The organism is Streptomyces sp. NPDC021224 (genome assembly GCF_044332905.1).
In the GTDB taxonomy this organism is placed as follows: Bacteria; Actinomycetota; Actinomycetes; order Streptomycetales; family Streptomycetaceae; genus Actinacidiphila.
This window is the reverse complement of the sequence record NZ_JBIRPW010000013.1, coordinates 1-56253: the sequence shown is the minus strand read 5'-3', so window position 1 is coordinate 56253 and position 56253 is coordinate 1. Positions and strand designations below refer to the sequence as shown.

Genomic DNA, 56253 nt, shown 5'->3' with positions numbered 1-56253 from the left:
CGGTGAGCGCCCCGGAGCGCACCTGCCCGGCGCCGACTGCGAGGACGGCGGCGGTGGACAGCACGCCGAGCAGTTCGACGAAGGGGAAGAAGACGGCGATGTTGCGCTGGGCGCGCAGCCGGGAGTCGCGGAAGGCGGCGGCGAGCACGGCGAAGTCGCGGGCGTTGCGCTCCTCGCGGCGGAAGGCCTGGGTGACGCGGATGGCGCTGACGTTCTCCTGCAGGCACGCGTTGACGGCGCTGACCCGTTCGCGGGCCTCGTGGTAGGCGGGCACGGAGAAGCGGCGGAAGACGGCGGTGCCGCAGATCAGCACGGGCAGCGCGCACAGCAGCACCACCGCGAGCCCGGCGTCGACGACCAGCAGGGTGACCAGCACGCCGAGGACGGTCAGCAGGCTGACGACCGCGGTGATCAGGCCGGTCTGCAGGAAGTTCGACAGCGCGTCCACGTCCGTGGTCATCCGCGTCATGATCCGTCCGGCCGGCTCACGCTCGTAGTAGTCCAGGCCGAGCCGCTGGAGCTGGGCGTACGTCTTCACCCGCAGGGTGTAGAGCAGCCGCTCGCCGGTACGGCCGGTGACGCGGGTCTGGACGACGCCGACCGCCCAGTCGGCGCAGACGACCGCGGCCGCGGCGACGACGGCGGTCACCAGCGCGGCGACCGAGTGCCGGGCCACACCGGCGTCGACGCCGTGCCGGACCAGGATCGGCAGTGCGATCTGTGCGACGGCGTCGGCGGCCACCAGCAGCAGCCCGAGCAGCAGCGCCCACCGGAAGGGGGCGACGAGCGCGCGCAGGCCCAGGTGCGGGTCGGCGGCCCGGGCCCGGTCGGCGGGCACGTCGGGGTCGGCGGGCGGCAGCGGCATCCGGGCGAGTCCGGCGAGGAGTTCGGGGGTGGGCGGCGCGGCGCCGAGCACACCGCCGCCGGGGCCGCGGCCGCCGCCCGCGGTGGCCGAGTTGAGGGCGAGCGTCTGCGCGGCCCGCAGGTCGGCGCTGCCGGGCCGGGAGTCGTCGGGCGCGTCCGTGCGCCGCCACAGGTGCGCGGTGACGGCGGGCGCGGCGGTGTCGTCCTGCGCGGCCGGGACGTCCTCGGCGGGGTGGTCGTGAGGGGCGGCGGGGTCGTCCGGGTCGCCGGAGTCGGTCGCGGACAGCAGGCTGCGGAAGAGCGCGGAGCGCGAGCGCAGCTCGTCCATGGTGCCGGTGTCCACGACCCGGCCGCCGTCCAGCACCGCGATGCGATCGGCGAGTTCGAGCGTCGAGCGGCGGTGGGCGATGATCAGCGTGGTGGGACGGCGGGTCGCGGCCCGCAGCCCGTCGTGGATCTCGGCCTCCACGCGCGCGTCGATCGCCGAGGTCGCGTCGTCGAGCACCAGCACCGCCGGATCGCACAGCAGCGCGCGGGCGAGCGCGATGCGCTGGCGCTGCCCGCCCGAGAGGGTCAGGCCCTGTTCGCCGACGACGGTGTCGTAGCCCTGCGGCAGCCGCCGGACGAACTCGTCGGCCCGCGCGATCGCCGCCACCTCCTCGATCCGCTCCTGCGGCACGTCCGGGGCGCCGTAGGCGATGTTGGCCCGGACGGTGTCGGAGAGCAGCAGGCTCTCCTCGAACACGTAGCCGATCGCGGAGCGAAGCGAGGCCGTGCGCAGCTCGCGCACGTCGGTGCCGCCGACGCGCACGGCGCCGGACGCGACGTCGTAGAAGCGCGGCAGCAGCACCGCGGCGGTGGATTTGCCGGAGCCCGCCGGGCCGACGAGGGCGACGGTCTCGCCGGGGGCGATCTCGAGGCTGAAGCCGCGCAGCAGCGGGCGGCTGCCGTCGCCGTAGCCGAAGGTGACGTCCTGCCAGCTCAGCGCGGGCGGGCCGGGCGGCAGGTCGGTCGCACCGGGGGCGTCGGTGATCGCGGGGGCCTCGTCGATGACCTCCAGGACGCGCTCGGTGCCGGCCCTGGCCTGCTGCCAGACCGTCAGCAGCGTGGCGACCTGGCGGACGGGGGTGACGAACGAGCCGAGGTAGCTGGTGAAGGCGAGGAAGGTGCCGAGCGAGATCCGGTGGTGCAGCGCGAGCCAGCCGCCGAGGGCGAGGACGGCGACCTGGCCGAGCGCGGGCACCGCCTGGAGGGCGGGCGTGTAGCGGCTGGTCCAGCGCACGACCCGCAGCCGGGAGGCGAACAGCCGCCGGGCGCGCCCCTCCAGCGCGGTCAGCTCGCGCCCCTCCTGCCCGAAGCCCTTGACGACGCGCACCCCGGTGACGGCGGCCTCGACGGTGGAGGCGACCTCGGCGGCCTCCTGCTGGGCGTGCCAGTTGGCGGGGAAGAGGTGGCGGCGGCTGCTGCGCACGATGAGCCACAGCAGCGGGCCGACGACCAGGGCGACGAGCGTCAGCAGCGGTGAGAGCCAGGCCATGAAGCACAGCGAGACGACGAACATCAGGGCGTTGCCCGTCATGTTCGGCAGGAACTGGAGCAGCGTCTGGATCAGGGTGATGTCGGAGATGGAGCGGCTGACGATCTGGCCGGTGCGCAAGGAGTCCTGCTGCCGCCCGCCGAGCCGCAGCAGCGCGGCGAAGGCGTCGCCCCGCAGGTCGTACTGCACCCCGAGGGACAGCCGCCCGGCCCGGTAGCGGCGGGTGAAGCCGCCGAGGAAGCGGAGGGCGCCGAGCCCGGCCAGCAGCCCGATCCACCAGCCCAGCGGGCTGTCGGCCCCGGACGCGACGGCGTCCACGACGTGCCGCAGCACCAGCGGCAGGACGGCGGTCGCGGTCGCCGCGACGACCGCGCCGCCGAACGCGGCGACGAGGTCGGTGCGGTGGCGCAGGCAGTAGCCGGCTAGCCGGCGGATCCAGCCGGGCGGCGGCGCGGCCGGGCCGGCCGCCGCGGCGGCCGGCCCGGGTGCGGTGCTCGTACAGTCCGTCACGAAACCTCCGATAGTGCGATGCCGAGGTGCCCGGCGCGGCCGGCGCCGGTGTCCGCGGGGTCGAACAGGCGGTTGGCGGGGCGCGGCAGCCCGTAGTGCTCGCGCAGCGTGCGGCCGGTGTACTCGGTGCGGAACAGGCCGCGCTCCTGGAGGATCGGCACGACCCGGTCGACGAACAGCTCCAGACCGGAGGGCAGCACGGCGGGCATGATGTTGAAGCCGTCGGCGGCCCCCGCGTCGTACCACTCCTCGATGGTGTCGGCGACCTGCACCGCGGTGCCGGCGAAGGTGCGGTGGCCGCGCCCGCCGCCGAGCCGCCCGATGAGCTGGCGCACGGTCAGCCGTTCGCGCCGGGCCAGCTCCACGATGAGGGTGAAGCGGCTCTTGGCGCCCTCGATCTCGTCCTCGCCGGGGATGTCGGCGGGCAGCTCCTTGTCGAGCTCCAGCCGCTCGGGGTCGATACGCAGCGTCTTGGACAGCTGCCGCACCGCGTACTCGGGGCGGATGAGCCGGTCCAGCTCGTCGTCGAGGGCGTGCGCCTGCTCCTCGGTGTCGCCGATGACGGGCACGATGCCGGGCAGGATCTTGATGCCCTCGGGGTCGCGGCCGATGGCGGCGGCGCGCTGCTTGACGTCCTTGTAGAAGGCGACGGCCTCTTCGAGGGTCTGCTGGGCGGTGAAGACCGCCTCGGCGTAGCGGGCCGCGAAGTCCTTGCCGTCCTCGCTGGAGCCGGCCTGCACCAGGAGCGGGTAGCCCTGCGGGGAGCGCTGCACGTTCAGCGGTCCGTCCACCCGGAAATACGTACCCCGGTGGCCGACCTTACGCACCTTGTCCGCCCGCGCGTGGACGCCGGACTCCTTGTCGGCCACGACCGCGTCGTCCGACCAGCTGTCCCACAGCTTCGTCGCGACGTCCACGAACTCGGCGGCGCGCAGGTAGCGGTCGTGGTGCAGCGGGGTGTCGTCGAGGCCGAAGTTGCGGGCCGCGTCGGCGCCCGCGGTGGTCACGATGTTCCAGCCGGCCCGGCCGCCGGAGATGTGGTCGACCGAGGCGAACCGGCGGGCCAGGTTGTACGGCTCGTTGTAGCTGGTGGAGGCCGTTGCGATGAGGCCGATGTGCTCGGTGGCCGCGGCGAGCGCGGTGAGCAGCACGGTGGGCTCCAGCTTGCTGCCGGGACGGCGGCCGGGGTCGCCCATGAGCACGGGGCTGTCGGCGAGGAAGAGCGAGTCGAGCCTGCCGCGCTCGGCGATACGGGCGAGGTTGCGGTAGTGGTCGATGTCGGTGCCGCCGGAGGCCGGGCTCTCCGGGAGCCGCCAGGCGGCCTCGTGGTGCCCGACGGACATCAGGAAGGCGTTGAGGTGCAGCGGCTTGCGGTCAGTCCTCGGGGTCATGGTCCTTCTTCTCCTGGTCGTGGCCGAGCGCGCGGGCGGGGGCGGAGGCGGCGTGGGTGACGGGGTGGGGGTGCACCGGGTCGGGGTGGACGGGTGCGGCGGCGCGGGCGTGCGGCGCGGGCGCCTCGGGCAGCTCGGGCAGCTCGACGCCGAGCGCGGCGAGCAGGGTGTCGCGGTACTCCTGGAAGCGCGGGTCGCGGCGGCTGCGCGGGCCGGTCAGCTCGACGGCGATGTCCAGCGCGATCCGGCCGTCCTCCAGCACCAGGACGCGGTCGGCGAGTTCGACGGCCTCGTCCACGTCGTGCGTGACCAGCAGCACCGCCGGGCGGTGCCGCTCGTACAGCTCGCGCAGCAGGCCGTGCATCCGCAGCCGGGTCAGCGCGTCGAGCGCCCCGAACGGCTCGTCGGCGAGCAGCAGCTGGGGCTCGCGGACCAGTGCGCGGGCCAGCGCGGCCCGCTGCTGCTCGCCGCCGGACAGTTCGTGCGGCCAGGACCGCTCGCGCCCCGCGAGGCCGACCTCGGCGAGCGCGGTGCGGCCGCGCTCCCTGGCCTGCTTGCCGCGGATGCCGAGCACCACGTTGTCCAGCACCCGCAGCCAGGGCAGCAGCCGGGAGTCCTGGAAGGACAGCGAGACCCGCTCGGGCACGCTCAGCTCGCCGGACCCGGCCACCCCGTGGTCGAGCCGGGCGACGGCCCGCAGCAGCGTGGACTTGCCGGAGCCGCTGCGGCCCAGCAGTGCGATGAACTCGCCCTGGCCCACGGTCAGGTCCAGCTCCCGCAGCACGTCCCGGTCGCCGAAGGAGCGGACCAGCCCGGCGGTGCGGACGGCGGGCGCGGCGGCCCCGGCGGCGGGGCGCTCGGCGGTCAGTCCGCCAGCGTACGGCGCCATGAGAGCACCTTCCGTTCTGCGGCACGCACGACCGCGTCGGAGACGAAGCCGAACACCCCGTAGACCACCAGGCCCACGATGATGACGTCGGACTGGGCGTACTGCTGGGCCTGGAACATCATGTAGCCGAGGCCCTTGGTGGCGTTGACCTGCTCGACCACGACCAGGCCGAGCCAGGACGCGGTGACGGCGAGCCGCAGCCCGACGAAGAAGCCGGGCAGCGCCCCGGGGACGACGACCCGGCCGATGAACTGCGGCCGCGTCAGGTCCAGGCTCTCGGCCAGCTCGACGTACTTGCGGTCGATGCCGGTGAGCGAGGCGTACGTGTTGATGTAGACGACCACCGCGACGCCCACGGCGATGACGACGACCTTCATCTCCTCGCCGATGCCCAGCCACAGGATCATCAGTGGCAGCAGCGCGAGCGACGGGATGGCCCGCTTGACCTGGAGCGTTCCGTCGAGCAGGTACTCGCCGATCCGGCTGAGCCCCGCGGCGACCGCGAGCGCCACCCCGGCGAGGACGCCGAAGAGCAGCCCGAGGCCCGCGCGCTGCAGCGAGACCACCATGTTGTCCTGCAGCCGCCCGCTCCTGACCAGGTCGACGAAGGTCGAGGCGACGGCGCCGGGGCCGGACAGGATGCGCGGGTCGAGGTAGCCGAGCGCGGACGAGGCCCACCAGACCAGGACCAGCAGCACCGGTCCGGCCAGCCGCGCGAAGGGGATCGCCCTGCCGGGTCCGAGCCGCCGGCGCCGGGCCGGGGCCTTGGCGGTCCTGGCCTTGGCGGTCCGGGCGGGCGCGGGCGCGGCCTGTCCGGGGTCGGGGAGGGTACGGGCGCCGGGCGCGGTGGGGGGCGCCGCGACGGGTGTCGGAAGGATGTCGGTCATGACGCCACCTGGTAGGTCGCCGGTACGGCCTGCGAGGCCAGTCCCTCGAAGCGCCGGTCGAAGAGCTTCTCGGCCTCGATCTTGGGGACGAAGCCGCCGGCGGCCATCAGGTCGGCGGTCTCCTGCTCCCAGGCGATGGCCCGGTCCCAGCTGCGCGGGAACTGCGGCTGCGACTGGGAGGCGACGATGCGCTGCCCGTCCGCGGTCGTCACGCCCTGGTCCTTGACGTAGTAGCGCTGGATCCACTGGTCGGTGTGCTCCCACGCCCACACCACGCCCTGCGCCCACAGCGGGACGAAGCTGCGGATCGCGGCGACCTTGGCGTCGTCGTTGAGCACCTCGGTGGGCGCCCACAGGATCGTGAGCAGGTCGACGACGTCGGTCTTCACCCCGCGCGCGCCGTCCTTGCCGTACTGGCCGAGGTACTTGGTGAGCGTCGGCTCGCCGAGCGGGGCGACGTCCACCTGCTTGGACTGCAGGGCGGTGAGGAACTGCGTGCTGGGCAGCGGGACGAGCGAGACGTCGGAGTTCTTCAGGCCCGCCTCCTTCAGCGCGCGCAGCACCACCACGCCCTGCGCCTGGCCCTGCGAGAAGGCGATCTTCTTGCCGCGGAAGTCCGCCGCGGAGGCGATGGCGTCACCGGAGCCGGGCGCGGTGGCGAAGGTGTAGATCGGGTGGTCGCGGGACTGGACGGCGACGATCCGGGCGCCGACCTTGATGGCCTCGGCCTGGATCGGCGGGATCCCGGCGTTGCTCGCCAGGTCGATGGAATGCGCCCGGAACCCCTGGATCACATCGGGGCCCGCCGACAGGTTCGGCCAGCTGGACACGGTGAAGGGCAGCTTCTTGTCCAGACCGGACTCGGCGAGCTGCAACTGCGCGGTGTGGATGGAGATCGCGAGTTTCGTGCCGGGCGGCGGCGCCCCCGAGGGAAGTGCGCGGGTCGGCACCGAGTCGATCGAGGCGGACGTGCTGCGCGAGCACGCGGCGAGCAGCGCGGCGCCCCCGGCGAGGGCGAGGAGGGAGCGGCGCGGGACGGTTGCGGCGATGGTGCGGTCAGTCATGGCGGATTCCTGGGGAGGAAGGGCCGGACCCGGGGTCCGGTCGTGGCGTGGGCGGGAGCTGGGGGCGGGTCAGAGCGTGTGGTAGCGGCCGTCGTGGAAGAGCAGCGGGGAGCGGGTGCCGCCCGTCCAGGAGCCCTGGACCCGGCCGATCACGACCCGGTGGTCGCCGGCCGGCACGATCTGCTCGAACTCGACGCGCAGCCAGCTGCTCACCCCGTCGAGCACCGGCTCGCCCTGCGGCAGCCGACGCCACGCGGTGGGCGCGGCGAAGCGGTCGATGCCGCTGGTGGCGAAGGTCCTGGCGACGTCCTCCTGGTCGGCGCCCAGGAAGTTGACGACCGCGCTGGTCGCCTGCTCGACGTGCGGCCACGACGACGCGGTGACCCCGATGCCGAAGGACACCAGCGGCGGGTGCAGCGACAGCGAGGTGAGCGAGGTCGCGGTGAAGCCGGCGGGGCCGCGCCCGGCGTCGACGGTGACGACCACGACGCCTGCGGGATGGTTGCGGAAGATCTGCTTGAAGCGCTCGGGGTCGATCCCCGAGGCGGGAAGTGACGGCACGGTGATGGTCAACGTCTCCCCCAGTTTCGGTCGGGAGCGGGTACGGGAGGGGTGCGGCGGGCGTACGGGGCTCCGCCCGGTCGGCGGGACGCGGGCAGCGCGGAGCCCCGCGCCCGCGGGCCGCACGGCATCGGGCGGCGGGGCGCGGTGGAGCTGACGGGAATTAAAGGGCGGGAATACGGCGGCGGAAATTCCGTACGCCGTTCACGAAATCGGCCGCGACGGTGCCCGGCCATTCACGGCCGGTGCGGAATACCGGCGGCCGGAGGAATGCGGTGCGCTTGCCCGCGGTGCGTCACACGGCGCGGCAAGCGCCGGTACAGATCCCGTACGGACAGCGGGGAACGGCACCGGACACACACCGGCGACACGCACGGCCGGCGCGCTCGCGGCCCGGCGCGGAGGGCGCGCGGAAGGAGTGCGCCGCGGGCGGCGCCTGCTCCGGATTCCGCTGATTGCCGTTCATGAATCCATTCTCACGTGCGAGTTCTGCCAGGTCAACAATGCAACTGCCTGAATTAAGTGGGAATTCGGGGCCGCGGGCGGCAGGAACGCTCAGCTCACGGCGGGGAGGGCGGGCCAGGGACCGAGCGGGTCGGCGTAGAGGGCGCCGAGGGCGACCGCGGCGCCGGCGACCGGCAGGACCGAGCCGGTGAAGCTGCTGGGCAGCACCGCCCGGCTCGGGTCGTCACACACCCAGGAGCGGGCGCCGACCTCCGCGCGCAGCACGTCCAGGCACTCCGGCAGCCGCCCGGCGCCCGGCTCGACGACGACCACGACCTCCGGGTCGAAGACGTCGAGCAGCAGCGCCACGGCCCGGCCGACCAGCAGCGCCCGGCGCCGGAAGAGGGCCACCGCGCGCGGCTCGCCGGCCAGGGCGAGGTCGAGCAGCGCACGGAAGTCGGGGACGTCCAGGCCGCGGGCGGCGGCCTGGCGCACCAGCGCGGGTTCGGACACCTCGGACTGGAGGCAGCCCGGGGTGCCGCAGCCGCACGGCTCGGCGGGCGGCGCGGACGGCGCACCCGGCCCTTCCGGCCCTCCCGGCCCCGCCGGTCCTTCCGCTCCGACCGGCAGGTGCGCGACGCTGCCTGCCGCCGAGCGCGGTCCGCGGTGCACCCCTTCGGTGGTGGCGAAGGCGGCGTCCACGACCGCGCCGACGAAGAGCAGCACCGCGCTGCCCCGGGTGGTCACCGCGCCGAACAGCTGCTCCGCGCGGGCCAGTGCCCGCGAGTGGCTGTCGACGTGGACGGGCAGCCCGGTCGCGGCGGCCAGCACCTCACGGGCCGCCACGTCCCGCCAGCCCAGCCGCGGGTGATCGACGATCACGCCCGCGTCCGGGTCGACCCACTGCCCGGTCGCCACCCCGAGGGCCAGCACCGCACGGCCGTCGGCGTGCGCCTCGACCAGCCGCGGCAGCCGGGCGGCGAGTCCGCCGAGCACCTGCTGCGGGTCGGTGCCGCGGTGCGGCCGGCGGTCGCTGGCGACGATCCGGCCGCGCAGGTCCATGAGTGCGAGGGTGCTGTGCGCGACGGCGATGTGCGCGCCCGCCACCAGGTAGCGGGCGGTGTCGATCTCCAGCGGGATGTGCGGGCGGCCCAGTCCGCGCGGACCCGGCGCCTGCGGGCGCTCGGCGACCAGTCCGCGGGCCAGGAGCTGCGTACAGTGCCCGCTCACCGCCGCGGGCGACAGCCCGGTGAGCCGTGCCACGGTGCTGCGCGCCACCGGGCCGTGGTCGAGGATCGCGCGCAGCACCGCGGCGGCCCCGGCGGGGCGGCGCGGTTGCCCGGCGGACGGCGCGACATCGGCGCGGCGCAGGGGAGTCGGGGCGACGGGGTGGTCGGGCGGCAGGACTACCACGGGGGGCCTTCCAGGTCGTCGACGGCGGCGGGGGCGCACCCGGGCACGCGCGCCGGCGGCGAACCGGCGGGGCGGGCACCCCCGTTGGGGCTCCGTACGGAGCTCGTGCGGTCAGACCTGGTGACACGCGGCGGAGCACACGCGCTTGAGGTCGACATGACCCCGCGTCGTGAGGTGTGTGGTCCGCTGCATGCCGCGCAACGTAACCGGAACGGGTGAACGCGGTCAAACTCCTGACCGCATGCTGGGACGCGTCCCGGCCACGGGGCGGGCACCCCGCCGCGGCGTCACTGCGCCCCGGCGGCCCCCGGGGCGAGTCCGGCGCTGATCAGGGCGAGGATGCGGGACGCCCGGCGCGGGTCGGCCTGCTCGGCGGCCCGGCCGACGGCCGCCGCCGCGGTGAACAGGTCCTCCGGATCGACGTCCCGGCGCACCTCGCCCGCTTCCTGCGCCGCGCCGAGCAGCCGCCCCGTACATCGCGGTGCGGGCGCCGTGCAGCCCGGAGCCCTCGTCGTGCGGCGCGGCCACGACCGACGCCGGAAGGCCCCGGCAGGCGCCCGAGCGCGCCGACCCGGTGCACCTGCTCCCGCCTCCGTGGAGCAGGTGCACCGGCACGCCCACGGCCCGCTGCCGGGCCTCAGCCGCGGTAGGCCTCCAGCAGGCGCAGCCAGACCTCGCTGATGGTCGGGTAGGACGGGACGGCGTGCCACAGCCGCTCCACCGGCACCTCGGCCGCCACCGCGATCGTCGCGGAGTGCAGCAGCTCGCCGACGCCCGGACCGGCGAAGGTGACGCCGACCAGGTGGCCCCGGTCGAGGTCGACGACCATCCGGGCCCGGCCGCGGTAGCCGTCGCGGTAGAGGCTCGCGCCCGCGACCTGGGCGAGGTCGTAGTCGACCACCTTGGTACGCAGCCCCGCCTGTTCGGCCTCGGCCGCGGACAGGCCGACCGCGGCCACCTCGGGGTCGGTGAAGACGACCTGCGGCACCGCCGCGTGGTCGGCGGTCGCGACGTGCCGGCCCCAGGGCGCGTCGTCGAGCGGCTCGCCCTTCGCGCGGGCGGCGATGACCGCGCCCGCGATCCGCGCCTGGTACTTGCCCTCGTGGGTGAGCAGCGCCCGGTGGTTGACGTCGCCCACGGCGTAGAGCCAGTCGCCGTCCACGCCGGTGACGCGCAGCGTGTCGTCGACCGGCAGCCAGCCGCCGGGCTTCAGGCCCACCGTCTCCAGGCCCACGTCGCCGGTGTGCGGGGCGCGGCCGACGGCGAAGAGCACCTCGTCGGCGGTGACCCGGGCGCCGCCCTCCAGGCCGATCCTGACCTCTCCCTCGGCGCCGTCGCGCTCCACCGAGGCGACGTTCGCGCCGAACCGCACGTCGACGCCCGCCTCGCGCAGCCCGTCGGCGACCATCTCGCCCGCGAAGGGCTCGACACGGTCCAGCAGAGCCGTTCCCCGCACCAGCAGCGTCACCTGCGAGCCGAGCGCCTGCCAGGCCGTCGCCATCTCGACGGCCACCACACCGCCGCCCACGACCGCGAGCCGCCGCGGCACCTTCTTGGCGCTGGTCGCCTCCCGGCTGGTCCACGGGTGGATGTCGCCGATCCCGGGCATCGGCGGCAGGGCCGCGGTCGTCCCCGTGCAGACGGCCACCGCGTGCCGGGCCTCCAGCCGCACGGTGCCGCCGTCCGGCGTGTCGACCTCCACCCGGCGCTCCCCCGCGAGCCGCCCGTGGCCGCGGACCAGCTCGACGTCGACCGAACGCAGCCAGTCGACCTGCCCGTCGTCCTTCCAGTGGGAGGTGAAGTCGTCGCGCCGGGCGAGCACCGCCGCCGCGTCCAGCGGTCCCTGCACGGCACGGCTGAGGCCCGGCAGGCTGCGGGCGTCGGCCTGCGCGAGTGCCGGGCGCAGCAGCGCCTTGCTGGGCATGCAGGCCCAGTACGAGCACTCGCCGCCGACCAGCTCGCTCTCCACGACGACGGTGCTGAGCCCGGCGGCGCGGGTGCGGTCGGCGACGTTCTCGCCGACCGGCCCTGCGCCGATGACGATGACGTCGTACGTACGGGGTGCGTCGGGGGCGTCGTTCACGGCGACTCCTGTGCTGCGGTCGGACGGCGGGAAGGGGCGGGCCGGACGGCACAGGCGTGACAGCCCGGGCGTACCCCCGCGACGGCCCAGGCGTCACGCCGATGCCGCAACCGGGAGGGCGCGCGGTCATCGTACTGAGGCGAGGTGACGGGTTGTCTGCCCCGTCGCCCGCGTGTCATGCGCGAGCCGCGCCGGGGCCGCCGGGCGGACCACCCGGGGTCCGGCCGCGGGCGGGCGGCGGCGTCCGGCCGCTGCGCGGCACCGCGACGTATGATCACATCGCGGCGCCGAACGGCGTCACGGGAGGTACACCATGGGCGAGCTCGTGCTGATCCGGCACGGTGAGACCGAGTGGAGCCGATCGGGACAGCACACCAGCTACACCGATCTGCCCCTCACCGAGAAGGGCGAGGCCCAGGCACGCAGCCTCGCGCCGCTGCTGGCCTCCCGGCACGTCTCGTGCGTCCTGACCAGCCCGCTGCAACGCGCCAGGGACACCGCGAAGCTCGCCGGCCTGGAGCACGGCATGGTCGACCCGGATCTCCACGAGTGGGACTACGGCGGCTACGAGGGCGTGACGACCCGAGACATCCACCGCACCCGCCCGGACTGGGACCTGTGGACCGACGGTGTGATCCCCGGCCCCGACGACCATCCGGGTGAATCCCCCGAGCAGGTCGGCGACCGCGCCGACCGGGTGCTCGCCCGTACCGAGGCGGCCTTCACCAACGGCGACGGCGGAGATGTGGTGCTGGTCGCCCACGCCCACTTCCTGCGCGTCCTGACCGCCCGCCGCCTGGGCCTCCCCCCTGCCGACGGCGCCCTCTTCCAGCTCGCCACCGGCACGGTCAGCCGCCTCGGCATAGAACACGGCCGCCACGTCCTGACCTCCTGGAACCGCCTGCCGTAGGCGCGACGGCACCCGGCCCCGGACAGCCCGTGCGTGGGCGGGGCGGCCGTGCGCGCGAGGTGGGCGCGTCCCGCGCGCCAGCCGGGGAACACGACCCCACCTCGCCGACGCGAGCGCCCCTCGCGCACCTTCCCCCGCCACCCGACGGACCGGGCACTCGTGCGCGCCCGCCCTGCGGCCCGCCGGAGGCTACGGCCGCGCCCTCCCGCGCCCGGCCGAGGAAGACGCGAGCGCCCCTCGCGCACCTTCCCCCGCCACCCGACGGACCGGGCACCCCGTGCGCGCCCGCCCTGCGGCCTGCCCGAGAGCGCGCCTTCGCGCCCCTCCCGCGCCCGGCCGAGGAAGACGCGAGCACGCCGCCGACGCGAGCGGCCCTCGCTTGCCCGAGGTGAGTGCTGCCCGCGCCCCCTCCCCCGAGGCGCACGAACGCACCCCGCCGACCCGCGCGGCCCGCGTGCCCTCCCCCGCCCATCCGTCTCCCCGGTCGGCCGGGCAGGCCGTGCGCGGCGACACGCCGGGGGCGGTGCGGTGCGCTCGGCGCGCGTGGGGCGGGGGGAGCAGGGAGACTGGTCGCCCGCCCGTGTCCCTGGCACGTGGCGGGGTGCGGACAGGTGCGGCCGAGTGGTCGAGGGAGCACGGATGACGGTGACGGCCCCCGGGCTGCGGGCGGAGCCCGCCGTGTCCCGGGCCCGGCGGGCGGGCTGGGTCCGCGGGGCGGGCGCGGCCGCGGCGGGGGCGCTGCCCGCGCTCGCCTTCCCCGCGCCCGCGCTGTGGTGGCTGGCGTACGTCGCGCTGGTGCCGTGGCTGCTGCTGGCGCGGTCGGCGCCGACCGCGCGCCGGGCGGCGCTGGACGGCTGGCTGGGCGGCACCGGCTTCATGCTGGCCGTGCACCACTGGCTGGCCGCGAGCCTGAACGTCTTCCTGGTCGTGCTGGCCCTGCTGCTGGGGGCGTTGTGGGCACCGTGGGGCTGGCTGGTGCGGCGGCTGCTGGGCGCCGCGGGCGAGGGCGCGGCGCCGCGGCTCGGGCCCGCGCTGGTGCTGCTGCCGTGCGGCTGGCTGATGGTCGAACTGGCCCGCTCCTGGCAGTACCTGGGCGGTCCCTGGGGGCTCATGGGGGCCAGCCAGTGGCAGGTGCAGCCGGCGCTGCGGCTGGCCTCGCTGGGCGGGGTGTGGCTGGTCAGCGCGCTCGTGGTGCTGGTGAACACGGCGGTCGCCGCGCTCGTCGGGCTGCCCGCGCTGCGCCGCCCGGCGGCGGCCGCGCTGGTCGCCGCCGCGCTGGCGGCCGGCGTCGCGTGGCTGTGGGCGCCGCGGCCGCGCACGGCGGGCGGCGCGCGGATCGCGGTCGTGCAGCCGGGTGTGGTCGTCGGCAGGACCGCCCGGCTGGCCCGCGAGGAGCAGCTGACCCGGCAACTGGCCGGCACCCACCCGTCCCTGGTGGTGTGGGGCGAGAGCAGCGTCGGTGTGGACCTGACGGCGCAGCCGGGTGTGACCCGCGAGCTGGCCGCCCTGTCCCGTCTGGTCGGCGCCGACCTGCTGGTCAACGTGGACGCCGAACGGGCCGACGGCAGCGGTATCTCCAAGACCTCGGTGCTGATCGGCCCGCGGGGCGTGACCGGGCCCGGGTACGACAAGATGCGGCTGGTGCCCTTCGGCGAGTACATCCCGCTGCGGCCGCTGCTGGGCTGGGCCACCTCGGTCGGCAAGGCCGCGGGCGAGGACCGGCGGCGCGGCGCCCGGCAGGTGGTCATGGACACGGGAACCCTGCGGATCGGCCCGCTGGTGTGCTTCGAGACCGCCTTCCCCGACATGAGCCGCCGGCTGGCCGGGGACGGCGCACGGCTGCTGGTCGCGCAGTCGTCCACCGCGTCCTTCCAGCACACCTGGGCGCCCGCCCAGCACGCCTCGCTCGCGGCGCTGCGCGCGGCGGAGAGCTGGCGTCCTGTGGTGCACGCGACGCTGACCGGGATCAGCGCCGTCTACGACGCCTCCGGGCGCCCGGTGGGCCACCGCGTCGGCACCGGCACGGCCACCGCCGCGGTCTACGACGTACCGCTCGCGGCGGGGCGCAGCCCGTACGTGCGGTTCGGCGACTGGGTGCCGCACCTGGCGCTGCTGCTGGTGCTCTCGGCGGCCGCGTACGAGGTGACGCGCCTGGTCAGGCGGCCTGTTCCCGTACCTCGGTGACGATGCGTTCGCACAGCTCGTGGGTGGCCAGCGCGTCGCGCGCGTCCACCGGGGAGCCGGTGCCCGCGCGTACCGCGTCGAGGAAGGCCAGGGCGATCTGCTCGATGCCGCGCTGCCGGGCGACCGGCACCCAGTCGCCGCGGCGGCGCACCGTGGGCTGGCCCTTGTGGTCGACGACCTCGGCGAGGTTGAGCACCTGGCGCCGCCGGTCGCCGCCGCTGACGTCCAGGCTCTCCTCGACCGAGCCGCTCATCCGGTTCATCGACCCGATCGCGGTGAAGCCGTCGCCGGACAGGTGCAGGACGACGTGGTGCAGCAGGCCGCCGACCACCTTCGCCGAGACGCGGACCTGCCCGACCGGGCCGGGCGCGAGGAAGCGCAGGGTGTCGACGACGTGGATGAAGTCGTCGAAGACGACCTCGCGCGGGTCGTCGGCGAGCCCCACCCGGTTCTTCTGCATCAGGACGAGGTCGCGCGGGTGCTCCAGGCACTGCGCGTAGCCGGGCGCGTAGCGGCGGTTGAAGCCCGTGGTGAGCGGGACGCCGTGCTGTTCGGCCAGTTCGACCAGGGTGCGCGCGCCCTCGGCGTCGCGGGCGAGCGGCTTGTCGACGTACACGGGGACGCCCGCCTCGATGACGCGGGCCGCGACGGCGACGTGGTCGGCGGTGGGCGCGTGCACGAAGGCGGCGTCCAGGCCCTGGTCGAGCAGCTCGTCCAGGGTGGTGTGCCGGTGCGGCACCCGGTAGGTGTCGCCGACCCGGTCGAGGGTGGCGCGGGTGCGGGTGTGCAGGTGCAGGTCGAGTCCCGGCTGGGCGGCCAGCACCGGGAGGTACGCCTTCTGCGCGATGTCACCGAGCCCGATGACGCCGACCTTCAGGGGGGCGTTGCCCGCTGCCATGCGCTGCTCCTCGCCGTGCTGCCGCCCGCGCCCGGACGGGAGCGGTGCCACCGCAGCATACGGGCAGGTGGGCGCCACCCGGACGGGTGACCCCGGGGGCACGGCGGGCGGGTTTTTCACTCCTGCGGGGACTGCCGGACGCGCCCGCTCCCCGGCACAGTGGGCGGCGTGCGCCTGCTGCCCGCTGCAATGCTCCTGCTCACGGCGTCCGCCGTGACCGGATGCACCACCGTCTCCCCCGCCCGGCCCGACGCGACGACCCCGCCGCCCGGCCGTGCGCCCGCCGTGGTGACCCTGACGCCGCCCCCGGCCGCGCCGCTGCTCGCGGACGTACGCCCGGATCGCGGCACACCGTCCGCCACCGCGGCTCCGCACCAGCAGCCCACCGCGGCGGCCCCGCGCCCTGCCGCCCCGGCGGCGCCGCACGCACCGCGGGTGGTGCGGCACCGGGCGTCGGGCCCGGCCGCGGGGCAGCGGACGGGCACGCTGGGCAGCGGGCCGTGCGCGATGGGCCGGGCGTACGGGCACTGGCCCGCGGGCAGCAGCGCCGCCACCATCTGCCAGGGCGTCTACGGCCGCTGACCGCGCCCGGGTCGCCCCGTACCCCGGTGTGCGCCCGGGGTACGGGGTTACGGGGTACGGGCCGTTCAGCCCGCGGCGACCGCGCTGACCGCGAGGTTCGGGATGCGCCAGTCGATCGGCTCGTGGCCCTGCGCGGCGACCGCCGCGTCGATCTGTGTGAAGGGGCGACTGCCGAGGAAGAGCTTCGCCGACAGCGGCGAGGGGTGCGCGCCCTGGATGACGATGTGCCGCTCGGTGTCGATGAGCGGGAGCTTCTTCTTCGCGTAGTTGCCCCACAGCACGAAGACCGCCGGGTCCTGGCGTGCGGCGACGGCGCGGATCACCGCGTCGGTGAACTTCTCCCAGCCCTTGCCCTTGTGCGAGTTGGCCTCGCCCTCGCGGACCGTCAGCACCGCGTTGAGCAGCAGCACGCCCTGCTCGGCCCACGGCAGCAGGTAGCCGTTGTCCGGCACCGGGTGGCCGAGCTCGGCGCCCATCTCCTTGAAGATGTTGCGCAGCGACGGCGGGGTCTTCACCCCGGGCCGGACGGAGAAGCACAGCCCGTGGCCCTGGCCCTCGCCGTGGTAGGGGTCCTGGCCGAGGATCAGCACCTTGACGCGGTCGAAGGGGGTGGCCTCCAGCGCCGCGAACACCTCTTCCTCGGGCGGGAAGACGCGGTGCTCCTTCCGCTCGGCCGTCACGAATGCGTCGAGCTGCTGGAAGTAGGGCTTGTCCAACTCCTCACCGAGGACGGATTGCCAGGACTCGGGGAGCACGGTGGGCACGTCGGGAACCTCCGGTACGCGATCAGTTACTGCGTCAGAACGTACCGGCAGGCACTGACAGTCCGCTCCCCGACCGGTGGACAGCCCGTCCGGCGGCACCGGGGCCGCCGGACGGACCGCAGGTCAGACGCCGCCCGCGCGCAGGAAGAGGCCGCCGTCGATCACCAGGTTCTGCCCCGTGATCCAGCCCGCCTCGTCGCCGAGCAGGAAGGCCGCGGCGCCGCCGATGTCCTGCGGCATGCCGAGCCGCCCGAGCGGGTAGCCGGCCGCGGCCTCCTCCTCGCGCCCCTCGTAGAGTGCGGCGGCGAACTTCGTCTTGACCACCGCGGGCGTGATCGAGTTGACCCGCACGCCCGGAGCCATCTCGGCGGCGAGCTGCACGGTCAGGTTGACCATCGCGGCCTTGCTGATGCCGTAGGCGCCGATGAAGGGCGAGGGGGCGAGGCCCGCGATCGAGGCGATGTTGAGGATCGCGCCGCCGTGGTCCTTCTGCCACGCCTTCCAGGTCTGCTGCGCGAAGCCGAGCGCGGAGATCACATTGGTCTCGTAGACCTTGCGCGCGACACCGAGGTCGAGGTCGGCGAGCAGCCCGTAGACGGGGTTGGTGCCGGCGTTGTTGGCCAGGTAGTCGATCCGGCCGAAGGCCTCCATGGCGCGCTCGACGGCCGCGGCCTGGTGCGCCTCGTCATGGGCCTTGCCCACGACGTAGACGGCCCGGTCGGGGCCGAGCCGCTCGACGGCCTCCTTGAGGGTGTCCTCGGTGCGGCCGGTGATGCACACCCGGTCGCCGCGGGCGACGAGGGCCTCGGCGATGGCCAGGCCGATGCCGCGGCTGGCACCCGTGACGAGCGCGGCCTTGCCGGTGTCGGGGGTGGTGGGGTTGTTCTGGGTCATGGTGTGTGCGCCCTCCGGGCGGTCAGTCGAGCGGTCCGCCGGCCACGTACAGCACCTGGCCGGAGACGAAGCCTGCGTCGTCGCCGGTGAAGAAGGCGATGGCGTTGGCGACGTCGTCGGGCCGGCCGACGCGCTGCACCGGGATCTGGGTCGCGGCGGCGGCCTGGAAGTCCTCGAAGCCCATGCCGACCCGGGCGGCGGTCGCGGCGGTCATGTCGGTGGCGATGAAGCCGGGCGCGACGGCGTTGGCCGTGACGCCGAACTTGCCCAGCTCGATCGCCAGCGTCTTGGTGAAGCCCTGCAGCCCGGCCTTGGCGGCGGAGTAGTTGGCCTGGCCGCGGTTGCCCAGCGCGGAGGACGAGGAGAGGTTGACGATCCGGCCGAACGCCGCGTCGACCATGTGCTTCTGCACCGTGCGGCTCATCAGGAAGGCACCGCGCAGGTGGACGCCCAGGACCGTGTCCCAGTCCGCGGCGCTCATCTTGAACAGCAGGTTGTCGCGCAGCACCCCGGCGTTGTTCACCAGCACCGTGGGCGCGCCCAGCTCGGCCGCGACCCGCTCGACCGCGGCCTGCACCTGCGCCTCGTCGGAGACGTCGGCGCCCACCGCGAGCGCCCGCCCGCCGGCCGCCGTGATCGTCTCGACGGTGTCCTTGCAGGCGGTCTCGTCGAGGTCGAGTACGGCGACGGCGCGGCCCTCGGCCGCCAGCCGGACCGCCGTGGCGGCGCCGATCCCGCGGGCGGCGCCGGTGACGATCGCGACGCGCTGCTCGGTGCTGGACATCTGTTCTCCTCAGCCCTTGGTGCGGTCGCCCGGCGCGCTGTCACGCATGAGCGACCGCTTAGTAGGTTCCGATGCCGAAACCGTAGGAGGACAGTGACCCAGTGTCAACGCCATCAGTGCCGATGTGGCTCACCGCACCGGAAGCCCGGTGCGGCGCCGTCAGCGGACCAGCAGGGCGAGCAGCCGGTCGGCCTCGCCCTCGGGATCGGCGGTGAGGCCGGTGTGGATCGGGCCGGGCTGGACGATGGTGCTGCGCGGGGCCGTCAGCCAGCGGAAGCGGCGGCCGGGGTCGTCGCCGCCCGCCTGGCCCGCGTCCTCGCCGCCCGCGCACACCTCCTGGTAGCCGCGCAGCGCGGCCCTGACGCCCGCCACGTCGACGCCCGCGTCCAGACAGCGCAGCCGCGTCTCGTCCAGGTGCACCCGCACACCGACGAAGGACTTCGCCCGGCAGTAGACGAGCACCCCGGCGTTGATCATCTCGCCGCGCTCGATCCGCGGCACCACGCGCACCAGCGCGTACTCGAACACGTCCCGCCCGCCCATCAGGCGTGCCTCTCCTCGTTGTCGCGGCCGCCCTCGGCGGCGGCCTCGGCGTTCCTGCCCTCGACCCAGGTGCGCAGCCACTCCGGCGGGGGCTGCCGGTCGCGCGGGCGCGGCGCGAGGGTGATCCGCTCGTGGATGCCGGGCGCGCGGGCGGCGAGCAGCTCGACGTAGGCGCGCCGCACGTCGTCGGGCCCGGCGAAGCCCGGCTCGTCGGCCAGCCACGCGTCGGGGACGAGCGCGGTGACCTCGGTGAGCAGGTCGGGGGTCACCAGCGGGGCGAGTTCGGCCGCCGCTGCCGCCGGGTCGGGCGAGAAGCGGGACAGCGCGTGGTCGGAGGCGTCGTAGGGCTTGGCCGCGGAGGCCTCGGCGCCCTTCCAGTTGTGGTGCCAGATGAGCGAGGCGCCGTGGTCGATGAGCCACAGGTTGCGGTGCCAGACCAGCAGGTTGGGGTTGCGCCAGGAGCGGTCGACGTTGCCGATCAGCGCGTCGAACCAGACGACGCGGCTCGCCTCGGCGGGCTCGACGCCGAAGACCAGCGGGTCGAAGCCGAGCGAGCCGGGCAGGAAGTCCATGCCGAGGTTGAGCCCGCCGCTCGCCCTGAGCAGGTCCTGGATCTCCTGGTCGGGCTCGCCGAGGCCGATCACCGGGTCGAAGTCGAAGCGGACCAGCTCCGGCACCCGCAGTCCCAGCCGCCGGCCCAGCTCGCCCGCGATCACCTCGGCGACCAGCGCCTTGCGGCCCTGCGCGGCGCCGCTGAACTTGACCACGTACGTGCCGAGGTCGTCGGCCTCCACCACACCGGGCACCGACCCGCCCTCGCGCAGCGGCGTCACATAACGGATGCCCGTCACTTCTCTCAGCATCGCCCCAGGATATGGGGGCGCACGGGTGCCCCGCGGGCCGTGGCGGATGTCACCGATGTGATGAACGAGGAATCCGGCACGCGTGTCGTTGAACGGATGGCCGTGATCGCCCGTATCAACGGTCACGCGTGGACAGCACGCCGCCGGTCGGCCCCGCCGCCGACCGGTCCGACCAGACGACAGGACCCGCTCATGCCCGAAACGCCCGGACTCCCCCTGACCCCGACCCGCCGTGCCGTCGTCGCGGCGGCCGGCGGCGCGGGTCTCGCCGCCGTACTGACCGCGTGCGGTTCGGACTCGGGCTCGGACTCCGGCTCGTCGTCCGGCGCCCCGGCCTCGGGCACCCCCGCCCCGGACGGCGGCTCGTCCGCCGCCTCGTCACCGGCCGACGGCGGCTCGGGCGGCGGGGGCGACGTGCTGGCCAAGACGTCGGACATCCCGGTGGGCGGCGGCAAGGTCTTCGCCGACCAGAAGGTGGTCGTCACCCAGCCCACCGCGGGCCAGTTCAAGGGCTTCTCCGCGGTGTGCACCCACCAGGGCTGCACGGTCATCGACGTGTCCGGCGGCACGATCAACTGCCCCTGTCACGGCAGCAAGTTCAAGGTCGCGGACGGCTCGGTGGCGCACGGTCCGGCCACCTCGCCGCTGCCCTCGAAGGCGGTCACGGTCTCCGGGGACGGCATCACCCTGGCCTGACCCCGGGGCCGCCCGGACCGGCGGTTCAGCCCAGCGCGCCCGCCGCCGCCCCCAGCGCCTCCACCGCCGCCCGGATCGCCGGGCGGCGGTCGGCGTCGGCGCGCCAGACCGCGTAGATGTGCCGCCGCATGGTGTGCCGCACCGGCACCACCCGCACCCCGCCGGGCATCGGGTCGCGGCCGAGCCGCGGGATGACGGCGACCCCGAGGCCCGCGGCGACCAGCGCGAGCACCGTCGCGTGCTCCTCCGCGTGGTGCGCGATCCGCGGCTCGACGCCCTTGCCGCGCAGCGTGAACAGCAGCCACTCGTGGCAGAAGCCGCCGTCCGGCCAGGCGATCCAGTCGTCGTCGGCCAGTTCGCCGAGGTCGATCTCCGCGCGGTCCTCCAGCCGGTGCCCGGCCGGGAGCGCGACGTCCACGAAGTCGTCGAACAGCGGCGCCTTGGCCAGGCCGCCGGGCAGCGACAGCGGCTTGTTGTACCAGTCCAGGACGACCGCGAGGTCGACGTCGCCACGGGTGAGCCGGGCCAGCGACTCCTGCGGCTCCAGCTCGTGCACGGTCGTGCGCAGCTGCGGGTGGGCGGCGCGCAGCGCGCGCAGGGCGGCCGGGAAGAGCCCGCGCACGGCGGTCGGGAAGGCGCCCGCGGTCAGGTCGCCGACGGCGGCGCCGCGGTGCGCCTCCAGGTCGGAGTGCGCCAGCTCGACGAGCGACAGGATCCGCTCGGCGTGCCCGGACAGCAGCCGGCCGGCGTCGGTGAGCCGCACCCCGCGGCCGCTGCGGGTGAGCAGCGTCTGGTCGGCCTCCCGCTCCAGCTTGGCCATCTGCTGGGAGACGGCCGAGGTCGTGACCCCCAGCACGTCGGCGGCGGCGCTCACCGATCCGTAGGTGTCGATCGCGTGCAGGACGCGCAGACGTTCCAAGCTCAACATGTAAGAGATTCTACGCGGACTGTGTATGAATACTCGCTTGTTCTACGAGATCGGGCCCGTCATCGTGTGGACATGACCGCACCCGCCGAGAGCCGTCCCGCCCCCCTCGCGACCGAACCGGGCCCCGCCCCCGCCGCCGTCCCCGCTCCCGCCGCTCCCCCTGGTCCCGCCGCCGGTCCGGGCCGCCGGCCGCTGCTGGACTGGCGGCTGCGCTTCGCCGCGCTCGGCCTGGTGTGGGGCTTCAGCTTCCTGTTCATGAAGGTCGGCAACGAGGCCTTCGCACCGCTCCAGGTGACGCTGGGGCGGATGGTGTTCGGTACGGCGGTGCTCGCGGCGGCCGTGGCCGTGCGGCGCGACCGGCTGCCGCGCTCGCCGCGCACCTGGCTGCACCTGTTCGTCGCCGCCTTCCTGCTCAACTCGCTGCCGTTCACGCTCTTCGCCACCGCGGAGCAGACGATCCCGTCGATGCTGGCCGGGATATGCAACGCGGCGACCCCGCTGTTCTCGATGCTGGTGTCGCTGGTCGCGCTGTCCGAGGACCGGCCCTCGCGCGAGCGCTTCGCGGGCGTGGGCCTCGGCTTCATCGGGGTGCTCACGGTGCTCGGCGCCTGGCAGGGCTTCGCCGGGCAGGACCCCAAGGGCACGCTGATGGCGCTGACCGCGGCGGTCAGTTACGCGGTGGGCTGGGCGTACGTCCGGCGGACCCTGAGCGGCACCGGCGGCTCCCACCTGGCGGTGTCCGCGAGCCAGCTGCTGGTCGGCACGCTGCAACTGCTCGTCGTCACCCCCTTCTTCACCTCCGTGCCGGACAGCTGGCCCGCGAAGTCGGTGCTGTCGGTCCTCGCCCTCGGGGCGCTCGGCACGGGTGTGGCCTTCCTGATCCAGTACGGGCTGGTCGCCGAGAAGGGCCCGACGATCGGGGCGATGGTGACGTACCTGATCCCCATCGTCGCGACCGCCGCGGGTGTGCTGCTGCTCGGCGAGACCCTGCACTGGAACGAGCCGGTCGGCGCCGTCGTCATCCTCGCCGGGGCCGCCCTCACCCAGCGCCGCCCCCGCAAGTAGGCCGGGCCCGCGGCTCAGCCGTGGCGGACCTCACCGGCGGCGGGAGCGCGCAGCACCGCCGCGACGGCGTCGGCCAGCGGCGCGATGTCGTCCGGCTCCAGCGTCGAGACGGTCAGCCGGACGGCGGGGGCCGAACGGACCCGGAAGCGGGCGCCGGGCGTGGCCGCCCAGCCGTGCTGGAGCAGCCCGGCCACCGCGCCGGTCTCGTCGCTGACCGGCACCCAGACGTTCATCCCGCTGCGCCCGTGGGCCGCCACCCCGCGCTCGGCCAGCGCCCGCACCAGCCCGTCGCGCCGCAGCCCGTACGAGGCGGCCACCGCCGCGCGGTCGACCGCGCCGTCCTGCCACAGGTGGACGACCGTGCGCTGGAGCAGGTGGCTGACCCAGCCCGCGCCGAGCCGGTGCCTGCCACGCATCCGGTCCACGGTCGTCGCGTCGCCGGTGTAGAGCGCGAGCCGCAGGTCGGGGCCGTACGCCTTGGCGACCGAGCGGATCAGCACCCAGTGGTCGGTGACGCCCGACAGGCAGTGCAGCGGCAGCTCGACGGCGCCGTGGATGTGGTCGTCGTCGATCACCAGCACCTCGCGGTGCCCGGCCAGCAGGGCACGCAGCTCGGCGGCGCGGGCGGCGGAGACGGCGGCGCCGGTGGGATTCTGCCCGCGGGCGGTCACGATCAGGGCGCGGGCGCCGCCCTTCAGCGCGTGGGCCACCTCGGCGGCGACCGGCCCGTCGTCGTCCACCGCGACCGGCACCGTCCGCAGGCCCAGGGCCGGGACCAGGTCCAGCAGGCTGCCCCAGCCCGGGTCCTCGACGGCCACCGCGTCGCCGGGCCGCAGATACGCCGTCAGCACCCGCTCCATCGCGTCGAGCGACCCGGAGCTGAGGCCGATCGGCCCGGCGGGCACCCCGTCGGCGTCCAGCGCGGCGCGCGCCATCCGCTCCAGGTCGGCGTCCACCGGCGGGCCGCCGTAGAGCGTCGGACGCAGCGCGTGCTCGGCGGCGGCCGCGGCGAGCGCGTCGCCCAGCGGCGGGAGCAGGGCGACGTCCGGGTTGCCCTTGGAGACGTCGCGGACGCCCGCGGGCACCTCGATAAGGATCTGGTCGCGCGGCGTGGTCGCGGGCCGGGCGCGCACCCGGCTGCCGCGGCGGCCCGCGGTCTCGATGACCCCGCGGTCGCGCAGCAGCCGGTAGGCGGCGGCCACCGTGTTGGAGTTGACGCCCAGTTCGGCGGCCAGCTCGCGCAGCGGCGGCAGGGCGTCGCCGGGGCGCAGCGCACCGCCGCCGACGGCCCGTTCGATGTCGGCGGCAATACCCGATGCGCCGCGACCTGTGATTCTGTACTCTCCTAGCACAAAGCTGATTATGCACTAGTGCAAAGGATCGCGCCATGCCGACCCCGACGGCCGACACCCCCTCCGGCGAACCCGCAGAGCAGCTCGGCACGTACACCGCCACCGACCGCACCGTCCCCACCCGCTCCCGGGAACGGGCCGCCTACGACCGCGCGACCGTGCACGCGATCCTCGACCAGGGGTACGTCTGCCACCTCGGCTTCGTCCGCGACGGCGCGCCCGTGGTGCTGCCCACCCTGTACGCGCGCAGCGGCGAGCGGCTGTACGTGCACGGGTCCACCGGCTCCCGCCCGCTGCGCGGCGCCGCCGGCGGCGGCCTCCCGGTCTGCCTCACCGTCACGCACGTGGACGGCCTGGTGCTCGCCAAGTCCGCCTTCCACCACTCGATCAACTACCGCTCGGTGGTGGTGCACGGCACCGCGTACGAGGTCACCGACCCGGACGAGCGGACCGCCGCACTCGACGCCATCGTCGACCAGGCGGTGCCCGGCAGGTCCGCCGACACCCGGCGGCCGAACGCGAAGGAGCTCGCGGCGACCGCCGTGATACGCCTCGACCTCGGCGAGATCTCGGCGAAGACGCGCACCGGCGGGCCCAACGAGGAGCCCGAGGACATCGGGCTCCCCCACTGGTCGGGCGTCGTCCCGGTCGCTACGGCGTACGGCGCCCCCGAACCGGCGCGGCTTCCGGGCCAGGCGACGCCGCCCCTGCCGGACTACCTGCCGCCGGTACGGCGCTGACCGCCACTCCCCCGGCCACCGGCCCCGCCTGCCGCGGCAGGCGGCGCGCCGCACGCGCCTCGTCCGCCGCGAGCGCGGCGACCGCGGCCAGCAGGCACAGCCCGCCCACCACGGTCGCCGCGGTCAGCCGCTCGCCGAGCAGCGTGACCGCCAGGACCGTCGCCGACAGCGGCTCGATGAGCGCGATCACCGACACCGTCGCGGCACGCAGCACGGCCGCACCCGCGAAGTACAGCCCGTACGCCAGCGCCGTCGGCACCGAGGCGAGATAGCCGAGCAGCAGCAGGGTGCGGCCGAGGTCCGCCGCGTGCGGCAGCGGGCCTTCGGCCCAGGCCGCCGGGAGCATCACGACCGCGCACAGCCCGAACGCCCACATCGACATGTCGAACGGGTCGCCCGCCTCGCCCCGGTGGCCCCACCAGCGGGTCAGCACGGTGATCGCCGCATAGCCCGCGGCGGACAGCACCGCGAGCGCGACACCCGCGGGACGTACGGAGGTGCCGCCGCCGTCACCCAGCACCAGCACGGCCAGCCCGCCGAGGGCACCCGCCACCGCCAGGACGCCGCCGCGGCCCAGCCGCTCGCCCATCACCAGCCGCGCGGCCAGCGCGATCAGCACCGGGCCGGAGCCGAGCGTCACGACGGTCGCGACCGCCAGACCGGTCGACCGCACCGCGCAGAAGTACGCGGCCTGGAAGACGGTCAGACCGGCGCCCGTCGCCAGCACCCGGCCCACCGTCGTCCCGCCCCGCGCCGGGCGGCGTACCAGCCGCACCCCGAGCAGCAGCACGAAGCCGCCGGCGGCGCGCCAGAACGTGAGGGCCAGCGGCCCGAGCCCGCTGCGGCCGTACAGCGCGGCCGCGACCGCGCCCGCCGTACCCCAGCCGGTGGCGGCGACGACGACATAGATCAGGCCCCGGGTGGCCGGGGCGGAGGCATGCCTCAAGAAGTGCCTGAAGAACACGGAATTCTCCCGCGAAAGGATGGGTGGTCGGATCACTCGTCCCTGCGTGCGGGCAGCACCGACCGCCCCGGCGCTCGCGCCGGACCGTGTCTACGTCGTCCTCAGACCCCTTCGCTGCCCGCGATTACGCCGCGGGCGGCGGGAGAACAGTTGCGTGCATGGGCTCACGATAGCCGCCCCGGGCTGCCTCCTGGGGTGGTGTTCGCGATCTTCCCGCCGTCGTGGCCGGTCGCGCAGTTCCCCGCGCCCCTGAAAACGCTCACCCTGCGCGCACAGGGCACCCACCAGGAGCGCGGGGAACTGCGCGCGCAACCCACCACCGGCAGAAGGCCGCACAAAGCACCGCACGAGGCACCCCGGAGCGCCCCCGCCCCCGCCCCCGCGGAAGCGCTCAGCGCAGAAACTCGGGGGTCGCGGGCCGGGCCGCGGGGGTCGGCTCGGGGGCGTCGGGAAGCCCCCCGGCGGGGCGAGCCGCGGCCGTCTGGGCCACCAACGCACCGGCCAGCACGAGCGCGCCGCCGGCGATCTGCGCGGCCCCGAGATGCTCATCGATGAGCACCCACGCCAGCACCGTGGCGACCACCGCCTCCAGCACGCCGACGACCGCCGCGACCTGCGGGCTGAGCGTGCGGACGGAGGTGACCCCGGCGAGGTAGGCGACCACAGTCGAGACCAGGCCGATCCAGCCGACGAGCAGCACCGCAGGAACGTCGCGGTCGCCGAGCGCGGCCTGGTGCCCGAGGTCGGACCACCGCATCGTCCAGGGGTGGGCGACGAGCGTGAGGACGAGCGTTCCGACGAGCAGCCCGTGCGCGATCACGGCGACCGGTTCGGGTGCGTCGTCCCCGTCCGTCCCGTGGTCGGCGAGCACGAAGTACGCGACCTGGCAGCACGCGGCCCCGAACGCGTAGAGCAGCCCGAGCGCGTCGAAGGCGAGGCCGGACCAGATCTCGACGACGCACGTCATGCCGCCGGTCGCCAGGACGACGCCGAGCGCGGCGGCCCGGGTGACGGGGCGGCGCTGAACGAGCCGGATCCAGCCCAGCAGCAGGGCGGGGCCGAGGAATTCGACGAGGATGGCGACGCCGACGGGTATGCGGTCTATGGCCACGAAGTAGAGGGCCTGGCAGCCCACGATGCCGAGCAGGCCGAACCCGGCGATCAGCGCGGGCTTGCGGCGGGGCAGCGTGCGGTAGCGCAGGGCGACGGGCGCCAGCACCAGCGCGGCGACCATCACCCGCATCCACACCACCTGGAGCGGGGAGAACCCGAGGTCGATCAGCGGTTTGGCGGCCACCCCCGAGCCGCCGAAGGCGCACGCCGACAGCACGGCGAGCCCAAGTCCCCTGCTCCTCATACCGGATCCGCGCATCCGGCCATCATGTCAGCCCCCGACAGGACCGTCATCCTCAGAATCCCTGACACCGCGCTGCTCCGGAACGACCCCGGGTGCCTCGTGGAGTTCGTCCGGATCGAGGCCCGCCGCGCGCAGGACGTCCGCGGCGCGGCAGTCCGGGTCGGCGGTGAGGGCGTGCAGCAGGTCGATGCCGTCGGCCTCGTCCCGGCCACGCAGCCGGGCCAGTTCGGCGGCGCCGCGCAGCGCGGTCGCCGCGGCGGGGCTCCAGCCGGGGGCGGTCAGGGTGAGGGTGGGTATCTCGCCGGAGTCCTCCACCGAGCCGCGCCAGCGCAGCCCGTAGCCGATGCTGCGCTGGACGAGGTAGCCGAGCACGCGGGCGGACCGGCCGGGCGGGGCGTCGCAGGCGGCGCGGGCGTGCGGGTCGTGCTCCAGCAGGGAGTGCAGCAGGTGCGCGGTGTCGGCCTGCGTGTCGCCGTCACGGACCGCGCGGCGGCGGGCGTCGGCGAGGACGGCGCGCACCCCGGCCGTGAGGTGGGCGTCGTCCGCGGGACGGGCCGGCTCGTGCTGCGGCCCCTGGTCGCTGTACACGCCACCCATCTCAGCAGAGTGATCGTGCCCGGCGCATCGGCTCAGCGGTCCATTCCGCATCCGCCCGCGGAGGGGGGTGCCCGGCGCGCTCTCCTCCCCTGGGATGAGTCATGGCCACAGCAAGGTGCGGGTCCAGTCGCCGTTCCCGGGGCTCCGGTCGCCGTCGCGGGTGTAGCGCAGCCGCAGGTGGCCGCGGTGCGGGTCGGCCTGGAAGAACTCGGCCTCACCGGCGCGCAGCCGGTAGACGGTGTGCCACTCGGGCACCCGGTCGGGCTCGGCGGACACCAGCGCCTCGGCGGCGAGCCGCTCGCGCGCGTACTCCTCGGGGCCGGCGAGCGGCGCGCTGACGGTGCCGGTGAAGGCGGCGGCCCGGGAGGCGGGGCTGCGGCCGAGGAAGTCCCGCCAGGCGGCCTCGGCGGACAGCGTCACGACCGGCCCGGCGAGCCGGATCTGGCGGCCGTGCGCGGGCCAGTAGAAAGTCGCGGCGGCGACGGGGTGGGCGGCGAGGTCGCGGCCCTTGCGACTGCGGGCGTCCCCGGCGAAGACGACGGAGCAGTCGGCGGAGTCCACCCCGCGCAGCATCAGGACCCGGGCGCTCGGCGTCCCGTCGGGCGCGGCGGTGCTCAGCGTCATCACGTGCGGCTCGGGCAGCCCGTCGGCGAGCGCCCGGTCGAGCCACCCGGCGAGCAGCGGGCCCGGCGCGTCGGGCGCCCGGTCCGGGTCGAAGTGCGGCAGCGGCCCGGCGAGCACGGGCGCGGCCCTGATCCGCTCCAGCAGCGCGCGGTCGACGTCCGCCGGGTCCGCGGGCCCGCCCGGACCGGGACCCCCGGGCATCGCCGGACCGGCCCCCGGCTCCTCGCCGTCGTGCATGTGCCGCCTCCTCCGTGCGCTCGGCCGGGCACCGTCCGTCCCCGGACGCGTCCAGCCTCGCAGGCGGTGCGCGGCCGGGGGGTGCGGCACGGCGGGCCGCGCGCGGGGAAAGCCCCGTGCGCGGCCCGCCGCAGGCCCGCGGAGGGCGCGGGCGACGGGCGTCAGTGCACGGTGACCGTGGTGGTCACGCTGCCCGCGGTGAAGACGTACGCACCGGGCGCGACCTGCTGCGGACCCGAGCCGTCGATGTCGCCCTGGGTCACCGCGAGCCGGTTCGGCGGCACCTTGAGGGTGACCGTCGTGCTCTGGCCCGCCGCGAGGTGGACGCGGGTGAAGGCGACGAGCTTGGTGGGCGGCGCGAGGACGTCACTGGTCGGCTGCGAGACGTACACCGGCACGACGAGGTCGCCCGCGCGGTCGCCGGTGTTGGACACCCCGACCTTGAGGCTGATGGTGTCGCGGCTGCGGGCGGTCGCGGAGCCGGCCTTGAGCGAGTCGAAGGCGTAGGTGGTGTAGGACAGGCCCGCGCCGAAGCGGTAGGCCGCGTCGTAGGTGGACTCCGGTCCGGCGTTGGTGCCGGGGAGCTGCTGGTAGTACAGCGGTTCATTGCCGATGTCCTTGGGCCACGACGCGCTGAGCCGGCCGCTCGGGTTGACCTTGCCGAACAGCACGTCGGCCACCGCGTGGCCGCCCTCGCTGCCGGGCAGCCAGGACATCAGCAGGCCCTGCGTGCCGTCGGCGCCGCCGAGCACCAGCGGGCGGCCGGCCAGCACGACGGTGACCACCGGCTTGCCGGTCGCCTTCAGGGACGAGACCAGCGCCTGCTGGTCGGCGCTCAGTTCGGGGCGCGGGGCGTCGGCGCTGCCTTCGGCGGCGGCCTTCTCGCCGACCACGACGACGGTCAGGTCGGCGTCCTTCGCCTGCGTCACCGCGTCGTCCGCGGAGGTCGCGCGGACCACCGACGTACCGGAGGGCGCGGCCTCCTTGATCCCTTCCAGCACGGTGGTACCGGGCAGCGTCACCCCGTCGGGCACGCCCTGCCAGCCGACGGTCCAGCCGCCGGCCTGGTCGTTGATGTCGTCGGCGTAGGAGCCGGCGACCACGATCTTCTTCGCGCCGGAGGAGATGGGCAGCACGCCGCCCTCGTTGCGCAGCAGCACCTGCGACTCGTCGGCGGCCTGCCGGGCGAGCGCGGTGTCGGCGCCGACGACACGTCCGTCGGCCTTCGAGGCGTCCACGTAGGGGTGTTCGAACAGCCCGAGCCGGAACTTCATGGTGAGGATGCGCGTCACGGACTCGTCGACGCGCTTGACGGAGACCAGGTGGCGCTGGACGGCGGTCCTGAGCGCGGCGCTGAAGCCCTGCGCGTCGTAGGGCTCCATCGCCATGTCCAGACCGGCGTTGACGGCCTTGGCGACGGCCGCGGGGTAGTCGGCGGCGACGTGGTAGCTGGTCTGGAGCGCACTGACGTCCGCCCAGTCGCTGACCACGACGCCCTTGAAGCCGAACTGCTTGCGCAGCACATCGGTGAGCAGGTAGCGCGAGCCGGTGGCCGGGATGCCGTTGATGGCACCCGAGTTGACCATCACCGACATCGCACCGGCGTCGATGGCCTGCTTGTAGGACGGCAGCAGGGTGTCCTGGAGGTAGCGCAGCGAGACGTCGCCGGGGACGCGGTCGTGGCCGTTGCCCGGTTCGCCGTAGCCCGCGAAGTGCTTGACCGTCGCGGCGACCTTCTTGGCGCCGTCCGCGCCCTGGATGCCGGAGACCGCGGCGGCCGCGAGCGTGCCGGACAGCAGCGGGTCCTCGCCGTAGGTCTCGTAGTAGCGTCCCCAGCGCTGGTCGCGGGCGATGTCGGCGACCGGGGCGAAGTTCCAGTCGATGCCGGTGGCGGCGACGGCCTTGGCGGTGGCGGCGCCCGCGTCGCCGACGAGGGCCGGGTCCCAGGTGGAGCCGAGGCCGATCTCCTGCGGGAAGATCGTCGCGCCCAGCACGTTGTTGTGTCCGTGCACGGCGTCCACGCCGTAGATGACGGGGATGTGCAGGCGGGTTTTCTCGATCGCGTACTTCTGCACCGCGTTGACCATCACGGCCCAGTTCTCCGGGGTGTTGACCGAAGGTCCCGCGCCGCCGCCGGAGAGAACGGACCCGGCGGCATTGTCGACGAGTACGTTCTTCATGCACGATTCGGTGAAGGCGCCGCCGCTCCACTGGCAGTCGCCCTGCATGCGCACCACGGAGATCTGGTCCATCTGGCCGATCTTCTCGTCGAGCGTCATGCGTTTGAGCAGGTCCTTGACCCGTACGTCGACAGGGGCGTTGGCGTTGGTGTAGGTGGGATTGTCACCGGCCTGGGCCGGTACGGAGGCCACCGCCGCCACGCAGGCGGCCGCGGTGGCCAGTGTCAGAAGGGTTCTCATGCGCAGTCGTCGAGCGTTCGTTGGCATCGCAGGCGTCCCGTTCCTGTTGGGGATCCCCGGGCTTGCCGGGGCCGACCGTGCCGTAAACGTTTCCGATCGGCGGGAAGTCTGTCCTCGCCCCGACTGATCGTCAAGACTGTGTGCAGCACGCTTTTCGCCGCGTTTTCCTGTCGTTCTCCTCCGTCCGTCCGTGTACCGCCCCTGTCCCGCAATCCCCCGCCCGCACATCCGCCCATTTCCTCTCGCGCAGAACGGGTCCGTCGTGAACATCCGTGAACTCGCCCGCCGCAGCGGGGTGTCGACCGCCACCGTCTCCCGCGCCCTGAACGACAGGGCCGAGGTGAGCGAGGCCACCCGCGCCAAGATCCGCGCGCTCGCGAGCGAGCTGGGCTACGCGCCCAACGAACCCGCCCGCACGCTCGTCCGGCGCCGCTCGGACACCGTCGGCCTGGTGTGGGACAGCGGCCAGGAGGCGATAGGCCTGCACAACCCCTATCTGCTGGGCCTGCTGAGCGCCGTGCGCACCGCGCTGTCCGAGGCGGACTACCACCTGATGCTGCTCACCACGCCGGGCGCCGAGGACCAGGAGACCGCGCACCTCCAGGCGGTGCGGCGGCACAACCTGGAGGGCGTCATCGTGCTGACCACCCCGCCGGACGACCGCTGCCTGCGCGCCCTCGCCGACTCGGGGGTGCCCTGCGCGGGCATCGACACCGCCTTCACCGGACCGCGTACGGTACGGGTCAGCTCCGACAACGCGGCGGGCGCCGAGGCGGCCGTCCAGCACCTGTACGACCTCGGTCACCGGCGGATCGCCACCGTCACCGGCCCGCTGCACCTGCCGCCCGCCGCCGAGCGCCTCGCGGGCTACCGGCGGGCCTGCGCCCGGCTGGGCCTGAGCGTGCCGCCGGAGTACGTGACCGAGGGCGACTTCTTCCTGGCCAGCGGGCAGAGCGCGGGCAAGCGGCTGCTGGCGCTGCCGGACCGGCCCACCGCCGTCTTCGCCGCGGGCGACCAGATGGCGATCGGCGCGATGCACGCGGCGGCCGACGAGGGCCTGTCGGTGCCGCGCGATCTGGCCGTGGTCGGCTTCGACGACATCGACGCGGCCTCGCTGGTGCGCCCGGCGCTGAGCACCGTCGCCCAGGACCAGCGCGGCCTGGGCGAGGCGGCGGTCGCGGCGCTGCGCGGGCTCATCGACGCGGCCCCGGTGGCACCCGTACAGCCGCGCATCATCCCGACCCGGCTGGTCATCCGCGGGTCGAGCCGCCCGGGGGTCTGACCGGGGCCGTGTCACCGCCCGGGGGTGCTGTCTCGTCTGCTTGCCGAGACGGTGTCGACCAGGGAACGGGCGGGCGATGGGCAGCAGGGACGGGACGACGTACGGCACGGACCGCGCGCAAGGGGCGCCGGACCCACGGCGGTGGGCGGCGCTGGGCATCCTGACGGCGGTGCAGTTCATGCTCATGATGGACGTCACCGTCGTGAACATCGCCCTCCCCCGCATCCAGTCCGGCCTGCACTTCTCGCCCGGGGGCCTGCCGTGGGTGGTCAACGGCTACGTGCTGACCGCGGGCGGCTTCCTGCTGCTGGGCGGCCGGCTGTCGGACCTGTACGGGCGGCGGCGCGGCTTCGTCGCCGGGGTGCTGGTCTTCGGCGCGGCCTCGGCGGTGTGCGGCACCGCGGGCTCCTCGGCCGCGCTGGTGGGCGGCCGCTTCGCGCAGGGCCTCGGCGAGGCGCTCGCGGGCCCCGCGGCGCTCGGGCTGATCCCGGTGCTCTTCCCCGACCCGAAGGAGCGCACCAGGGCGCTCGGGGTGTGGGGCGGCACGGCGGCGGTGGGCAGCGCGGTCGGCTCGGTCGTCGGAGGGTCGCTGACGGATCTGGTGAGCTGGCGGTGGGTCTTCTTCGTCAACCTCCCCGTCGCACTGTTCGCGCTGGTCATGGTCCCGCGGGTGATCCCGGAGAGCCGGATGGCGCGCACCGGCCGGGGCGTCGACCTGGCCGGTGCGGCGGGGGCGACGGGAGCGCTGGTGGCGGTCGTCCACGGGCTGCTGCAGGCGGCCGGCCACCCGTGGGGCTCGGGGCGGGTGCTGGCGCCGCTGCTCGGCGGGCTCGCGCTGCTGGCCTGCACGGTGTGGTGGGAGACGCGGGCGGCGGATCCGGTGCTGCCGCCGCGCTTCTTCGCCGACCGCACCCGGGTGACGTCCAACGCGGCGAGCGTGCTGTCGCTCGCCGCCTTCCACACGTACGCGTTCCTGCTGACGCTGTACCTCCAGCAGGTGCTGGGCTGGTCGCCGCTGCGGACGGGCCTGGCGTACATCCCCTTCACGCTGGCCATCGGTGCCGGCATGGCGGTGTCCACGGCGCTGATGCCGCGGTTCGGGGTGCGGGCGACGCTGGCCACGGCCTTCGCGGGCAGTGCGGGCGGGCTGCTGCTGGCCGTGGGCGGGCTCGCCGTGCACGCCTCGTTCGCCGCCGGGATCATGCCCGCGCTGCTGGTCTACGGCTTCTTCAACGCCGTCGGCTATCCGGCGCTGACCAACGGGGCGCTGCACGGGGTGACGGGCCAGGACGCGGGGCTGGCCTCGGGGGTGCAGACCGCGATGCAGCAGGTCGGCGCGTCGCTCGGGCTGGCCGCGCTGGTCCCGCCCGCGCTGCGGTACGTCCGGCACCACGTGGCGGGCGGCACGGCGCCCGCGGTCGCCGCGACGCACGGCTACGCGCTGGCGCTGCGGGCAGCCGCGGGTGTGCTCGCCGTCGCCGCGGTCCTGGCGCTGACGCTTCCGGCCCGGCTCGCCTCCGCCCCGCGGGACGCGGCGCGCGAGACGGCGGACGGCACGCCGGGCGAGCCGGTCGCCCGTGAGCACCCCGCCGAACGCGGCGCGGCCCCCCGGGGGACGAACCCCCGGGGGCCTGCGTTCCCCCGTGCCGGCCCGCGGGCGGGCGGCTCAGGAGGCCGGGCCGGTGTCCTTGCGGAACTTGCCGCCGTCCGCCCCGCCGTCCCTGCCGTCGTCCTCGTCGGCGAGGATCAGGTAGAGCCGCCTGCGGGCGTCGTTGACCACCGTGAGCGCCTTCTCGCGCTGCTCGGGGGTGCCCGCGACCCACACCTGGCGGAAGGCCTCGACCAGACCGCCGCCGGCCTTCCTTATCTCGTTCATGGCCTCCCAGTCGACGCCGCGACCGGCGTCCTCCCAGGGCGCCTCGGATCCGGCCTCGGCCTCGGTGCGGCCCTCGTCGGTGAGCGTGAAGAGCTTCTTGCCGCCCTCGCTCGTGCTGGTGATCAGGCCCTCGTCCTCCAGCAGCTGGAGCGTCGGGTAGACCGAGCCGGGGCTCGGCTTCCACGCGCCGCCGCTGCGGTCGGCGATCTCCTGGATCATCTCGTAGCCGTGCATCGGCCGGTCCTTGAGGAGGGCCAGGATCGATGCCCGTACGTCGCCGCGCCGCGCCCGGCCGCGCGGTCCGCCGCGGCCCCGTCCTCCGGGGCCCCAGGGCCCGCCGCCGCCGAAGGGCGGCCCGAACGGGCCGAAGGCGGCCCGGCGTCCGTCGCGTTCTCCGGGACCGTGCTCGCCGTGCGCGCAGGGTCCGTGTCCGTGATGATGTCCACGCATAACGTTTTCTCCTATCGTGATCGTTCGCGATGCTTCAACGATATATCGGTGACTGTCGTCTGGCAAGCCCTTCCGGCGAACGGCCGGGCGGACCGGGAAACGCCCCGGCCGGAAGGGGCAGAGCGGATCGGCGGACCCGGCGCTGTCGGTGGGGTCGGGCACACTGAAGGCATGGACAGATCGGATCTGGTCCGGCTGCGGCGGGCCCGCGACCGTATGGACCGGGAGTACGCGCAGCCGCTGGACGTCCCGGCGCTGGCGCGCGACGCGCTGATGTCTCCGGGGCACTTCTCGCGCAGCTTCCGCGCGGCGTTCGGCGAGACGCCCTACGCGTACCTGATGACGCGCCGCATAGAGCGCGCCAAGGCACTGCTGCGGCGCGGCGACATGTCCGTGACCGATGTGTGCATGGCGGTGGGCTGCTCGTCACTCGGCTCGTTCAGCACCCGCTTCACCGAACTGGTCGGCGAGTCCCCGCGCGCCTACCGGGCGCGCAACCACACCGAGCTCGCCGCGCTGCCGTCCTGCGTCGCCCGGATCGTCACCCGACCGGTCAGGATCAAAGAAGTACGCGCGGGTGGCCCTGCCGTAGCGTGACCGGCATGGACATCAAGCTCTCCCACACCTTCCTGGCCGTGGACGACCACGACAAGGCGATCGAGTTCTACCGCGACATGCTCGGCCTCGAAATCCGCAACGAGGTGGGCTACAACGACATGCGCTGGGTCACGATCGGCTCGCCCGCCCAGCCGGAGGTCGACATCGTTCTCGAACCCCCGGCGGTGAACCCGAACATGACGCCGTCCGACCGCGAGGCCGTCGCCGACCTCATGGCCAAGGGCGTCTACGGCCGGGTGGTGTTCTGGTCCGACGACGTCGACGCGACGTTCGAGAAGCTCTCGGCGGCGGGCGCGGACGTCGTCCAGGAGCCCACCGACCAGCAGTACGGCGTCCGCGACTGCGCCTTCCGCGACCCGGCGGGCAACGAGGTCCGCTTCAACCAGACCAAGCGCTGACCCCCGGCCCCGGCCGGGCCCGGGTACCGCTGCGGGCCCGCCGGGGGGGACGGGCCCGCAGCATCCCTGTGCGCGCCGCACGGCCGTCGGCGCTACGCCACCGGGGGCGGCCAGGTGTCCGTCCGCCAGGCGTTGGCCGCCTCGACCCGACCGCACACCCCGAGCTTGGGGTAGGCGTGCTCCAGGTGCTTGTCGACGGTGCGCGGGCTGATGGCCAGCCGGTGGGCGATCTGCCCGTTGGTGAACCCGTGCGCGAGCAGCGTCAGCACCTCCGCCTCCCGGCGGCTGACCAGTGCCCGCGCGGGCGGGGCGCGGTGCAGCCGGCCGAAGGTGCGGCCGAGGCGCGGCCGGAGCATGGCGGCGACCGCCAGGTCGGCGTCGCCGAAGTCGCTGCCGCTGCGGTTGACGGCCACGCACACCTGCCGCCGCACGCCGCCCTCGGTCCCCGCGGGGAAGGACATCGCGAGCTGGTCGTCCGCGCCCACCCGGCGGTAGACGTCCGCGTAGACCGGCAGCGCGTGGTAGTCGGTGCGGCTCTGCATCCGCGACCGGCATGCCGGGGTGCCCGGTCCGTCGGTGGTGTGGGCCACCAGCGGGTCGTCCGGGGCGCCCCGCCGGTAGGCGGCGAGCAGCCCCGTGCCGAGCAGCCCGTCCGGCAGGGTGAGCGGGGCGGCGGGACCGGGGCGCGGGGACCACACGACGCTGTCCCCGGGGAGGGCGGACAGGAGCACCGGCAGCAGGGCCGGGACGAGCCGCTCCTCGTCGTCGGCGTCGATCAGCAGGTCCACCACGGCGAGCATCCGCCGCAGGCCCGCGGCTCCGACCGCGCCCATACCTCCAGCCTCGCCAGGGCGAGCGCCCGGGTCAAGGCGTACCCGCGCCCGCCGCCGGGGGCCCGGACGGCGGGCGCGGGTACGGGGGTGCGGGCGCGGGTACGGGGGTACGGGGGTGCGGGCGCGGGTACGGGGGTGCGGGCGGCTCAGCGGGTCACCGCGTACACCCGGTTGACCGGGCTCTCGGCGGCCAGCTCCCAATGGTGCAGTCCGGCGCCGTCCGCGATCCGCCGCATCGCGTCCTCGCCCGCGTGGTTGCCGAGCGCCTCCGGGCCCGGCTGGGCCAGCGCGGAGGGCAGGCAGACCGCGACCGACGCCGCCGACAGGCCGCGGCCGATCGGATGAACGTTCTCCGTCACCTCCGCGGACACGTTCGGCTCGACGAGCAGGCACACGCCGCCGTCGGCGAGCGCGTGCTCGGTCCGCCGCAGCGCGCCGCCCGGATCGCTCATGTCGTGCAGGCAGTCGAAGAAGGTGACCAGGTCGTAGCCCTCACCGGGGTAGTCCTGCGCGCTCGCCACGTCGAACTGGACGCGGTCGGCGAGCCCTTCGCGCTCCGCGAGCGTACGGGCGGCCTCGACCGAGGGGCGGTGGAAGTCGTAGCCGTGGAAGCGCGAGGCGGGGAAGGCCTCGGCCATCAGCAGGGTGGAGTACCCGAAGCCGCAGCCGATGTCGGCCACCCGGCCGCCGTCCTCCAGCCGCTCCACCACGCCGTCGGCCGCGCCCAGCCACTCGGGCACCAGGGCGGCGGCGTATCCGGGCCGGAAGAACTTGGCCGTGCCCTCGAAGAGCGCGGGCCCGTGCTCGCCCCAGCCGACGCCCTCACCGGTGCGGAAGGCCTCCAGCAGCGCGTTCTCGCTGCCGTACAGAGCCTGGAGCATGGTGAACATGCCCGCCGCGTACGTCGGGGCGTCGGGGTCCGCGAGGACGGCGGCGCGCTCGTCGGACAGCATGTAGCTGCCGCGCTCCGCGTCGTAGTCCAGGTACTCCCCGGCCACCTGGGCGTCCAGCCACTCGCGCAGGTAGCGCTCGTCGAGGCCGGTGCGTCCGGCCAGGTCCGCCGGAGTGAGCGGGCCCGCCCCCGCCATCGCCGTGTAGAGGCCGAGCCGGTCACCGATCGAGGTGCACAGCCCGGCCATCGCGGCGGCTCCGTCGGCGATCACCCTCTCCAGGAACTCCCTCACGCGCGCTTCCTCCGCCGTCGGCGCGGCATCCGCGTCCTGCGGGGCCGGTGCGGTAGGTGCGGTAGGTGCGGTAGGTGCAGTGGGTGCGGCGGTCATGGCACTCGCCTCCTCCTCCCCTCCACTGCACCGGACCCGCCCCCCGCCGGGCAATACGGTCTTCCCCGTACGCCGCCGCGCACCGCCCGCGTCCGCCGACCGCGCTCGTAGACTCGGAAGGGAGCACACGAAGGAGGTGACGGGCCATGCGCAAGGTCGCCGACTGCCGTGACTACCCGAGCGAGAGCAACTGCACCCTGACGATCTCCGGTGAGGAGGACGAGGTGCTGCGCGCGGCCGCCGAGCATGCCGTGTCCGTGCACGGTCACACCGACTCGCCCGAATTCCGCGAGCAGCTGCGTTCCGTGCTCAAGGACGAGGTCCCGCAGCACGCCTGAGCCCCCCCGGCGGGGGGCTCGGCCCCGCTCATCCGGTGGGCAGCCAGCCCACCTTGCCCGCGAGCAGGGCGTATCCGACGAAGGCCACGGTGTCGATGAGGGCGTGCGCCGCGACCAGCGGGCCGACCCTGCCCCACCGGCGGTAGAGCAGCACGAAGACCACGCCCATCGCCATGTTTCCGACGAAGCCGCCGATGCCCTGGTAGAGGTGGTACGAGCCGCGCAGCACGGCGCTGGCGGCGAGCGCGGCCATCGGCGTCCGGCCGAGCCGGTCGAGCCTGCGCAGCAGGTAGCCGACCACGATGACCTCTTCCAGCACCGCGTTCTGCACCGCCGACAGCACCAGCACCGGGATCTTCCACCACACGTCGGGCAGCGACTCCGGCACCACCGTGAGGTTGAAACCGGCCCCCCGGGCGCCGAGGTAGAAGGCCAGCCCGGTGCCGCCGATGACCGCGGCGACCACCGCGCCCCGGGCCACGTCGAGGCGGGGACGGGTCAGGTCGAAGCCGATGGAGCGCATCCCGGCGCGTTCGCGTCCCAGCAGGTGTGCGACCAGTGCGACCGGTGCGAGGGCGGCGGCGATGTAGAAGAGCTGCCAGGCGAGGTCGAGCCAGGGGCGGTGCGGCGCGTAGGAGCCGACCAGGGTCGCGGCCTGGTCCTTGAGCGCGCCCGGCCGGGTCACCGAGCCGATGAAGTCGATGAGGGCGGACACCCCGCTGGCGCCGAGCGAGAGCGCGAGGACGATGAGCATCTCGCTGCGCAGCGTGCGGTCCGGGAGTTCCGGTTCCGCCGTCTGGTCCGCCGGGCGGGGCTGTGTGTGCATGCGGGTCCTCCAGCGGCGCGGGTGTCTGAAGGACAAGATACGAAGATCGCGCCTGCCGCCGCCCCGCCACCCCCGGTCCGGAGCCGCCGTGTCCGGTCACGGGCCCGTCGGCGGGTTTGTCGGCAGGCCCGGGCGCAGACCTGGGCGCAGACCTGGGCGGCGGGTGCGGGATCAGACCGCGGCCCACTCGTGGACCGGCCGGCCCTCCGCCGAGTTCCCCCGGTAGCGCCGGGTCATCCCGGCCAGCGCCGCCATGCGGTCCGGGCCGCGTTCCAGCAGCCGGTGGAAGGACTCGCACTGCCACTCCGCGCCGTTGGTCCGCAGCCGGCAGCGCTGCTCGATGATGCCGAGGTAGCGGTCCCGGTCGGCCGGTTCAATGCCCCACGCGTCCAGCCCGGAGGCCGCGAGCGGCAGCAGTTCGTCGCGGATCAGCTCGGCGGCCGGGATCTCGGTGAGACCGCCGCCGCGGCCGCGCGGCCAGTGCATGACGGCGTGGATGCCGTCCTTGCAGCCCGCGTCGAAGTTGGCGGCCGCGACGCGGAAGGGCAGCCGCTGCCACACCGGGCGCGGCGCGTCGGCCAGCGCGCGCACCAGCCCGTAGTAGAAGGCGGCGTTGGCGAGCACGTCGGCGACGGTGGGCCCGGCGGGCAGTACCCGGTTCTCGACCCGCAGGTGCGGCACACCGTCGACGACCGCGTAGACCGGGCGGTTCCAGCGGTAGATGGTGCCGTTGTGCAGGGTGAGTTCGCGCAGCTGCGGCACTCCCCCGTCGTCAAGCACGCTCAGCGGGTTCTCGTCGTCGCAGATGGGCAGCAGCGCCGGGAAGTAGCGGACGTTCTCGGCGAAGAGGTCGAGCGGGGAGTCGATCCAGCGCTCGCCGAACCACGTCAGCGGGCGCACGCCCTGGGCGCGCAGCTCCTGCGGGCGGGTGTCGGTGGACTGCTGGAAGAGCAGCGGGCGGGTCTCGCGCCACAGCTCGCGGCCGAAGAGGAAGGGCGAGTTGGCTCCGGCGGCGACCTGCGGGCCGCACACCGCCTGCGCCGCGTTCCACACCGCCGCGAAGCGTCCGGGCGTGACCTGGAGGTGCATCTGCGTGGAGGTGCAGGCCGCTTCGGGGGCGATGGACTGCGAGGCGTGCTCCAGGTGCTCGACGCCGTCGATGTCGAGGGTGATGTCCTCGCCGCGCATGGCCAGGATGCGGTCGTTGAGCAGCATGAAGCGGTCGGCCCGCGACAGGTTGGCGGTGACCAGGTCGTCGGCCCGCAGGGTGGGCAGAATTCCCACCATGACGATGCGGGCGCCGACGTCGGAGGCCATCCGGTCGGCATACGACAGGCCGGTGCGCAGTTCCTCGGCGAGCCGGTCGAAGACCGGCCCGGAAAGCCGGTGCGGGGCAATGTTCACCTCAATGTTGAACTGCGCGAGCTCGGTCTGGAAATCACGGCTCGCGATGCGCTCCAGCACCTCTTCGTTCATCATGCGGGGCAGTCCCGTGGAATCCGCGAGATTCAATTCGATCTCCAGGCCCATGAGATTGCGCGGCCGGTCGAATCGCTTGCCCTCCAGCAGCCGCTCGAGCCCCAGCAGACACTGCTGGAGCTTGTGCCGGTAGCGCCCGCGGTCGGCCGGTTCGAAGCCGCTGGCGACGACCTTCTCACCCATCGGTGATCCCTCCCTCCCGTGGCCGCCCCCCGGCCATCCATCGGAGGATGCCCACCCAAATGATCGAATAACGCCACGCCGGGCGGGCCGCGCACGCTAGGCTTGCACTAGCAGCGAAGCGCGCACTTTCCGCTGGCACATTCAGTTGCCACCGGAGGCGTGCAAGCGCGGGAAATGACCGTCGGGATCCGGCCGTCCGTGGCGCGCAGAAATATGCAGCGCCCTCCTCGTACGCTGCGGGAATGCCGTCGACACGCCCGGCGAGGAAGGCGAATTATCGCCTTGCGCGTAATACTGGCATCGACTAGATGAAACATGGAGCGAACACACGTCGTATAAACTCCGCGAACAAGGCAATGCATCCGCCGTCGCCGGACGTGCCTGAGCAGGTCTCCCGCAGAGCATCGAACCGACCGTGCCGTCCGCGCCCGCCCTCCCCGCACCACGTGTCTCCCAGTGAGAGGCGACAACCATGCCGCTGCTTGTTCCCCCAGCTCCTGCCCCAGCCCTGCTGAGCGTGCTCGCCGCGCTCAGTTCGCCCACCGCCGTCCTTGAGGCCAGGACGCCGGCGCTGCGCACCGCAGAAGGGCCGCTGGCCGCCGAACACCCGCTGCCCGTCCACGTGTTCGAGCCGGCAGCCGTTCCCGGAGCGCTGCCGCAGGCGCGGCTGACGGGCTGGCGGTTCCATATCAGGGCAGGTGCCCGGGTCGCCGCGGCGGGCGAGACCGTGCTGACCCCGGACGGCTGGGTGTTCTCGCGGTTCTCGGAGGGGCCGTTCCTGGTGTCGATCGAGCGGGCGCTGGTCCAGGCCGAGGCGCTGCCGGCGACGTACCAGCCGCATCTGCTGTCGGTACCGGGCCTTTACATGCTCGCGCTGTGGCTGCACCGCGACCCGCGGGCGGAGGCGGCCACCGCGCAGCCCGACCCGGACGACCTGCTGGTGCCGCTGGCACCCGCGCCGCCGGGCATCGCGGCCTACCGGGTGTACCGGATGACGGAGCTGGCGCCGGTGCTGCGCATGCGCCTGGCGCCACCGCCGCTGGCGGGATCCCCGGCCTGACGCCGCGGTCCGGAGCAGCAAGGGTGCCCCCGGTCGGGTCGGCCGGGGGCACCGTCGTGCGGCCTTCCCTGCCCTGCCATTGACACTGGGTGACGGCAACCGCCCGCCCGGGTGACGCGTCTTCTCCGGAAAGCATCGCCTCGGCGAAATCCCTGCGGATTGCCGCCAGGAGGACAACACTGGGATCGGCCTCACGCACACACGGGGGGACGCAGATGCACCAGGCAGACCGCACGACCGACCGCACCACTGACCACACGCAGCGAAAGACTCGATCCATGTGCCAGCACCAACCGCAGTGCCCTTCCGCCGACGGCCCCGACCGTGAGGCGGCCCTCACCGTGGCCCACCACCCGGAGCAGGGCTGGAGCCTGCTGTGCAACGGTGTGCTGCTCTTCGAGGACACCGGGGAGCTGCTGCCCGACGGGCAGATCATCGCCCCGCACCGCCCGCTCGGCAGCGAGCAGGTCACGACGGCGGCCTGACCGGCGCAGCCGCCGCCGTCACCGGCGGGCCCGCGCCATCGCCCGACACCCGGCCGGTTCCCCTGTCGCCAAGGGAACCGGCTTTGCCACGTCCGCCCGCGCCGGGCGTCGTGGCGTCAGGTGTCCGGCGTCAGGTGTCCGGCGTCAGGTGTCAGGTGTCAGGCGTCGTAGGCGTCCAGCGGCGGGCAGGAGCAGACCAGGTTGCGGTCGCCGTAGGCCCCGTCGATCCGGCGCACCGGCGGCCAGTACTTGTCCGCCGCCCGCACGCCCGCCGGGAAGACGGCCTCCTGCCGGGTGTACGGGTGCTCCCAGTCGCCGCCGAGAGCGGCCGCGGTGTGCGGGGCGTTGCGCAGCGGGTTGTCGTCCGCGGGCCACTTCCCGTCGGCGACCTTGTCGACCTCGGCGCGGATCGCGATCATCGCGTCGCAGAAGCGCTCCAGTTCCGCCAGGTCCTCGCTCTCGGTCGGCTCGATCATCAGCGTGCCGGCGACCGGGAAGGACATGGTCGGCGCGTGGAAGCCGTAGTCGATCAGCCGCTTGGCGATGTCGTCGACGGTGACGCCGGTCTCCTTGGTCAGCGGCCGCAGGTCGACGATGCACTCGTGGGCGACCAGACCCGCGGGGCCGGTGTAGAGCACCGGGTAGTGCGGCTCCAGGCGCTTGGCGACGTAATTGGCGCTGAGCACCGCCTGCTGGGTCGCCTCGCGCAGCCCGTCGGCGCCCATGAGCCGCACGTAGGTCCAGGAGATGGGCAGGATCCCGGCGGAGCCCCACGGCGCCGCGCTGATCGGGCCGACGCCGGTAGCGGGCCCGGCGGCCGGCTGGAGCGGGTGGTTGGGCAGGTAGGGCGCCAGGTGCGCGCGGACCGCGACCGGGCCGACGCCGGGGCCGCCGCCGCCGTGCGGGATGCAGAAGGTCTTGTGCAGGTTCAGGTGCGACACGTCGGCGCCGAAGCGCCCGGGGCGGGCGAGGCCGACGAGCGCGTTGAGGTTCGCGCCGTCCACGTAGACCTGGCCGCCCGCGTCGTGCACGGCGGCGCAGATGTCGGTGATGTTGTCCTCGAAGACGCCGTGTGTGGAGGGGTAGGTGACCATGAGCACCGCCAGCTGCTCGCGGTGCTGCTCGATCTTGGCGCGCAGGTCGGCCACGTCCACGTCGCCGTCCTGACCGGTCTTCACCACGACGACCTTCATGCCCGCCATGACCGCGCTGGCGGCGTTGGTGCCGTGCGCCGAGGACGGGATGAGGCAGACCGTACGGCCGGTGTCGCCGTTGGCCCGGTGGTAGGCGCGCACCGCGAGCAGCCCGGCCAGCTCGCCCTGCGACCCGGCGTTCGGCTGGAGGCTCACCTTGTCGTAGCCGGTGACCTCGGCGAGCTGCTCCTCCAGGCCGCGGATCAGCGCCAGGTAGCCCTCGGCCTGCTCGGCGGGCGCGAAGGGGTGCAGCGCGCCGAACTCCGGCCAGGTGACGGGTTCCATCTCGGTGGTCGCGTTGAGCTTCATCGTGCACGAGCCCAGCGGGATCATGCCGCGGTCCAGCGCGTAGTCGCGGTCGGCGAGCCGCCGCAGGTAGCGCAGCATGGCGGTCTCGCTGCGGTGCTGGTGGAAGACCGGGTGCGTCAGGTACGGCTCGCTGCGGGCGAGCCCTGCGGGCAGCGCGTCCGGTGCGGTGGCGTCCAGCTCCTCGATGTCGGCGGTGCCGCCGAAGACGGCGAGCACGGCGGCGACCTGGGAGCGGGTGGTGGTCTCGTCGCACGCGATGCCGACCAGGTCGGCGTCGGTCTGCCGCAGGTTGACCCCGGCGTCGCGGGCGGCGGCGACCAGTTCGGCGGCCCGGCCGGGCACGCGCACGGTGAGCGTGTCGAAGTACGCCCCGTGCACGACCTCGGCGCCGGCCGCGCGCAGCCCCTCGGCGAGGACGGCCGCGTAGCGGTGCGTGCGGCGGGCGATCCGCTCCAGGCCTTCGGGGCCGTGGTAGACGGCGTACATCCCGGCCATCACGGCGAGCAGCACCTGGGCGGTGCAGATGTTGCTCGTCGCCTTCTCCCGGCGGATGTGCTGCTCGCGGGTCTGCAGGGCGAGGCGGTAGGCGGTGTCGCCGTCGGCGTCGACGGACACACCGACGAGGCGGCCGGGCAGGTTGCGGGCGTAGGACTCGCGCACCGCCATGTAGCCGGCGTGCGGGCCGCCGAAGCCCATGGGGACGCCGAAGCGCTGGGTGGTGCCGACCGCGATGTCCGCGCCGAGCGCGCCGGGCGAGGCCAGGACGGTCAGCGCCAGCAGGTCGGCGGCGACGGTCACGACCGCGCCGAGGCCGTGCGCCTGCTCGATGACCGGCCGCAGGTCACGGACGGCGCCGGAGGCCCCGGGGTACTGGAGCAGGACGCCGAAGACGCCGCGTTCGGCCACGTCGGCGGGGATGCCGTCGCTGAGGTCGGCGACGACGACCTCGACACCGGTGGGCTCGGCGCGGGTGCCGATGACGGCGGTGGTCTGCGGGAAGGTGTCGGCGTCGACCAGGAAGACGCCCTCCTTGACCTTCCCGACCCGGCGGGACAGCGCCATCGCCTCGGCCGCCGCGGTGCCCTCGTCGAGCAGCGAAGCGCCGGAGGTGGGCAGCCCGGTGAGGTCGGCGACCATCGTCTGGAAGTTGATCAGCGCCTCCAGCCGGCCCTGCGAGATCTCCGGCTGGTAGGGGGTGTAGGCGGTGTACCAGGCCGGGTTCTCCATGACGTTGCGCAGGATCACCGGCGGGGTGAAGGTGCCGTAGTAGCCGAGGCCGATCATCGGTGCGAGCACCTGGTTGCGCGCCGCCAGCGCGCGCAGTTCGGCCAGCGCCTCGGCCTCGGTGCGCGCGGGCGGCAGCGCGAGGGCCGCCGCGCTCTGGATGGTGCCCGGTACGGCCGCGTCCGTCAGCTCGTCCAGCGAGCTGTAGCCCACCTGGGCGAGCATCTTGGCCTGCGCGGCGGTGTCGGGGCCGATGTGCCGGCGGGCGAAGGGCAGCCCTGCTTCCAGCTCGGCGAGCGGAAGGCGGCGTGCGGTCGGATCAGTCATCTGCGGAGGCCTCCTGGTCTGCGACGACCTTCGGGGGCGCCCGGCACGGGCGCCCGTACGGCCTCCCCCTCTGTCATCAGTACCTGAGAGCTTCGCCTTACCCGCGCGCGGGCAGGCTTTCACCTTCGGTGAAGATCCGTGACCCGAACGGCGCTGCTCGGGGCGGATCCTGCTTTCCAGAGTGACCTCGCCCCTGCGGTACGGGTGCCTGAGAGATTCCGGGGAGGATTTGCTCCTTCGGCGCCCCCGGTCTGCCGCTGTGGCAGGTGTCCGGAGGACTCTCCCGCATGGGGTCTACAGCCTGCGTCCAGCCTACCAGCGGGATCTGCCCGCGAACCGCCCGGAGATTCGGGTCGACAGCGTCCGTGATGTGGCTTTTGGTGGTAACCAGCAGGTGTCGCTGTTGCTGGGATGCTGGTTGGAGGACCCGTGCAGACCGATATCGATCCGCGAAGCCTCATCGGCCGCCGCGCTGTCGACCGTGACGGTACGAAGATCGGCACGGTGGACGAGGTGTACCTCGACGACGCGACCGGCAGCCCGGAGTGGGCGGCGGTGCGCACCGGCTTCTTCACGCGTGACGCGTTCGTCCCGCTGGAGCCGAGCGAGCTGGTGGGCGAGGCGCTGCGGGTCCCGTACAAGAAGTCGCTGATCAGGGACGCGCCGGATTTCGGCGTCGGGCGGCATCTGTCGCCCGAGCAGGAGCTCCAGCTCTACCACCACTACGGCATGGACGTCCCCACCGAACCGTCGGGCGCCCCCGGCTCGCCCGGCTCCAACGGCACCGGCCCCCGCGACTTCGGCGACCTGCCCACCGGCGACCGCCGCCCGGACGACGCCGGCTGACCGCCCTCCGGTCCCGCGCGGCTCAGCCCGCGAGCAGCCCCCGGTCGGGCACGTGAGGGGCCAGCGCGAGCGGCTCGGCGTGGGCGAGCGCCGGGTCGTCCACCGCGAACGTACGCACCCGGCCCGGCACGGTGTCCGAGGGGACCTCGAAGCGTACGGTGACCCGGCCGACACCGCTGCCCTGCACCCAGCCGCGCCCCTCCACGGCGTGCTCGACGTCCTGACCGGGAAGCCAGCGGCTGCCGGGCGCGGGGTCGGGCGGCGGCGCGGCGGGCAGCTCCAGCGCGGCGGACGCGCCCGGCGGGGGCACCGCGGGACCCGCCGCGGACAGGGCCTCCCGCACCCGGTCCTCGGCCTCGTGGGCGGCCTGGGCGAACAGGTCCTCCTGCGTGAAGTCGGCCAGCCCGGACACCCCCACACCGAGCAGCCGGACCCCGCCGGTGGTGTCGACGGCCTCGACCAGGCGGCGTGCGGTCTCCCGGACGACGGCCGGGTCGTCGGTGGGCGCCCGCAGCGTCTCGGACCGGGTGAGCGTCGAGAAGTCGTACCGCCGGATCTTCACCACGACCGTCCGCCCGGAGCGGCCCGCACCGCGCAGCCGCTGCACGCAGCGCTCCGCGAGCCGGTCGATCTCGTACCGCACCCGGGCCCGGTCGGTGAGGTCGGTGTCGAAGGTGTCCTCCACGGAGATCGACTTCACGTCCCGGTCGGCGACCACCGGGCGGTTGTCCAGCCCCGCGGCCATGGCGTGCAGCGAGGTGCCGTGCGCCTTGCCGAGCAGCCGCACCAGCTCGGGCTCCCCGGCCTGCACGATCTCGGCGACGGTGAGGATGCCGGCCCGCCGCAGGTGCTCGGCGGTGGCGGGGCCGACGCCCCACAGGGTGCGCACCGGCAGCGGGTCGAGCAGCGCCCGCTCGGTGCCGGGCTCGACGACCACCAGGCCGTCCGGCTTGGCCTGCTCGGAAGCGATCTTGGCGAGCAGCTTGGAGCCCGCCAGGCCCACCGACGCCGTCAGGCCCGTGGCGGCCCGGATGTCGGCCCGCAGCCGCTCGGCGACCTCCCGGGGCGCCACGGCCCACTCCCCCGCCTCCAGGTCGACGAAGGCCTCGTCCAGGCTCAGTGGTTCGATCAGCGGGGACGCCGCGCCCAGCAGTTCCATCACGATGTCGCTGACCGCGCGGTAGAGGGTGAAGCGCGGCACCAGGTACGCGGCGTTGGGGCAGAGCCGGCGGGCGTGCGCGGTGGCCATCGCGGAGTGGACGCCGTGCACGCGGGCCTCGTAGGACGCGGTCGCGACCACGCCGCGGGGACCGAGGCCGCCGACCACCACAGGCTTGCCCCGCAGGCTCGGCTTGGAGGCCTGCTCAACCGCGGCGAAGAACGCGTCCATGTCCAGGTGCAGGATCGTCGGCGCACTTCTCACACCCTCGATCGTGCCCCATCCCACCGACAATGGCCGTACATGTGTACGGTACGGCGTCCGTGTCCTGCGGCGGACCGCCGCGGGACACCCGGCGCCGGGGTCAGACCGCCCGGTTGCGCCGCCGGGCCAGCTCGTCGGCGGGGTTGTGCCCCACCAGCGTCTCGCCGGTGTCCACCCGCTCGCCGTGCAGCTCGGACAGCGAACTCTCCACGTCCCGCCACACCACGCCGACGGCGATGCCGAAGACGCCCTGACCGCCCTGGAGCAGGTCGACGACCTCGGCGGGCGAAGTGCATTCGTACACGGTCGCGCCGTCGCTCATCAGCGTCATCCTGGCCAGTTCGGCCGGGCCGACGGAGCGCAGCTGGCGTACGGCCGTGCGGATGTTCTGCAGGGACACACCCGTGTCCAGCAGCCGTTTGACGATCTTGAGCACGACCACGTCACGGAAGCTGTAGAGCCGCTGGGTGCCCGAGCCGTAGGCCGGGCGGACGCTGGGCTCGACCAGGCCCGTACGCGCCCAGTAGTCCAGCTGGCGGTAGGTGATGCCCGCCGCCGCGCAGGCCGTGGGACCGCGGTAACCGACCAGCTCCGGTGCGGGCTCGGCCGCGGGCACGAGCCCCGGCTCGGCCGCGCGGGCCAGCGCCCCCCTGGCCGGATACGGGCCGCCGGTCGCCGAACCGTCGCCGGTGCTTCTCACGCCGCCCTCCGTCCTTCTCGTCCCCGACACCGCGCGCACGTGCCACGGGACTTTCCACTTCGACGTTAGGCAGTCACCAGGGGTGCGTCAACGATCGCCACACTCGGCACGCCGAGTGAAAGTCACCCCAGGAGTGGTTTGATGTGACCGGAGCCGGGAATTCCTCCCCGGATGGCCTCATGGTGACAACATTGCCCTGGCCACCGTCCCGGTTACCGCACGCACACGGCCGCCGCGGGAGACCCGCGACGGCCGCCGGCGGTCACTGGTTGCTGGTGCCGAAGTCCTCGGGCGAGATCTGGTCGAGGAACTCGCGGAATTTCTCCACCTCGTCCTCCTGCTCGTCCGGAATCGCGATCCCGGCGTCGTCCAGCACCCCGTCACTGCCGTAGATCGGCGTGCCGGTGCGCAGCGCGAGCGCTATGGCGTCGGACGGACGGGCGCTGACCTCGACACCGCTGGCGAAGACCAGCTCGGCGTAGAAGACGGCCTCCCGCAGGTCGGTGATGCGGACCTCGGTGAGCGTCTGCCCCACGGCTTCCAGCACGTCTTTGAACAGGTCGTGCGTCAGCGGTCGCGCAGGGGTCATGCCCTGCTGCGCGAAGGCGATGGCGGTGGCTTCGCCCGGCCCGATCCAGATGGGCAAATACCGGTCGCCTCCTACTTCACGCAGGAGCACGATCGGTTGATTGGAGGGCATTTCCACCCGGACACCCACAACATCGAGCTCTTTCACACGTCAACCCTAGGACGTCCCCAGCCGGTTTGGGTAGTCGGGCACGGCCGGGGCCGCCGTCCGGTTCGTACCCGGCGGCGGGAACGCCCGGTCAGCGCAGCCGCAGCCGCAAGGCCGAGCGCAGCATCGCGGCGTGCAGCCGAGCCGACAGTTCGGCCAGCTCCTCCGCGGTCGCCTCGGCGTGTCGCCGGGTCTGCGGGTTGCGGTGTCGGCGCAGCGGCGCCACGAGCTGCTCCACCAGTCCCGCCTCGCGGTCCGCGGCGGCCTTGACCGCCCGCAGATGCCGCGGTTCCAGCCCGTAGCGGCCCAGGTCGGCGATGAGCCGCCCGATCGTGACCGCCTCGGCCTCGTAGCCGCCGTCGCCGGTGGCCGCGACCAGCCCGTAGGACTCCCACTGGGCCAGCTCCGCCTCGCCGGCCCCGGTGGCGGCCAGGAAGTCCTCGCGGCACAGCCGCGGCCCGTGTACGGCCGCCAGGGGCTCCCCGTCGCCCGCGGGGGCCTCCGGGGCGGCCTCGGCGGCGAGCGCCGGCAGGACCGGCTGCTCGCCGCGGTCGAGGCCCTCCAGATGTTCCTTGATCACCCGCAGCGGCAGGTAGTGGTCGCGCTGCACCCGCAGCACGTACGCGAGCCGCTGGACGTCGTCCGCGGCGAACTTGCGGTAACCCGACGGGGTGCGCCGCGGCTCGACCAGGCCCTCGGCCTCCAGGAAGCGGATCTTGGAGATCGTGACCTCGGGGAACTCCTCCTGGAGCTGCCCCAGCACGGCACCGATGCTCAGCAGTGCGCCGTCCGTGGCGGCGGTGCCGTCTCCGGCACCGCCCGTCGTTCGCGGCATGCGCACCCTTCCTGCACGGGAGCGGGGGTCGGCTGGGGCTGCCGCGGTCAGTAGCCCCGCTGGCTGGCGTAGAAGACCAGCCGGTACTTCCCGATCTGGACCTCGTCCCCGTTGGACAGCAGCACCGCGTCGATCCGCTCCCGGTTGACGTAGGTGCCGTTGAGGCTGCCCACGTCGGAGACGGTGAACAGGCCGTCGGCACCGCGGCGGAACTCCACGTGCCGCCGGGAGACCGTCACGTCGTCCAGGAAGATGTCGCTCTGCGGGTGGCGTCCCGCGGTGGTCAGCTCGCCGTCCAGCAGGAAGCGGCTGCCGGAGTTCGGCCCGCGGCGCACCACGAGCAGCGCCGAGCCGGGCGGCAGCGCCTCCACGGCGGCCTGCGCCTCGGGAGACAGCGACGGCGAGAGGATCTGGCCGGTGGCCTCCGCCTCGTACGCCTCGATCCCGGAGATGGAGATCGTGGACGTCGTCTCGGACGCGCTCTGGTAGCCGGGCCCGCTCCCCGGGCGCAGCGGGGCGCCGCAGTTGGAGCAGAAACGGGCCGCTTCCGTGTTCGTGAAACCGCACCTGCCGCAGACCGGCAAACCGAACCCTCCACCCGTGGTCGAGGCCGCTGGTTCCCCGGAACCTATGCGAGCGGCGGGAGCGGGGTCAACAGACGCCACGCCGGGCGCGCCGGACGGTCCACCGCGGCCCTGGCCGTCGTTGCGGAACAGCGGGCGTTCGTCGGACTGCTCGTCCGCCGGACCACGCCGGGCGCGGTGCCGTGCCGTCGCCGGGTCGGCCGACTGCCGAGCGCTCTTGCCGAACAACTTCCCAAACAGCTTCACGGGCGATTCCCCTCGAAAGACGCAGACCCGCCCGTAAGGCAGGACGAACTCTCACTACACACAGTTTCCACCACACACCAACTCAGCGACGCCCCGACCCCCCGCCTCACCGGGATGACGACCGAGCGTAGTCAGGCTGCTTCGATGGCCGCAAGGCGTCCACGACGATCTTCTGCGACCGCACCACATCTGCCGTGGCCTGCTCCTTCTCCAGTGTCTGCACCACCCCGCCGGGGATGTTGAGGGCCGGTTCGAGATCCTGCGGGTTGCCGATCACCGTGAAGACGTACGGCTGGGTGACCTTGTGCCCGTCGATCAGCACACCGTCGGAGCCGTCGGTGAAGTACGTGTCGGCCACGACCCGCACGGAGTTGATCTGGATGGCCTCCGCACCCGCCGCCCGCAGCTCCTGCAACGTGTCCAGCAGCGAGTCCGCCTCGACGCTGCCGTGCGGGTCTTTGACGGTCAGCGTGATGCCGGGGCCCTCGGCGGCGACCGTACCCGCCAGGATCCCGAGCTGCTGCTCCTTCTGCCGGGTCTGCTTGAGCGCCTCGGCGGCCTGGTCCGAGCTGGACTGGAGCTGGGAGCGCTGCGTCTCCAGGCCCCGCTTCTCGTCCTCCAGCCGCTGCGTACGGTTGTCGACCTCGGTGAGGATGCGCACCAGGTCCTCCTGGCGGGCGCCGCGCAGGGTGCCGCCGTTGTCGCTGGTGGTGTTCACCTGGATGGCCAGGCCGAGGCCCAGCACGAAGAGCAGCACGGCGACCGTCAGCTGCGCGCGGGAGGCCCGCGGCGGCCACAGCCCGGCCACCAGCCGCTGCCGTCCTGTGAGCTTCTCCTGCGGCTCCTGAGGGCCTTCTGCGCCCTCCGGCGCCGTGCCGTCCGGTACCGGGTCCCCGTGCGCGTCCGCACCGTCGCGTCGCGCCTCCGGGCGGTGCGCGTCGGCGCCGTCGTCCGGGGCGTGCTCGTCGTACTGGTCGCTCATGCCGCGGTCACGCCCGGAAGACGTGCCGGCGGATGGCGGCGGCGTTGGAGAAGATCCGGATGCCCAGGACGACGACCACCCCGGTGGACAGCTGGGCGCCGACGCCCAGCTTGTCGCCGAGGAAGACGATGAGCGCCGCCACGACCACGTTGGACAGGAACGAGACCACGAAGACCTTGTCGTCGAAGATTCCGTCGAGCATCGCCCGCAGGCCGCCGAAGACGGCGTCGAGGGCCGCGACGACCGCGATGGGCAGATAGGGCTCCACCCCGGTGGGCACCACGGGACGCACCACGAGTCCCACCACGATGCCCACGACGAGGCCCAGTACGGCGATCACGACGAACCCTTCCCTGTTGCGCCGGTGTCCGGCGGCCCGCTGCTGCCCGCGACCGGCCGGGCGTACCGCACGATGAGGCTGGGTGCGGCGGCCAGGCGGACGTCCTTCTGTACGGTGACGCTCGCCCGGATCCCGTAGTTCTGCTCCAGCACGTGCAGGTACTGACCGTCCGCACTGTCCTGGAACGCCGTGCTCAGCTTCTCCCCGTCACCGATCGCCAGCACCGTGTACGGCGGAACCAGCGGTCTGTTGTCGACCAGTATGGCGTCTCCGGCAGCCCGGATGGCCGACAGTGCCGTCAGCCGCTGCCCGTTGACGGAGATCGCCTCCGCGCCGGACGCCCACAGGCCGTTCACCACGCGCTGCATGTCGCGGTCGCGGACACGCCCGGTGTCGGAGAAGCCGTTGCTCTCCCGAGGGCCGCCGGAATCCCCCGTGGAGGCCTCCTTGGCGTCGTCCACGACGAGCCTGACGCCGGGCCCGTGCACCGGCGTCGCGCCCGCGAGCACCTCCAGCAGCTCCTCGCGGCCGTCGCCCTGGTCCTTCAGGGCCGCGCGCTGCTCGGCCGACACCGTGTCGCGCAGGCCGTCGACGTCCTTCTGCAGCGCGTCGGCCTTCCCCGTCTGCGTCTGCACCCGGTCGATGAGCTTCTGCCGCTCCTTGGCCTCGGTGGGCGCCGCGCGGTGCGCCTGGGCCGCCCCCACCGTGATCACGACCGCGGCGAGCAGCAGCCCGCCGGCCAGGCCGAGCCGCCCGGCGAGCGAGGTGGGCAGCCGCGAGCTGCCGGTCCGCCCGCGGCGGGCAGCCGCCTCCGCGTAGCCGTCGTCGAGGGCGTGCTCCATGACGTTGGTGAGCAGGAACATGGAGGCGTCGGGACGCCGCCGGTCGGACCGGGGCGCGGAGCTGCTCCGATCGGGTTGCGGCTGCGGCATGCCGCACATCGTCGCATGGCGTGACCGCTGCACTCGAACGGCCCCCTCGCGGCGCGCCGTTCAGGACGGACGCGCCGCGAGCGGGACCACCGCGCGCTACTGCCCCGCGCTCTCCACGATCTGCGACCACTCGTCCAGCAGTGCCTGCGCGGACGCGTCGTCCGGGCCCTCGGCCCACAGGTGCGTGACCGCCTCGGCCGGGTCGGGCAGCACCATGATCCACCGCCCGTCGGACTCCACGACCCGCACACCGTCGGTGGTGTCCACCGACCGGTCGCCCGCCTCCTCGACGACCCGCCGCATGACCGAGCCCTTGACCGCCCAGCCGGTCGGCACGTCCCGCTTGAGCACGTGCGCCTGCGGGATACGGGCGTCGATCTGGCTGAGGGTGAGCTGGGTACGCGCCACCAGGCCGATGAGCCGCACGAAGGCCGCGGACCCGTCGAAGACACTGCTGAACTCGGGCACGATGAAACCGCCGCCGGCGTCGCCGCCGAAGATCGTGCCCTCCTCGCGGGCCACCCGCGTCAGGTCCTCCGGGGACGTCGTCGTCCACGTGACCTGCGTGCCGTGGTAGGCCGCGACCTGCTCGGCGATCCGGGTCGTGGTGACCGGAAGCGCCACCCGGCCGCTGCGCCGCTCGGCCGCCACCAGGTCCAGCAGCACCAGCAGGGCCCGGTGGTCCTCGACGATCCGCCCGCGCTCGTCCACCAGCGACAGCCGCTCGCCGACCGGGTCGAAGCGCACACCGAAGGCGGCCCGCGCCGACGACACGATCTCCCCGAGCCGTACGAGGCCGGCCCGGCGGGTCTCCTCGGTCTCGGTGGGGCGTGCCTCGTCGAGGCCCGGGTTGACCATCAGCGAGTCCACGCCGAGCCGGCCGAGCAGCGACGGCAGGACGAGGCCGGCGCTGCCGTTGGCGGCGTCCACCACGACCTTCAGGCCCGACTCCGCGATGCCGGAGGTGTCCACGGCACGCAGCAGCGCGCCGGTGTAGGAGTCGAAGACCGTCGACGGGAAGCGCAGGTCGCCGATCTCGCCGGGGAAGGCCCGGCGGTACTCCTGGCGGGCGAAGACCCGGTCCAGCTTGCGCTGGCCCGCGGCGGACAGGTCGGCGCCGCGCTCGTCGAAGAACATGATGTCGAGCGAGTCCGGCCGCCCCGGTGAGGTGCGGATCATGATGCCGCCGGCGCTGCCGCGGGCCGTCTGCTGGCGCGCGACGGGCATCGGCACGTTCTCCAGGTCGCGTACCTCGATCGCGCTCGCCTGGAGCGCCGAGATGACCGCCCGTTTGAGTGCACGCGCACCACGGGAGTGGTCACGCGCAGTGGTGACGGTCGCGCCCTTCTTGAGCGTCGTCGCGTACGCCCCGGCCAGCCGCACGGCCAGCTCGGGCGTGATCTCGACGTTGAGGATGCCGGACACGCCGCGGGCGCCGAACAGGTGCGCCTGACCGCGCGACTCCCAGATGACCGAGGTGTTGACGAAGGCGCCGGCCTCGATCGTCTTGAAGGGGTAGACGCGGACATTGCCCGAGAGAATCGATTCCTCGCCGATGAGGCACTCGTCGCCGATCACCGCGCCCTCGTCGATCCGGGCGGCACGCATGACGTCGGTGTTCCTGCCGATGACACAGCCGCGCAGGTTCGTCTGCGGGCCGACGTACACGTTGTCGTGCACCACCGCCTTGTGCACGAAGGCGCCGGTCTTCACGACGACGTTGGAGCCGATGACGCTGTGCTCGCGGATCTCCGCGCCGGCCTCGACCTTCGCGTAGTCGCCGATGTAGAGCGGCCCGCGCAGGACGGCGTCGGGGTGCACCTCGGCGCCCTCGGCCACCCATACGCCGGGCGAGATCTCGAAGCCGTCGATGTCGACGTCGACCTTGCCCTCCAGGACGTCCGCCTGGGCCTTCACATAGCTCTCGTGGGTGCCGACGTCCTCCCAGTAGCCCTCGGCCACATAGCCGTAGATGGGCTTGCCTTCCTTCATCAACTGCGGGAAGACGTCACCCGACCAGTCGACAGGCACGTCGGCCTCGACGTAGTTGAAGACCTCTGGCTCCATGACGTAGATGCCGGTGTTCACCGTGTCGGAGAACACCTGGCCCCAGGTCGGCTTCTCCAGGAAGCGCTCGACGCGGCCCTCGTCGTCCACGATCGTGATGCCGAACTCCAGCGGGTTGGGCACCCGCGTGAGGCAGACGGTGACGAGACCGCCCTTCTGCTTGTGGAACGCGATGAGTTCACCGAGGTCGAAATCGGTGAGCGCGTCACCCGAGATCACCAGGAAGGAGTCGTCCTTGAGCGCGTCCTCGGCGTTCTTGACGCTGCCCGCTGTGCCGAGCGGCTTCTCCTCGTTCGCGTACGTCAGCTCCATCCCGAATTCCTCGCCGTCCCCGAAATAATTCTTCACCAGGGACGCGAGAAACTGGACGGTGACGACGGTCTCAGTGAGCCCGTGCCGTTTGAGCAGCGTCAGGACATGCTGCATGATCGGCCGATTCACCACTGGGAGCAGAGGTTTGGGCATGCTTGAGGTCATCGGACGAAGGCGGGTACCTTCGCCTCCGGCCATAACAACCGCTTTCATGTCGGAAAACATCCTCCTCGTGACGTCAGTCAGCCGTGGTGTCCGCCCTCACAAGCCGCCGGACCTGCACCACGTAGAGGATCCCTGCCCACCAGTACAGGGTTGTACCCCAACCTGTGAAAGCCCAGCCGAAAACAGCCGCCAGTGTCGCCAGCCATCCGCTGCCGTCGCTCAGCAGCAGCAGCGGAAAGGCGTACATGAGATTGAAGGTAGCCGCTTTCCCGATGAAGTTCACCTGGGGTGGGCCGTAGCGGTGTCTCCGCAGAATCAGGAGCATCACCGCCATCATCGCCTCACGCGCCAGTAGCAGCACGGTGACCCACAGCGGCAGGATGCCGCGCCAGGTGAGCCCGACGAGGGTCGACAGCACGTAGAGCCGGTCGGCGGCCGGGTCCAGGATCCGGCCGAGGCTGCTGATCTGGTTCCATCGCCGCGCCAGCTTGCCGTCGAGGTAGTCACTCACCCCGCTGAACGCCAGCACCAGGAGTGCCCACCCGTCAGCCTTGGGGCCGTCGAACTCGGGCCACAGAATCAGCCACAGGAACACCGGTACACCCACCAGGCGGGCCATACTGAGGATGTTCGGGATCGTGAAGATCCGATCCGTTTGCACCCGCGTCTCCTGGACCTCCACCAGGTCCCCTCCTGTGCCGTTCCATGTATGTACGTTTGCGCGCCGACTCTACCCCAGGCACAAAAAGAGCCTGGCCCCGGATCAGGGATCCGAGGCCAGGCCTCAATATTTGTTCGGCGGTGTCCTACTCTCCCACAGGGTCCCCCCTGCAGTACCATCGGCGCTGAAAGGCTTAGCTTCCGGGTTCGGAATGTAAC

Annotated in this window: 50 protein-coding genes, 1 rRNA gene, 2 pseudogenes and 1 riboswitch (1 of these 54 only partly in view); of the genes and pseudogenes, 14 read left to right on the top strand and 39 right to left on the bottom strand. The window is 73.8% G+C overall.

All coding sequences use genetic code 11. The features are described from left to right. From ACH4PY_RS27375 to ACH4PY_RS27335, 9 genes are all read right to left on the bottom strand, one after another. Nucleotides 1-2911: the 5' portion of an ABC transporter ATP-binding protein gene (locus tag ACH4PY_RS27375; protein ID WP_398188329.1), read on the bottom strand. 1019 nt of this gene lie to the left of the window's left edge; 2911 of the gene's 3930 nt are visible here — the first part of the coding sequence; it begins with the start codon at nt 2909-2911; its stop codon lies off the left edge, out of view. Then, on the bottom strand, nt 2908-4302 hold the full coding sequence (locus ACH4PY_RS27370) for an LLM class flavin-dependent oxidoreductase (RefSeq protein ID WP_398188326.1): 1395 nt from the start codon (nt 4300-4302) through the stop codon (nt 2908-2910). The genes ACH4PY_RS27375 and ACH4PY_RS27370 overlap by 4 nt, the downstream gene beginning before the upstream one ends. Continuing rightward, a complete protein-coding gene (locus ACH4PY_RS27365) occupies nt 4286-5191 on the bottom strand; it encodes an ABC transporter ATP-binding protein (RefSeq protein ID WP_398188323.1) in 906 nt (301 codons plus the stop codon). The genes ACH4PY_RS27370 and ACH4PY_RS27365 overlap by 17 nt, the downstream gene beginning before the upstream one ends. Beyond that, nucleotides 5167-6078 carry an ABC transporter permease gene (locus tag ACH4PY_RS27360; protein WP_398188320.1) on the bottom strand — a complete coding sequence of 304 codons (912 nt, stop codon included), beginning with the start codon at nt 6076-6078 and terminating at the stop codon, nt 5167-5169. The genes ACH4PY_RS27365 and ACH4PY_RS27360 overlap by 25 nt, the downstream gene beginning before the upstream one ends. Continuing rightward, on the bottom strand, nt 6075-7142 hold the full coding sequence (locus ACH4PY_RS27355; RefSeq protein ID WP_398188316.1) for an ABC transporter substrate-binding protein: 1068 nt from the start codon (nt 7140-7142) through the stop codon (nt 6075-6077). Before ACH4PY_RS27355 ends, ACH4PY_RS27360 begins: the two co-directional genes overlap by 4 nt. Before the next feature lie 69 nt (nt 7143-7211). Next, nucleotides 7212-7715, bottom strand: a complete 504-nt coding sequence (locus ACH4PY_RS27350) for a flavin reductase family protein (protein WP_398188313.1) — start codon at nt 7713-7715, stop codon at nt 7212-7214. Between the two features lie 543 nt (nt 7716-8258). Then, the gene (locus ACH4PY_RS27345; protein WP_398188310.1) at nt 8259-9560 is read right to left on the bottom strand and encodes an ROK family protein; all 1302 of its coding nucleotides are present in this window, start codon (nt 9558-9560) and stop codon (nt 8259-8261) included. A gap of 287 nt (nt 9561-9847) precedes the next feature. Next, nucleotides 9848-10270: a hypothetical protein gene (locus ACH4PY_RS27340; RefSeq protein WP_398188307.1), complete on the bottom strand. Its 423-nt coding sequence runs from the start codon at nt 10268-10270 to the stop codon at nt 9848-9850. Beyond that, nucleotides 10198-11643 carry a dihydrolipoyl dehydrogenase family protein gene (locus ACH4PY_RS27335; protein ID WP_398188305.1) on the bottom strand — a complete coding sequence of 482 codons (1446 nt, stop codon included), beginning with the start codon at nt 11641-11643 and terminating at the stop codon, nt 10198-10200. The genes ACH4PY_RS27340 and ACH4PY_RS27335 overlap by 73 nt, the downstream gene beginning before the upstream one ends. 313 nt (nt 11644-11956) lie before the next feature. On the opposite strand from ACH4PY_RS27335, the gene ACH4PY_RS27330 reads away from it, so the two are divergent. Further along, nucleotides 11957-12553, top strand: a complete 597-nt coding sequence (locus tag ACH4PY_RS27330; RefSeq protein WP_398188302.1) for a histidine phosphatase family protein — start codon at nt 11957-11959, stop codon at nt 12551-12553. 639 nt (nt 12554-13192) lie between these two features. After that, entirely contained in the window at nt 13193-14737 is a 1545-nt protein-coding gene (gene lnt / locus ACH4PY_RS27325; RefSeq protein ID WP_398188298.1) for an apolipoprotein N-acyltransferase, read from the top strand. On the opposite strand, the gene ACH4PY_RS27320 is transcribed toward lnt, so the two are convergent. After that, nucleotides 14709-15614 (bottom strand): Gfo/Idh/MocA family protein, encoded by a 906-nt coding sequence (locus ACH4PY_RS27320; protein ID WP_398188613.1) that lies wholly within the window; start codon nt 15612-15614, stop codon nt 14709-14711. The two genes, lnt and ACH4PY_RS27320, sit on opposite strands and share 29 nt — an antisense overlap. A gap of 189 nt (nt 15615-15803) precedes the next feature. Between ACH4PY_RS27320 and ACH4PY_RS27315 the strand changes: the two genes are divergently transcribed. Continuing rightward, the gene (locus ACH4PY_RS27315) at nt 15804-16217 is read left to right on the top strand and encodes a hypothetical protein (protein WP_398188295.1); all 414 of its coding nucleotides are present in this window, start codon (nt 15804-15806) and stop codon (nt 16215-16217) included. A gap of 65 nt (nt 16218-16282) precedes the next feature. On the opposite strand, the gene ung is transcribed toward ACH4PY_RS27315, so the two are convergent. The 5 genes from ung to ACH4PY_RS27290 form a co-directional block, all read right to left on the bottom strand. Next, nucleotides 16283-16981 (bottom strand): uracil-DNA glycosylase, encoded by a 699-nt coding sequence (ung, locus tag ACH4PY_RS27310; protein WP_398188292.1) that lies wholly within the window; start codon nt 16979-16981, stop codon nt 16283-16285. A gap of 123 nt (nt 16982-17104) precedes the next feature. Further along, nucleotides 17105-17875: an SDR family oxidoreductase gene (locus ACH4PY_RS27305; protein ID WP_398188289.1), complete on the bottom strand. Its 771-nt coding sequence runs from the start codon at nt 17873-17875 to the stop codon at nt 17105-17107. Between the two features lie 22 nt (nt 17876-17897). Further along, on the bottom strand, nt 17898-18659 hold the full coding sequence (fabG, locus tag ACH4PY_RS27300; protein ID WP_398188286.1) for a 3-oxoacyl-ACP reductase FabG: 762 nt from the start codon (nt 18657-18659) through the stop codon (nt 17898-17900). A gap of 159 nt (nt 18660-18818) precedes the next feature. Continuing rightward, entirely contained in the window at nt 18819-19202 is a 384-nt protein-coding gene (locus ACH4PY_RS27295) for a DUF3037 domain-containing protein (protein WP_398188283.1), read from the bottom strand. Beyond that, nucleotides 19202-20065, bottom strand: a complete 864-nt coding sequence (locus tag ACH4PY_RS27290) for a HipA family kinase (protein ID WP_398188280.1) — start codon at nt 20063-20065, stop codon at nt 19202-19204. Before ACH4PY_RS27290 ends, ACH4PY_RS27295 begins: the two co-directional genes overlap by 1 nt. 192 nt (nt 20066-20257) lie before the next feature. Here ACH4PY_RS27290 and ACH4PY_RS27285 point away from each other — a divergent pair, with 192 nt between their 5' ends. Next, on the top strand, nt 20258-20761 hold the full coding sequence (locus ACH4PY_RS27285; RefSeq protein ID WP_398188277.1) for a Rieske (2Fe-2S) protein: 504 nt from the start codon (nt 20258-20260) through the stop codon (nt 20759-20761). Between the two features lie 25 nt (nt 20762-20786). Here the strand turns inward: ACH4PY_RS27285 and ACH4PY_RS27280 are convergent, their stop codons facing one another. Next, nucleotides 20787-21689, bottom strand: coding sequence for a LysR family transcriptional regulator (locus ACH4PY_RS27280; RefSeq protein ID WP_398188275.1), 903 nt, complete (start codon nt 21687-21689; stop codon nt 20787-20789). 72 nt (nt 21690-21761) lie between these two features. Between ACH4PY_RS27280 and ACH4PY_RS27275 the strand changes: the two genes are divergently transcribed. Beyond that, the gene (locus tag ACH4PY_RS27275) at nt 21762-22754 is read left to right on the top strand and encodes a DMT family transporter (RefSeq protein ID WP_398188273.1); all 993 of its coding nucleotides are present in this window, start codon (nt 21762-21764) and stop codon (nt 22752-22754) included. A 14-nt stretch (nt 22755-22768) separates the two neighbouring features. Here ACH4PY_RS27275 and ACH4PY_RS27270 read toward each other — a convergent pair whose 3' ends face one another. Next, nucleotides 22769-24106 (bottom strand): aminotransferase class I/II-fold pyridoxal phosphate-dependent enzyme, encoded by a 1338-nt coding sequence (locus tag ACH4PY_RS27270; RefSeq protein ID WP_398188270.1) that lies wholly within the window; start codon nt 24104-24106, stop codon nt 22769-22771. 35 nt (nt 24107-24141) lie between these two features. Here ACH4PY_RS27270 and ACH4PY_RS27265 point away from each other — a divergent pair, with 35 nt between their 5' ends. Further along, the gene (locus ACH4PY_RS27265; protein ID WP_398188267.1) at nt 24142-24846 is read left to right on the top strand and encodes a pyridoxamine 5'-phosphate oxidase family protein; all 705 of its coding nucleotides are present in this window, start codon (nt 24142-24144) and stop codon (nt 24844-24846) included. On the opposite strand, the gene ACH4PY_RS27260 is transcribed toward ACH4PY_RS27265, so the two are convergent. The 5 genes from ACH4PY_RS27260 to ACH4PY_RS27240 form a co-directional block, all read right to left on the bottom strand. Next, nucleotides 24758-25792, bottom strand: a complete 1035-nt coding sequence (locus ACH4PY_RS27260) for a DMT family transporter (protein WP_398188264.1) — start codon at nt 25790-25792, stop codon at nt 24758-24760. The two genes, ACH4PY_RS27265 and ACH4PY_RS27260, sit on opposite strands and share 89 nt — an antisense overlap. Before the next feature lie 409 nt (nt 25793-26201). Continuing rightward, a complete protein-coding gene (locus ACH4PY_RS27255; RefSeq protein WP_398188261.1) occupies nt 26202-27167 on the bottom strand; it encodes an EamA family transporter in 966 nt (321 codons plus the stop codon). Between the two features lie 27 nt (nt 27168-27194). Further along, the gene (locus ACH4PY_RS27250; RefSeq protein ID WP_398188258.1) at nt 27195-27764 is read right to left on the bottom strand and encodes a Clp protease N-terminal domain-containing protein; all 570 of its coding nucleotides are present in this window, start codon (nt 27762-27764) and stop codon (nt 27195-27197) included. Between the two features lie 99 nt (nt 27765-27863). Further along, the gene (locus tag ACH4PY_RS27245) at nt 27864-28625 is read right to left on the bottom strand and encodes a pyridoxal 5'-phosphate synthase (protein WP_398188255.1); all 762 of its coding nucleotides are present in this window, start codon (nt 28623-28625) and stop codon (nt 27864-27866) included. Between the two features lie 161 nt (nt 28626-28786). Beyond that, on the bottom strand, nt 28787-31045 hold the full coding sequence (locus ACH4PY_RS27240) for a glycoside hydrolase family 3 N-terminal domain-containing protein (RefSeq protein WP_398188252.1): 2259 nt from the start codon (nt 31043-31045) through the stop codon (nt 28787-28789). Nucleotides 31046-31307: 262 nt separating this feature from the next. Here ACH4PY_RS27240 and ACH4PY_RS27235 point away from each other — a divergent pair, with 262 nt between their 5' ends. Then, nucleotides 31308-32327: a LacI family DNA-binding transcriptional regulator gene (locus ACH4PY_RS27235; protein ID WP_398188249.1), complete on the top strand. Its 1020-nt coding sequence runs from the start codon at nt 31308-31310 to the stop codon at nt 32325-32327. Nucleotides 32328-32403: 76 nt separating this feature from the next. Further along, nucleotides 32404-33663: pseudogene (locus ACH4PY_RS27230) on the top strand (MFS transporter); the annotation flags it as partial. 393 nt (nt 33664-34056) lie between these two features. Here the strand turns inward: ACH4PY_RS27230 and ACH4PY_RS27225 are convergent. Beyond that, a pseudogene (locus ACH4PY_RS27225) lies at nt 34057-34653 on the bottom strand (PadR family transcriptional regulator); the annotation flags it as partial. On the opposite strand from ACH4PY_RS27225, the gene ACH4PY_RS27220 reads away from it, so the two are divergent. Both ACH4PY_RS27220 and ACH4PY_RS27215 read left to right on the top strand, forming a co-directional pair. Next, nucleotides 34639-35250 carry a helix-turn-helix transcriptional regulator gene (locus ACH4PY_RS27220; protein WP_398188610.1) on the top strand — a complete coding sequence of 204 codons (612 nt, stop codon included), beginning with the start codon at nt 34639-34641 and terminating at the stop codon, nt 35248-35250. The pseudogene ACH4PY_RS27225 and the gene ACH4PY_RS27220 sit on opposite strands and share 15 nt — an antisense overlap. A 5-nt stretch (nt 35251-35255) precedes the next feature. Then, nucleotides 35256-35669, top strand: coding sequence for a VOC family protein (locus ACH4PY_RS27215; protein WP_398188246.1), 414 nt, complete (start codon nt 35256-35258; stop codon nt 35667-35669). 92 nt (nt 35670-35761) lie between these two features. Here ACH4PY_RS27215 and ACH4PY_RS27210 read toward each other — a convergent pair whose 3' ends face one another. Beyond that, entirely contained in the window at nt 35762-36502 is a 741-nt protein-coding gene (locus tag ACH4PY_RS27210; protein WP_398188243.1) for a LuxR C-terminal-related transcriptional regulator, read from the bottom strand. 146 nt (nt 36503-36648) lie between these two features. Continuing rightward, nucleotides 36649-37686 carry a class I SAM-dependent methyltransferase gene (locus tag ACH4PY_RS27205; protein WP_398188240.1) on the bottom strand — a complete coding sequence of 346 codons (1038 nt, stop codon included), beginning with the start codon at nt 37684-37686 and terminating at the stop codon, nt 36649-36651. A 242-nt stretch (nt 37687-37928) separates the two neighbouring features. Here ACH4PY_RS27205 and ACH4PY_RS27200 point away from each other — a divergent pair, with 242 nt between their 5' ends. Next, a complete protein-coding gene (locus tag ACH4PY_RS27200; protein ID WP_031518663.1) occupies nt 37929-38120 on the top strand; it encodes a DUF1059 domain-containing protein in 192 nt (63 codons plus the stop codon). A gap of 28 nt (nt 38121-38148) precedes the next feature. On the opposite strand, the gene ACH4PY_RS27195 is transcribed toward ACH4PY_RS27200, so the two are convergent. Both ACH4PY_RS27195 and ACH4PY_RS27190 read right to left on the bottom strand, forming a co-directional pair. Next, complete coding sequence (locus ACH4PY_RS27195) at nt 38149-38946, bottom strand: CPBP family intramembrane glutamic endopeptidase (RefSeq protein ID WP_398188237.1); 798 nt, start codon at nt 38944-38946, stop codon at nt 38149-38151. Nucleotides 38947-39117: 171 nt separating this feature from the next. Next, nucleotides 39118-40608, bottom strand: a complete 1491-nt coding sequence (locus ACH4PY_RS27190) for a glutamate--cysteine ligase (protein WP_398188234.1) — start codon at nt 40606-40608, stop codon at nt 39118-39120. A 472-nt stretch (nt 40609-41080) separates the two neighbouring features. Here ACH4PY_RS27190 and ACH4PY_RS27185 point away from each other — a divergent pair, with 472 nt between their 5' ends. Both ACH4PY_RS27185 and ACH4PY_RS27180 read left to right on the top strand, forming a co-directional pair. Further along, nucleotides 41081-41668, top strand: coding sequence for a hypothetical protein (locus ACH4PY_RS27185; protein ID WP_398188231.1), 588 nt, complete (start codon nt 41081-41083; stop codon nt 41666-41668). 278 nt (nt 41669-41946) lie between these two features. Then, nucleotides 41947-42153, top strand: coding sequence for a DUF5999 family protein (locus ACH4PY_RS27180; RefSeq protein ID WP_398188228.1), 207 nt, complete (start codon nt 41947-41949; stop codon nt 42151-42153). Nucleotides 42154-42311: 158 nt separating this feature from the next. Here ACH4PY_RS27180 and gcvP read toward each other — a convergent pair whose 3' ends face one another. Next, nucleotides 42312-45206 carry an aminomethyl-transferring glycine dehydrogenase gene (gene gcvP, locus ACH4PY_RS27175; RefSeq protein ID WP_398188225.1) on the bottom strand — a complete coding sequence of 965 codons (2895 nt, stop codon included), beginning with the start codon at nt 45204-45206 and terminating at the stop codon, nt 42312-42314. A gap of 186 nt (nt 45207-45392) precedes the next feature. Next, nucleotides 45393-45502: riboswitch (glycine riboswitch) on the bottom strand. A 133-nt stretch (nt 45503-45635) separates the two neighbouring features. Here gcvP and ACH4PY_RS27170 point away from each other — a divergent pair. After that, complete coding sequence (locus ACH4PY_RS27170) at nt 45636-46052, top strand: PRC-barrel domain-containing protein (RefSeq protein ID WP_398188222.1); 417 nt, start codon at nt 45636-45638, stop codon at nt 46050-46052. 22 nt (nt 46053-46074) lie between these two features. On the opposite strand, the gene ACH4PY_RS27165 is transcribed toward ACH4PY_RS27170, so the two are convergent. The 11 genes from ACH4PY_RS27165 to rrf all read right to left on the bottom strand — a co-directional run. Further along, nucleotides 46075-47475 (bottom strand): DNA polymerase IV, encoded by a 1401-nt coding sequence (locus tag ACH4PY_RS27165; protein WP_398188219.1) that lies wholly within the window; start codon nt 47473-47475, stop codon nt 46075-46077. Nucleotides 47476-47575: 100 nt separating this feature from the next. Further along, nucleotides 47576-48175 (bottom strand): MerR family transcriptional regulator, encoded by a 600-nt coding sequence (locus ACH4PY_RS27160; RefSeq protein WP_398188217.1) that lies wholly within the window; start codon nt 48173-48175, stop codon nt 47576-47578. Nucleotides 48176-48437: 262 nt separating this feature from the next. Next, a complete protein-coding gene (locus ACH4PY_RS27155; RefSeq protein ID WP_398188214.1) occupies nt 48438-48911 on the bottom strand; it encodes a bifunctional nuclease family protein in 474 nt (157 codons plus the stop codon). A 91-nt stretch (nt 48912-49002) separates the two neighbouring features. Then, nucleotides 49003-49746: a MerR family transcriptional regulator gene (locus ACH4PY_RS27150; protein WP_398188211.1), complete on the bottom strand. Its 744-nt coding sequence runs from the start codon at nt 49744-49746 to the stop codon at nt 49003-49005. A gap of 47 nt (nt 49747-49793) precedes the next feature. Continuing rightward, nucleotides 49794-50618: an FHA domain-containing protein gene (locus ACH4PY_RS27145; RefSeq protein WP_398188607.1), complete on the bottom strand. Its 825-nt coding sequence runs from the start codon at nt 50616-50618 to the stop codon at nt 49794-49796. Nucleotides 50619-50682: 64 nt separating this feature from the next. Then, the gene (locus ACH4PY_RS27140) at nt 50683-51558 is read right to left on the bottom strand and encodes a DUF881 domain-containing protein (RefSeq protein WP_398188208.1); all 876 of its coding nucleotides are present in this window, start codon (nt 51556-51558) and stop codon (nt 50683-50685) included. A 7-nt stretch (nt 51559-51565) separates the two neighbouring features. Then, entirely contained in the window at nt 51566-51898 is a 333-nt protein-coding gene (locus ACH4PY_RS27135) for a small basic family protein (protein WP_031518694.1), read from the bottom strand. After that, entirely contained in the window at nt 51895-52839 is a 945-nt protein-coding gene (locus ACH4PY_RS27130; RefSeq protein WP_398188205.1) for a DUF881 domain-containing protein, read from the bottom strand. Before ACH4PY_RS27130 ends, ACH4PY_RS27135 begins: the two co-directional genes overlap by 4 nt. A gap of 87 nt (nt 52840-52926) precedes the next feature. Further along, complete coding sequence (locus tag ACH4PY_RS27125; protein ID WP_398188202.1) at nt 52927-55422, bottom strand: sugar phosphate nucleotidyltransferase; 2496 nt, start codon at nt 55420-55422, stop codon at nt 52927-52929. Nucleotides 55423-55447: 25 nt separating this feature from the next. After that, a complete protein-coding gene (locus ACH4PY_RS27120; protein WP_167982576.1) occupies nt 55448-56056 on the bottom strand; it encodes a CDP-alcohol phosphatidyltransferase family protein in 609 nt (202 codons plus the stop codon). Nucleotides 56057-56167: 111 nt separating this feature from the next. Next, nucleotides 56168-56253 (bottom strand): 5S ribosomal RNA (gene rrf / locus ACH4PY_RS27115); the annotation flags it as partial.

Coding starts and splice junctions, on each gene's coding strand:
- ACH4PY_RS27370 (WP_398188326.1), bottom strand. CDS start 4,302: ATGACCCCGAGGACTGACCGCAAGCCGCTGCACCTCAACGCCTTCCTG.
- ACH4PY_RS27365 (WP_398188323.1), bottom strand. CDS start 5,191: ATGGCGCCGTACGCTGGCGGACTGACCGCCGAGCGCCCCGCCGCCGGG.
- ACH4PY_RS27360 (WP_398188320.1), bottom strand. CDS start 6,078: ATGACCGACATCCTTCCGACACCCGTCGCGGCGCCCCCCACCGCGCCC.
- ACH4PY_RS27355 (WP_398188316.1), bottom strand. CDS start 7,142: ATGACTGACCGCACCATCGCCGCAACCGTCCCGCGCCGCTCCCTCCTC.
- ACH4PY_RS27330 (WP_398188302.1), top strand. CDS start 11,957: ATGGGCGAGCTCGTGCTGATCCGGCACGGTGAGACCGAGTGGAGCCGA.
- lnt (WP_398188298.1), top strand. CDS start 13,193: ATGACGGTGACGGCCCCCGGGCTGCGGGCGGAGCCCGCCGTGTCCCGG.
- ACH4PY_RS27305 (WP_398188289.1), bottom strand. CDS start 17,875: ATGACCCAGAACAACCCCACCACCCCCGACACCGGCAAGGCCGCGCTC.
- fabG (WP_398188286.1), bottom strand. CDS start 18,659: ATGTCCAGCACCGAGCAGCGCGTCGCGATCGTCACCGGCGCCGCCCGC.
- ACH4PY_RS27295 (WP_398188283.1), bottom strand. CDS start 19,202: ATGGGCGGGCGGGACGTGTTCGAGTACGCGCTGGTGCGCGTGGTGCCG.
- ACH4PY_RS27290 (WP_398188280.1), bottom strand. CDS start 20,065: ATGCTGAGAGAAGTGACGGGCATCCGTTATGTGACGCCGCTGCGCGAG.
- ACH4PY_RS27285 (WP_398188277.1), top strand. CDS start 20,258: ATGCCCGAAACGCCCGGACTCCCCCTGACCCCGACCCGCCGTGCCGTC.
- ACH4PY_RS27280 (WP_398188275.1), bottom strand. CDS start 21,689: ATGTTGAGCTTGGAACGTCTGCGCGTCCTGCACGCGATCGACACCTAC.
- ACH4PY_RS27275 (WP_398188273.1), top strand. CDS start 21,762: ATGACCGCACCCGCCGAGAGCCGTCCCGCCCCCCTCGCGACCGAACCG.
- ACH4PY_RS27265 (WP_398188267.1), top strand. CDS start 24,142: ATGCCGACCCCGACGGCCGACACCCCCTCCGGCGAACCCGCAGAGCAG.
- ACH4PY_RS27255 (WP_398188261.1), bottom strand. CDS start 27,167: ATGAGGAGCAGGGGACTTGGGCTCGCCGTGCTGTCGGCGTGCGCCTTC.
- ACH4PY_RS27250 (WP_398188258.1), bottom strand. CDS start 27,764: ATGGGTGGCGTGTACAGCGACCAGGGGCCGCAGCACGAGCCGGCCCGT.
- ACH4PY_RS27245 (WP_398188255.1), bottom strand. CDS start 28,625: ATGCACGACGGCGAGGAGCCGGGGGCCGGTCCGGCGATGCCCGGGGGT.
- ACH4PY_RS27240 (WP_398188252.1), bottom strand. CDS start 31,045: ATGAGAACCCTTCTGACACTGGCCACCGCGGCCGCCTGCGTGGCGGCG.
- ACH4PY_RS27220 (WP_398188610.1), top strand. CDS start 34,639: ATGATGTCCACGCATAACGTTTTCTCCTATCGTGATCGTTCGCGATGC.
- ACH4PY_RS27215 (WP_398188246.1), top strand. CDS start 35,256: ATGGACATCAAGCTCTCCCACACCTTCCTGGCCGTGGACGACCACGAC.
- ACH4PY_RS27210 (WP_398188243.1), bottom strand. CDS start 36,502: ATGGGCGCGGTCGGAGCCGCGGGCCTGCGGCGGATGCTCGCCGTGGTG.
- ACH4PY_RS27200 (WP_031518663.1), top strand. CDS start 37,929: ATGCGCAAGGTCGCCGACTGCCGTGACTACCCGAGCGAGAGCAACTGC.
- ACH4PY_RS27195 (WP_398188237.1), bottom strand. CDS start 38,946: ATGCACACACAGCCCCGCCCGGCGGACCAGACGGCGGAACCGGAACTC.
- ACH4PY_RS27190 (WP_398188234.1), bottom strand. CDS start 40,608: ATGGGTGAGAAGGTCGTCGCCAGCGGCTTCGAACCGGCCGACCGCGGG.
- ACH4PY_RS27185 (WP_398188231.1), top strand. CDS start 41,081: ATGCCGCTGCTTGTTCCCCCAGCTCCTGCCCCAGCCCTGCTGAGCGTG.
- ACH4PY_RS27180 (WP_398188228.1), top strand. CDS start 41,947: ATGTGCCAGCACCAACCGCAGTGCCCTTCCGCCGACGGCCCCGACCGT.
- gcvP (WP_398188225.1), bottom strand. CDS start 45,206: ATGACTGATCCGACCGCACGCCGCCTTCCGCTCGCCGAGCTGGAAGCA.
- ACH4PY_RS27150 (WP_398188211.1), bottom strand. CDS start 49,746: ATGCCGCGAACGACGGGCGGTGCCGGAGACGGCACCGCCGCCACGGAC.
- ACH4PY_RS27140 (WP_398188208.1), bottom strand. CDS start 51,558: ATGAGCGACCAGTACGACGAGCACGCCCCGGACGACGGCGCCGACGCG.
- ACH4PY_RS27130 (WP_398188205.1), bottom strand. CDS start 52,839: ATGTGCGGCATGCCGCAGCCGCAACCCGATCGGAGCAGCTCCGCGCCC.
- ACH4PY_RS27125 (WP_398188202.1), bottom strand. CDS start 55,422: ATGAAAGCGGTTGTTATGGCCGGAGGCGAAGGTACCCGCCTTCGTCCG.